Origin of the sequence: Nostoc sp. XA010, assembly GCF_020829625.1 — a bacterium.
GTDB lineage: Bacteria > Cyanobacteriota > Cyanobacteriia > Cyanobacteriales > Nostocaceae > Nostoc.
In genome coordinates this window covers 57672-115342 of record NZ_JAIVFX010000002.1, presented here as the reverse complement: position 1 = coordinate 115342, position 57671 = coordinate 57672, and the positions used below count along the sequence as shown (strand labels likewise).

Sequence of the window (57671 nt, the reverse complement as noted above, 5' to 3'; positions counted from 1 at the left end):
GATTTTTTTTCGTGGTTGTAAACACACTTCCCATTCCCCGCCCCGATCGAGATGCTGCAACTGAGTTAGGTAATTAAAAAAAGCTTGATGATCTGGTCTGGCAATGAAAGTAAGTAGCGGTTTGCCAACCAAAAATCGCTGTAAAACACTGAGGTGTATGGTAGCGGCACGGTTAGCTTCCAGGATAATACCATTAATATCAGTTACCAAATAACCATCAGGCGCAAAATCAAATAATTCTTGGTATCGCTGACGCTCCTTCTCGACTACCATTCGTGTTGCTTGTAGTTCCTCGGAGGCGATTTTCAGTTCTTCCAAAGTGATTTTCAGTTCCTCAAAAGCTTCAGCTGTTAGCTCTTGTTGCGAGTACGGCTCATTTGCAGCACTCTGCAATAATCCCGTCACCCGTGAGCTAAATGTCTCTATTTGTTGACTAAAATCGTCTACACTCATGTTGCTCACTTTGCTAAGACTACAACGCGCACACGACGGTAAACATCAAGCAAGTATAAGCCCAACTGTACGCTAAAAGGTGCTCTCAAAACTATTGCTCAAAAGGTAGAGGTTTGTCTTGACAACACGAGTTCTACAAAGTGAATCAGACACAATAATATACTTCTCTTAACCTCTAAGTACTATTTTAAAATAAAGAATTTATAAAGAAATCCACCTATAGGGTTGTACAGCAACAAACATAATAAGTAGATTTAAGAAAATTTTTTTATAACTTAAGGAGGGCCTGATGGTTACAGCAACAGTACCAGAACAACAGGTTAAAATTGGCCCAACCCAATTGTTGATTAACAATGAGTGTGTAAATAGTGTTAGCGATTGCCGATTTGAAACAATCAACCCGACTACAGGCGAGGTAATCTGTGAAGTCTCAGAAGCAGACGCCGCAGATGTAGATAAAGCAGTAGAAGCAGCCCGTGCTGCTTTCACTAGTGGAGAATGGAGAAAGATATCTGCTACCCGTCGCGGCGAGTTGCTTTACAAGCTAGCTGACTTAATTGAGCAAAACATCGATGAGTTGGCGCGGCTAGAAACTCTCGACAACGGTAAGCCATTACAAGATTCATTCGGTAGCTTGGGGTTAGTCATTGCCTGCTATCGTTACTATGCAGGGTGGGCTGACAAAGTACAATGGTAAAACTATTCCGATTAACGCCTTCATTCCACGGCAAGAGAAAGGGATCATTTCCCCCTGCTCCCTGCCCCCTCTCCCCCAATCCCCACTCCGTGGAGGCCCCGAGTCCCCCTGCCTCTTCCCCACTCCCTACTCCCCACTCCCTTCTTTAGCAAGTTGAGCTTTTGCGTGTTGCCATAACTTTTCTAACTCATCCAAACTGTAATCAGAAAGGGGGCGATCAACAACTGCCTCCATTTTTTCTAATCGCTGGACAAAGCGCTGATTTGTACCTTGCAAAGCGGCGCTGGGGTCGAGATTATGCCAACGCGCTAGCTGAATCACTGCAAACAGTAAATCGCCTAATTCTGATTCTTGCCGTTCTGGTGTTTCTTCAGCTAAAGCCTGTTGAAACTCTCCCAACTCTTCATGAAACTTATCCCAGACACCCTGAATATTTTCCCATTCAAATCCGATCGCCGCAGCCTTTTGGGAAATCTTCATCGCCGCCGTCAGTGGGGGAAGAGTGCGCCCATAACGAGCGAGTTTCGCACTAAGTTTTTGCGCCTCTGGAGATGCTTCACCTTTCTCCTCCGCTTTAATCTGTTCCCAATTTTGCCGCACCTCATCCACACTTGCCACCGACACATCACCAAACACATGGGGATGACGGCGAATCAACTTTTGGGAAATCCCCTGAGTTATTTCTTTGAGAGAAAATTGTCCAGATTCGCTAGCGATTTGGGCTTGCAATACTACTTGTAATAATAAATCGCCTAACTCCTCTGCGATCGCACCTTTATCCCCACTCTTAATTGCATCCACCACCTCATAAGCTTCCTCAATCACATAAGGGGTGAGGGTTTCAGGAGTTTGAGCCAAATCCCAAGGACAACCACCATCAGGCGATCGCAATTTTGCTACCACCTCAATTAACTCCTGCAATGCCGCCAAAGTATCAACATTGTCATTTGTCATTTGTCATTTGTCCTTTGTCGTTCTTCCGTTGCTCTTTCTGCTAACTGTAGCTCGACGACTACCGCGAGTTGTAACTTTCCGCTTCTTAATTTTGCCACTAGGAAGCAACCCCCGAACCCCCTGCTTTTTAAACCGCTTATAAGCCGAACCGCCCCAATCGCTAAGAGAATGACTCATCGCACCGAGTTCCAACCCTAAAAACAGGGCGATATATTCAGTATCGTATTGCACGAGCGATCGCCCCACAGTTCCCCCCAAATCTTGCCAAGTAAAGCTTAGATTCCATAACCTTTCGGCGATCGCTAAAATGAAAATTGCCAAAATAGCAAGCAAACACCCCAGATAAAGTATTCGCAAAATCGTGCCAATAATCGGCCCGTGGGATAAAAAAGAACGATGCCGCAGACTTTTTTGATAAGGTAGCCAAATCCAGCGCAAGAAACCCCAGCGTTGAAATTGCACAGAGTAAATATCCAAATCGGGGCCAAACATCAGCCCACCAAAGAGAAACCCGCCTGCAACTAACAAAGTCGCATTACTACTGCGAGTTTGCCAGAAAGTAACGCCCGCCACGAACGGCAGAGCATACATAGTAATGCGATCGTGCGTCCGACCAGAGGGCATCCTAAATCCTGAGTTAACTCAATACTGAGTCAGTATAAGAGAAAAAAAGATTTTCTTGAAACTACTAGCGCAATGCGAAATCTTTTGCTATATTAGTTAAGGATTAGTCAAACGGGCGGTTAGCTCAGTTGGTAGAGCGCCTGCCTTACAAGCAGGATGTCATCAGTTCGAGTCTGGTACTGCCCATTAATTAAATTAAGGCTAGAAACGGCTTTGAAGCGGTTTCTAGCCTTTTTGAATTTGTGGTATTCCTTAACTACGGCAAAGGACGCTGGCGAATCTGATCTCGCTCTAATACTGTGAACCGCTCCTCAAATTGCAATCCTTCTATCTCTAGTAAATTTAACAATAGTGTGGCTGGCTCCTCTGGAGTATGGGGGCGAAATCGCAAATAAATCACACCAGTTGGTGATGGTAATCTTAAGCGATAGATGAGTTCGCCGTAATCGCGATCAAACGTTAAAATCACCCGTTGCTCATTAGCGCCACGAGTTAAAACCTCTGTATCTTCAATGCCTGGAGAATCCTCTGTCACCGAAGCAACATCATAACCCGCTTGCCGTAGCAGCCGCACACTGGGCAATGGGAAATTCTCATTCGCCAGAAACCGCATTACCTGGCCTCAGTAGACAGCAATGGTGTGTAGAATACATCTTCTTTGAGACACTCCGCGGCAAACGCGAACACAGCTTGGATTGCAGAAGCGCTAAGAGTTGGATAGCTTTCTGTAACTTGCTGTTCTGTCCAACCTTCGGCAAACAACCCCAATATGAATTCCACAGATAGCCGCGTTCCTTTGACGATAGGCTTTCCAAGGAGAATTTTCGGGTCTGAATGAATATAAGTTCTCCAATCCATACCAGTTTACCTTTATCGGGCTTCATCTATTATGAGCGATGCCTATAGCGGGCTGTGCCAACGCACCATTCAAATATGCCACTTGGGCAAAAGATTTTAAATTGCTCAAAAAATTAATCACTAGTTAATATTGAGGCAAGAAGGTCAGGATGAGACAGGTGTGGGCAATGTCCAGCAGGTAGTTCAATGGCATCGACTCCTAAGCGCTTGCGGGAAGCGTAGCGTGACCATGTAGGAGACAATATTCGGTCATCGGTACAAACAATATATTTACGCTCAACATTTGGCAAAGCTTTTAAAGGATTCGTTTCAAAAATATATGCCATAGATTGTTGCGAACGGCTTTTCGAGATTGCCCACTGTGCTACATCCGGTTGACAATCATGAAAGAAAAACTCCCTTAATACTGCTTCCTCTGAATAATCTTTGCCTACGGAAGCTGGTTCAAACATATCAGGTTCATCGTGGAACTGTTGCAGTTTACTTGGCTCTTTTGGGTGGTAATTAAATGATTTAAGCGTATCAGAATCAAGACGATGAGAAAATTGATCGAGTGTACTGATTTCGGGATGAGGCATCAGCGCAGCCACAAATACTAGTTGACGCACTTTTACCGCTTCTGCAACCAGGGGAATTATAGTACCAGCCATTGAGTGACCGACTAGGACAATATCATCATCAGTTTTTGGCAGCGCTTGAATTACTACATCTGCAAATTGGGACAAAGTAGCAGATGCATTTTCAATTGGTAAATCCATTGCTACAGTTTTGTGGCCCTGTGTTTCTAAGTAGGGAATTAGCAAATCCCAACACCAACTAGCTTGGAAGGCACCGTGAACTAGACAATATAGACTCATATCAATTGAATCGTGGTAATGGTAGACGAGTTTTTAACTTCTCTTATTTTTTAGCAAATTTTAAAACTTGACCAAGTGAGTTACATTAGCACCTGCTATATATTCAAACAGTAGTTAAAACAGGCTGAAAAGGTTGCAATAAAATACCCAAAATTTTATCAACTTCTTTAATATAGTACTCAGTCGAATCTATATAAACAGTCGTCCCTTCTAAAAATAAAAACTTCCAGTTAGTTCCACTAGTAACCGAGCCATAAATCCGCCCAACTTCATTGCCTTGATTTTGATTGAATAGTTGGGCTGCAATCATTGCCGCTACACATTGACCAAGACCGCCGATAATATCTTCTTTTTTCGCTTCAAAAATAAACATTACCGGAGCAGAAATAAATAATTGCTCCTGGGAATTGCTGAAGATGTAATCGCAAAACCCTTGTAAGTCTTGAGTTGCATCAACATTAAATTCATTTCCAGAGAACAATGAGATTTTATTATTTAATAATCGTCTGACCTCTGCGAGGATTGGTGCAATTAAAAACTCTGATCTAGCTTTTTCGGTTGAAATTGCAGTTGCTAAAGGTATGTAATCGATTAAAATCGTTCTGAAAGTTTCTGATGGCGTAACAGGTTTTGTATCAACAAATAAATTCCGAGTTTCATCGAGTGTTAAATCAAAACTCTTTTTAACTTTAGCGAGACTAAAATCGCTGTATGCCATCCTTATACCTTGTGATTATTTATTTTGTCTATTCCATATTGATACAGAACAAGGAGATAAGAGAATTAAATGCCCAATGCCCCATGCCCAATTCCCTAATTCTGTAGCTTTTTAATCTCTGCATCTGTAAACGGATTCTTCCCCGCTCGTAAATCTTTCACCCAGCGCTGCCGTTGTGCTTTATAATCTTTATCTTCAGTCTGAGCGATAAATGCCTCAAAGTCCTCAATTGCTCCTTGATAGTTGCCTGTCAGCGCCCTAGCCAAGCCACGACTATCACGATTATTGCTATCTTTAGGTGCAAGGGCAACGGCTTTTTCACAGGCTGGTAAAACATCGGCGGCTTGTTTTTGCAGACTCCCGTCCCAGCATATTGCATTCCAAGAATCAGCAGGAATTTCGGCTTTCGGATCAAACTTTAGAGCTTCGGTGTAAGCTGCGATCGCTTCCTTAAACTTTTTCTCTTCTAAGCGGCTATTTCCTTCATTAACTAAGCGATCAACCTTGGCTTAATTCGCCAACTCTTTCGCTCTCGCCTGAGAATCAAACTTTAATTTATTATCCCACTGCTGGGCTTTGCCAAACTTTTCAACAGCGCCATTAATATCATCATTTCGCGCTAGCTTCTCACCTTGGATGACTAACACTGTCGCCCCCAGCACCAACCGCGATGGAGTTTGGCATGATTGCAACTCTTCTAACACTTCTGGATGGGCAACCAGGTAATTATTCAGCAAGTTACAACCACTGAGTAATAAACCATTGAAATCTAAGTCCCATAAAATCACGGTCTTGTCAACACTGCCAGAAGCCAGTGTCTTGCCATCGGGGCTGAATCCGATGCTAATGACCCAACTGCTATGCCCAGTCAGGGTTTTGATGGCTTTGCCTGTGCTGATATCCCAGAGTTTGATCGTCTTGTCAAAACTGCCAGAAGCCAGTGTCTGTCCATCGGGGCTGAATCCAACGCTATAGACCAAACTGCTATGCCCAGTCAGGGTTTTGATGGCTTTGCCTGTGCTGACATCCCAGAGTTTGATCGTGTTGTCAAAACTGCCAGAAGCCAGTGTCTTGCCATCGGGGCTGAATCCGACGCTATTGACCAAACTGCTATGCCCAGTCAGGGTTTTGATGGCTTTGCCTGTGCTGACATCCCAGAGTTTGATCGTGTTGTCAAAACTGCCAGAAGCCAGTGTCTTGCCATCGGGGCTGAATCCGACGCTAATGACCCTACTGCTATGCCCAGTCAGGGTTTTGATGGCTTTGCCTGTGCTGACATCCCAGAGTTTGATCGTGTTGTCATCACTGCCAGAAGCCAGTGTCTGGCCATCGGGGCTGAATCCAACGCTATAGACCGTACTGCTATGCCCAGTCAGGGTTTTGATGGCTTTGCCTGTGCTGATATCCCAGAGTTTGATCGTCTTGTCAAAACTGCCAGAAGCCAGTGTCTGTCCATCGGGGCTGAATCCAACGCTATAGACCAAACTGCTATGCCCAGTCAGGGTTTTCATGGCTTTGCCTGTGCTGACATCCCAGAGTTTGATCGTCTTGTCATCACTGCCAGAAGCCAGTGTCTTGCCATCGGGGCTGAATCCAACGCTAATGACCGTACTGCTATGCCCAGTCAGGGTTTTGATGGCTTTGCCTGTGCTGACATCCCAGAGTTTGATCGTGTTGTCAGAACTGCCAGAAGCCAGTGTCTGGCCATCGGGGCTGAATCCGACGGTATTGACCAAACTGCTATGCCCAGTCAGGGTTTTGATGGCTTTGCCTGTGCTGACATCCCAGAGTTTGATCGTGTTGTCAACACTGCCAGAAGCCAGTGTCTTGCCATCGGGGCTGAATCCGACGCTATTGACCCTACGGCTATGCCCAGTCAGGGTTTTGATGGCTTTGCCTGTGCTGACATCCCAGAGTTTGATCGTGTTGTCATCACTGCCAGAAGCCAGTGTCTTGCCATCGGGGCTGAATCCGACGGTATTGACCAAACTGCTATGCCCAGTCAGGGTTTTGATGGCTTTGCCTGTGCTGACATCCCAGAGTTTGATCGTGTTGTCATCACTGCCAGAAGCCAGTGTCTTGCCATCGGGGCTGAATCCGACGCTATTGACCAAACTGTTATGCCCAGTCAGGGTTTTGATGGCTTTGCCTGTGCTGACATCCCAGAGTTTGATCGTCTTGTCTTCACTGCCAAAAGCCAGTGTCTTGCCATCGGGGCTGAATCCGACGCTATAGACCCAACTGCTATGCCCTTCTAAAGTATTTACGTCTATAGCGCGGTTTTCTTTCTTCTCGTTTAGCTGTAAGTAAACCGCTTGCTGTAAAGTTGCTACAGTTTGCATTCGGGTATCGTTTCTTTCTTGTGCCGAAACTGTAAGTTTGAGTTTTTCACTTGCTTTTAAACCTGCTATTAAGGCATCTGGATGTTGTCCTGAGGCAACAAATGCTTCTGAAGAATTATTCAGGGCGTTAATTTCATTAATATCGGCTTGCTTTCTTTGCTCATTTGCTTCTAGTGCCGATCGCCATGATAAACCTGCCAACCCAGCTAATACTAATCCTGCGGCTACGGAACCAAAAAGGGCGCGTTTGAGAAAGTTATTCAGTTTCGTGTCACTCAGTTTTCTTTGTTCTCGTTCCTTTTCCAGTTCCGCCATTACCTGCTTTAACTTCGGTTCTTGTTGCTGGCGGATAAAGGCGGCGATGTAGTCATGTACCAGTTGATAACGGTCAGCCGGGTTTTCTGGTAGCAAAACCACCAAGCCAGATTGGACAAAAATCTTTAACACTAAATCTAATTTACTGATTTCAGAAGCTTGTTCCGCCCTAGTTTCTGATCCCCCCGCCTGTGGCGACCCCCTTAAAAAGGGGGTTTCTGATCCCCCCGCCTGCGGCGACCCCCTTAAAAAGGGGGTTGAAGAAATTAAGCCCCCCTTTTTAAGGGGGGTTGGGGGGATCTCCGAGAAGTACGGGAGCAAATCGCGTTCCAATTCAGCGCGAGTCTTTAGGGGGCGAGTTCCTTTTTCATCCGTCAATAAATACAGTAATATGTCTGCTGCTTGCTGATTCTCAACACCGCAATCATTAACAACTTCATCCAAATAACGCTTAACCAATTCGTCTTTAGTGCCACCCTTGCGATATTCTGCCAGAGTTGTAATATTCTCCGTTTGCAGTTGCGCCCCCACAACCTGCAACTCAATGGGACGAACTTCACCCAATTCCCCGGCTAAATCTTGCACCAGTTGTTGAACTAAAGCACATTCCAAGCGGAAACTAGTATTTTCAGTTAAACGCTGAATAATTGACTTCGCATCAGCACGCGAGAAATTCCCCAACTTGTAAAGCACATTATTACTGAGAATGTCATTGCCAATAATCTTGAGGCTGGACAAATCATTGCACTCTAGCAAGTAATGGATGTAATCTACCCGCAGCGATAAGATAACTTTCACCGATAGAACATTCAGACACTCTCCCAGAAACTCAAAGAATTGCTTCCTTTGTGCTGGTTCGGTGTAAACAAAGAAAAATTCCTCAAATTGATCAAAAATTAACACCGTGCGGAGGTTGCGCTGTTCGTTTTCTTTCAGTCTGGATATTAAATATTGCGGAGTTCCGAGTTCAAAGGCTGAACGTTGAGCCTCTGAGGTTGAAGTTCCGAGTTCAGAGGTCGAACTTCCGAGTTCAGAGGTCGAACGTCCGAGTTCAAAGGTCGAACTTCCGAGTTCAAAGGTCGAACTTCCGAGTTCAGAGGTCGAACGTCCGAGTTCAGAAGTCGAACTTCCGAGTTCAGAGGTCGAAGTTCCGAGTTCAGAGGTCGAAGTTCCGAGTTCAGAGGTCGAAGTTCCGAGTTCAGAGGTCGAACGTCCGACTTCAGAGGTCGAACGTCCGAGTTCAGAGGTCGAAGTTCCGAGTTCAGAGGTCGAAACTTGAAGTTCTAACTCCCCCTCATCCCCTTCTCCCCTGCTCCCTGCCCCCTGCCCCCTGCCCTCATCTCCCCCATTTCCCAAAAGCCTCCCCAACTCTTCCACCCAGTTGGTGTAAACGCGCATTACCACCGGCAAATAATCTTGAATACCGATCGCTTTATTCTTTAAAGCTGGCACTAGTCCGGCATTCACCAGGGAACTTTTGCCTACACCCGATTGCCCATGAATTACTATCAGCTTATAATCAGGGCGACCCATGCGTTCAATTAAACGTTCTACATCCAATAGGCGACCAGATGCAGCAATTTCTGGGGCAATGTTTCCTTGGGGAGAGTTTGAGCGCAATGTCTCGACAAATGCCTGTTTTGTAGCTTCTAATCTACCCGCACCAATAAAAGCCCGCAAGCCAAATTGCTGTTCAATGGAACGCTGTTGCTGTTTGATTTTATATGCTTTGAGATATTCTTTTTGCTCAAAATAAAGCTGCTGCAAAAACCTGAGAATATCCAAGTAAAGCCTGACATCTTCTAAGGGATTACCGATATCCCTAGCAGTTTGTAAGCTGAGAGTTGCCTGTTCAATTTGACCTAAATGGTATTGAGAACGACCTAAAATAAACTTATATAAGCTGAAATCTTTTGATTTTAAAACCCTTTCGGTAATATCAGCTAAAACCCCTGATATATTCGCTGACTCCAGATTAGGAATTGCAGCAAAAACTTCCAAGGCTTGCTTAACTAACTGATTTGCTTTCACCCAGTTATTTTGAGCCAAAGCTACCTCAGCTAAAAAACCGTAATTTTTGGCTAATTCTCTTAGTTGGTTGTTATTTCGATGGATTACTAAAGCTTGTTCTGAAAGACTCTGCAACGTTTCCCATTTTTGCAAGTCTCGCAAGATATCACCGAATTTAACTACTGCATTAGCAATTAAACCTGGACTTTGGAACTGGTTAATAAAATTTATATACTCTTGAATATAATGCCAAGTGGCTTGCCAATCTGGATGATTGATATCTTGATGTTTAAAAGCTTTTAAATAATAACAAAAGCCAATCTCACTGAGGATTTTTGCCTGTCTTTCTAAATTATGATTTTGCTGCCAGAGCTTATAAGCGTTGTGATAATGCTCTAACGCCGAATCTTTTTGATTATTTATCTGTTTGATAAAACCTAATAAAGATTCTAAATTAGCTTCGATTTCTAAATTATAAACCTCTGGCTGTTTGAGTAAATATCTTTGCGCCGCTTCTAACTCATTCTCCAGTTTAAGATATTCATCTACGCTAAATTTTAAGTTATTACTAAACCATTGATTAGCGGTTTCGATGATAAAATCTACCAATTCCTGTGTTGATATGGCAAAATCTCTCGTAGTTGCCCAACTTTCCAAATCTGGCGCAAACTGTATTAGTTGCTTGTAGATTTCATCGTCAATCCACAACACTAAGGGAAAAGCAAAATTCTTGCGAAACTCCTCCCGCACCTGATTGGCAGAAGTTAACATCACAGACAAATTCTGCACTGATTCCAAACCCACAACCATCACACAGCCTGGTATTTCTGCGCCAAATTCTTCCTGAATTGCAGTATAAAGAGTTCTGTGAGATTGCTGCACCGCCAAGACACGAATTTCGACTTGGCAAATTTCTTGCAATCTGGAGATTAAGCGATCGCGCAAACTGCCATAATTACACCGTGCCAAAATCAGCTTAAACTGTCCCACAGAGGATTCGATCGCCCAAGCTAATTGTTTCAGAGAGCGTAGGCGTAGCTCGTCGTAGACATCGCTATTTATATGGTCATCTTTTGATGGTTGTTGTGGACTCATAGAGCTAATATGCTTTTCAGGTGCGAATTTTTACCATATATTTTGACGTTGAGTCAACATATCCCGCCTTGCACTTAAGTGCAAGGCTAATAGCTGAAGTCCACTGAAGTGGACTGGAAGCAATTATTAGTCCTCTTGAGAGGACTTTAGCTATTAGCCTCGGAATTTATTCCCAGGCGGGTGAGTGGGTAAGCGAAAGATACTTTACTGCAACTCCTTCGCCTCAGCCAAAACGGGATTAACATCAAACCAAGACTCACCACCATCACGATATTCAAAGACAAACCGACTGCGAATCAGTTTTTGATATCCTTGGTCATCACTGACCTTTTTCCTTTCCTTGACATGACGTAACAATTGCCACTCATCATCAGAAATCGGCAACATTATTTCATTCCGACGAGAACGAATAACTTGCTCTAAGGTTTCACGGGTTAGGGGAAGACTCATTTCTTCCATAATCCAGGTATTCAGCAGCCTCAGCACGTCGCGCACATGACCACCGCTCATTTGACATAACCGCTCTAAGCTAGTAGTACTATCAAAAATCTCGGTAACTTTATTTAAACGCTCCTCTGGTGTCAAATCAGGAAAAGCTCTAGCTAGTACCATTTGCTGCATCAGTGCCATTCCCTCTACATGAACACTGCCATCAGTTTTTTGTACAGGTACCATTGGTAATACTTTGGGATCTTCTGGGAAACGCTGGGTTAGCATTCCGTAATCGTTGGAAAACTTCAAAGCCAAGGGCATGGTGTAGAGTAGATGACAATTGAGCCTTGTCAAAAACTCACCTTGATCGACAAATAAATATTCCTGTTGCGGACGACCCCAAGGTTTGACACGATTATCTATGCGGTCAAGATTATCGACAATTACCACCAGACCATTTTTACCCTGCTGTTTGAGTTTAGCCACGGCCGGTTCTAATAATTCTTGATTAATCGCTTCCAACAGCTTAGTTTTTTGCGGTGCTAAATACTGATTGAGTTTTTCTCGCAGCGTTGGGTCATTTTTCATCTTCGCGGTGATTTCACCAATGCCCACAGACAGAGACAATTTTTCTTTTTCAGAGGTAACACCAAAATCACCGACATTCGGAACCTTAACTTTTACCCCCGTCACCTCGGAGTTTAAGACTTTCCAAGCACCTTGCAGCAACTCATTAAACTTGTTAGGTGTCTCCAATGTAATTTTATCCAGACTTTGACTCACCCGACGAGCGATCGCTAGCAGCACATCAGCAATATCGACATCGGTCATTTCCAAATCGTCACTGGACTCAAAATAGACGACGTGGAAGCCTAATTTTTCCAGTTCTGCCTGTAACCGTAATAGTTCTGTCGATTTCCCACAACCAATATGCCCAGTAAATAACGTGCAAGTGGGTTCATTCGGCTTAAAAAAAGTAATTTTTTGCTTCAGCTTGCCAAGAATATCACCACCTCGTACCGAGGAAAAATCAATGTAATATTTGCTATCAGAGCTATTGTTGACAAACAGAGTTCTGCTGGGATCGCTAGCCTGATAAAATTCCCGTAAATCTATGGGCATAATGCTGGTAGTGCAATTATCTGGTATTGTCTTAATATATCCTTGTTGAAAAGGATAAAATTTTTACATCTTTGCATCTAGATTATAGAACCGATTTGACATCTAAGAAGGTGCAGCAAGCCTCTTAACCATCAACCGAAGAACCACAAAGATTTACCTTGGCAGTGGCTGTCTTCTAAAGTTCTCTCAAAGCTCTTGACGAGAATTTTGCATCTTTCCATCCAAGCATTTTGCTACGGTATGCTTTACTCATTCGCCCACAGGGTACTGGTTTCTACAAATTTCAGCATACGCCCTGTGAGCTTTCTTACAGTAGCTACCCACTTTTAAAACATCGTCTAAAATACGCCCTAAAGCTGCTCAATTTCCATACAACTAGACAAAGTTTGTATTTATAAATAGTATATTTTAAAGATAAATTCCGAGACAATTGTCAAAAGGCCCCAAATAGGAAATAATTTCAATTAATTACTAATGTGTCCAGTTTGTTAATTATTTTGTTGGAAGATTTAATATGCAAAATGTTAATCATAAATTGCTGTCTTGCAGCTATATGTAAAAAAATGCATAAAGGAGTTTGTTGAAGCACTCAAGCTTATGGTTAAAGTTCAGATAGTTAGAAAAAAAGTTTTATGGAAAAATGATTTCCTGTTTCCAGCAGCAATATGGCTTGCCAGCCGAATCTTCATCTGGACTGCTATGTTGCTGGTTGCGCCAAAGCTACCGTTACCGACAGAAGAATTTTTGCCCCATTTTGGCTGGGGGGTTGTTGATGCATGGGATAGTATGCATTACCGAGCGATCGCTACTTCTGGATATGAATTTGTAAATGACGGCAAGCAACACAATCTGGCCTTCTTTCCCCTGTTTCCCTTAAGCATTTGGGTTTTGATGAAACTGGGCTTGCCGTTTGAATTAGCCGGTACGTTTGTCAACAACTTGGCATTTTTCGCAGCCCTTTACTGTTTGTACCTTTGGATTAAAGAGAATTATGGCATCAATGCAGCGCAGTGGACGACTGCTGTAGTTTCTTTGTATCCATCTTCTATGTTTACGGGCGTGATTTACACAGAGGGGCTGTATTTGTTTTTGAGTACATCGGCTTTGCGGTCGTTTGATAAAAAGCAGTATGGCTGGACTGCGCTTTGGGGTGCGATGGCGACAGCAACACGTCCTACAGGTATGGCACTAATTCCAGCATTTGCGATCGCAGCGTGGAAAGAACGCCGACCACTCATTGCCTATATAGCTGGTTTTACTACCGCTATTGGCATACTTCTATTCAGTTTGTATTGTGCGATTTATTTTGGCAATCCTTTAGCTTTTATCGAAGCACAACGGGGATGGCGGCCAACTCTGGGGTTTGATTGGCAGGGTTGGTTAAATATGCTCATGCAAATTGTAGTCGGCACAAATAATTGGCAATTTGGTTGGGTTCAAAACCCCTCTGGCGGCATTCAAGACCCCTGGTATCTGTTGTTGTTTGGCGCGATCGTTACCAGTGGCTATCTTTTATGGTGTTTCCGTCAACGTTTTAGTTCTGTGAAATTATTTTATGGCTTTTATGCTTTAATCTTATTTTTGTTGATTCTGGCAAGTGAAGAGTGGATCAATAACTTGCTCAACTTGTTCATGGTCTTGGGTGGTGGCTATGTGTTGTGGCGCTTACACAGGCAGTTGACCGCAGTTACAGTTATTTATGGCTTTTGCGGTATTGGTTTGCTGTTAGCTTCTGGAGGTACTATCTCTTTGAGCCGCCTAGCTTATGGTATTGTGCCTCTGAATATAGCCATTGGTTTGCTGTTATCTCGCCATCCTCGTCAGGGATATTTAATATTGGGCGCTTTTGTGACACTACTAGCCAAAATAGCTGTAGGATTTGCCCAAGAGCGCTGGGTTGGTTAGAGGGTTTGACCATATATTTAAATTTCCTAATGAATGTATCCAATCAAACAAAGATAGCGATCGCTTCATTATTTGTAGGTGTAGGTGCAATTTCTTTTGGCTCTATTTTTATGAAATTGAGCGAAATGGAACTCAGCCCCAATGCCACTGTATTTAATCGTTTTTGGCTTGCTAGTGTGGTCTTCTTGGTATGGCATGGATACAAGGCAATACGGCAGCGATTCTCCTTAGAAAAATCTGGAGAACAGCAGACCTACACCAGTCAGGATTTGTTGCTATTGTTAGGTGCTGGTATTCTTTGGGCTGCTACTTTAGGCTTTTTGGCTTGGTCGCTGACTCAAACTAGCGTTGCGATTTCTAGCGTGTTGCATAACCTTGCTCCTATATTCACTAGCTTAGGGGTGTGGCTGTTATTTCGTCAGGCTTTTGAGAGCCAGTTCCTGATTGGGATGGCCATTGCCCTTGGGGGAGCGATCGCTATTGAATTTGAGGAACTGCAAATCGCCACAGACGAAGTTCAAGGGGGCTTTGCTGCGATCGTTTCTGCGGTTTTCTTGAGTGGATACCTGCTAATCGTAGAAAAACTACGAACCAAATTTTCTCCTGCCACAATCCAGTTGTGGATCAGTGCGATCGCGGCTTTAGCCATCTTCCCCATACTTTTGTTCACTCAAGATCAGGTTTTCCCCTCTACAGTCAGTGGATGGCTTTGGGTGATTTCCCTAGCCCTGATCTGCCAAGTTTTAGGTCATGGGCTTTTGACCTATAGCCTTGCCAAGTTTTCCTCTGTAGTTGTCTCCTTGGTGCATCTATTAGAGCCATTATTTAGCGGCATTTTCGCTGTTGTAATATTTTCGGAAAAATTAACTTTCTCAAATTGGGTAGGTTTTGCTGTAGTTTTAATGGGTTTATACTTAGCCATATCTAGCCAAGCTACTGTTAATTTCCCGTTTCAGGAATCAGTCAAAACTATAGTTAACACTTTCGTTAAAAGTATAACGATCAAATTGTTATTACTAAAGCAACAATTTTTTGAAACACCAGCTTTACTAGGAGCTGTCTCATTATTTGTTGCCCTAATTCCCATATCTTTGGCACCATCTCTAACAAAATTATGCGAACAAGAAATTGGTGCAAATGCTGTAGGATTTCATCGGAGTTGGATTGCCGCAGTCGTCTTTGCGCTGTGGAATGGACTTGAGGCTTTGCGCCGCCAACAACCCGATCATCAACCTATAGAACAGAAGCCTTTTACAAAAAAGGATGTATGGCTGTTATTGGCAATGGGAAGTGCTGCAACGACCTCCCTGTTGTTGTGGGCTTGGTCGCTGAGTCAAACTAGCGTTGCTAACGTAGCTTTATTGTCTAATTTAAATCCCTTATTCGTTGCTGCGGCTGGGTATCTGTTATTAGGTCGGCGCTTCGATAACAGATTTGTTATTGGTATGGTCATAGCCCTTTTAGGAGCGATCGCCTTTGAACTTCATAATATACAATTTGCAACTGACCAAATACTTGGTGATGCGCTAGCATTTCTAACCGCAGTTTTTATTGCCACCTATTTGCTGCTGATAGAACAACTCCAAACCCGATTTACTACCGCAACCATAATGCTTTGGCGTTGTGGTGTCACTACAATGTTTCTGTTGCCTATTCTCCCATTCATCGAAGAGAGATTGTTTCCCTATTCTTGGATGGGGTGGTTTTTCATCATTTTTCAAGCTCTCTTCTGCCAAGTATTGGGTCAGGGACTTTTGACTTATAGCCTCAGTAGACTCTCGTCAGGCGTCGTCGCTGTTACCCTTCTCCTCAATCCAGTCTTGGCTTCCATTTTCGCTTGGTTCATTTTTTCAGAACAAGTAGGTTTGTTTGACTGGGCGACTTTTGCCGTCGTTTTAGTGGGTATCTATCTAGCCCAATCTAGTCAATCTATTATTCAAGTAACGAACGAAGGCTCATAGTAGCATGACTCTTAATTTACTATAGCTAAATTTTATATAACGAATTAAGGTAATAAAATAAGACTTTCCACATCTTTAAGTTATGGTGAAATCAGTGTAAATTCTTTAGCTGATCCTATAATTGTACTACCAGTTAAATTGATTTGCTGTAAAGCCTCATTGTCTAATAGCAAATAAGATTTATTAGATAACATTTTTTGTAAAACTGGCACAGTTGCAGCAGTTACCTTGCAATCGCTATAAAAGTCTAAACTAGGACGACTATAACCAAAAGAAGTATAAATTTGTGTTCCTGGTGAAACATTTGCCCGAATTAATTCCGCGACTGGTTTAACTGGGAAAGCTTCATTCAATTCCCAAATCCATGATTGCGAACTCATCAACAGTGCTAAAACTAAGTACATCCCAGAAAACAATACTGGAATAAACTTGCGATCGCGCTGTTTAACTAGCCATGCTGCAATGCCCATACTTATTGCCAAAACAATACTCATGACTATTAAAATAGGTTCTTTTTTAATAAAAAAGTAAACACAACCTCCTAAACCAGCAATAGAAATAATAGCCAGAAATATTGCCAAACTTCGTCCCTTAAAATGGTCATTCTGCCAAATTTCGCTAAGTTTAGCACCAATTGCCAAAGCTAAAAATGGGTATATAGGCATAACATACCACGGGAGCTTAGTTCTCATTAAAGAGATAGTTCCTAAGTAAACGATTGTGCCGATAATAATTAGGCGGCTCCCGGAAGTATGACGTTTTTTCCAAGCTAGATAAAAACCTCCGGGTAAAAATAATAGCCAAGGGAAACTATACTTAATTATCTCAATTAAATAGTACCAGATAGGCCCACTATGACCTTCAACAGATTGTGTAAGGCGATTAAAGGTTTGTGCTTGAAAATTCACTTGGAAGAAATTTTCGCCATAATGTTGCCATTGAGCAAGAAACCAAGCGATCGCTGGCGCATTTCCTAAAAACATTCCCATTAATAAATAGGGGCTTTTTAACAAAGCAAATTGTCGATCTGCAATGAGGAATAAACAAGCGATCGCTCCTAGCGGCAAAACCATCATCCCTTTAGTTAGAGTTATTAACCCTAGACAAAATCCCACACCGAGAGCATACCGACGATTTTGACGTGCTTTTAGCAAAAAAAATAACAACAGCAAGAAAAAGGTAATAGTTGTACCATCTAACATTGCTAGCCTTCCGTGACGCACCACAGGCAACATTGTTAAGTAAACTAAAGCGGCAAATAAAGCTGGTAAACTTTCGTTAAAAAGCAAACATCCCACTAAGTAAAGCAAAGGCACACCCAAGGCAGTTAACACTGCACCCGGTAGACGTGTTGTCCACTCATTCACGCCTCCGATAGAGTAAGTCCAGGCAATTAGTAAGTGCATCAGTGGTGGCTTATTATGATAAGGTTCACCTCCCAAGGTGGGGTAAAGCCAATGCATTGAACCAAATGGGGCACGCCAAATTTCACGGGCAACCTGTGCCACAGTCCCTTCATCCCAATCTCGTAAAGGGGAGTTTCCTAAAAATATCAGCCATAGAACTAGAGATATTACCAGTAGGCTAAATAACCATTCTTTTTCTCGGAATAGACGCATATAAAATCGGGATAATCATCTCAAAGACTGTAAAGCGGTATTTTACCCCAGATTTCGTAACGAGAGTTTGGTTAGTTAAAAGAGCATTTATGTGGTGCGATGTCTACGAAGGGCTAACAAATTCAATAGTAAAATCTGGTTGATTATCAATATCTCAGAACTTTAACAGGTATTAAGCTATAAGCTAGGGTAGCATAGCTTACCCTTTCGACAATTTTTTATTTGAGTAGTTCAACTTTGCGATCGCTCAAAATGCCAGCGTCAATCATGCGGTGATATTCTCTCTAGTAACTTAGGCTAATTTCGCAGCTAAAAGCCTACCTTCAATTGGTTCATACTCATCTTCTAGCAACCATAACTTAGCTGCATTATAGTCATTACTAGAAAATACAATTTTATAACCCTGCGCCGGATCATAAACTTGACAGTTATCTTCACTGTTGCAAAGCAATAAAAGAATATATGGAGGGGATAACATTGGATCTATCCATACTTCTGTAAATTCCCAGTTATTCTTCACTCGGTCTTGTGCGGGGGATGACGTGACATTGGTTGTCTGCATTGATTTTTATCTCCCCATAGTAAAGTAGAATACGGCTACCATCTGGACTGATTCTATAACCTATTGGTTCATTAAAAAACATCCCATAACGGTCATATCCTCGCATCATTCCGGTGAACTGCCCATTTTCTATTATGGCTTGAGTAACTTTATTCATTGTAGGTTCATCGTTAAATACATGAGCAGCAAGTCCTCTTTTCAGAAGTCTTTGACTTTGAGATTTTTTTAAAATTGTTTATAGTAGTAAAGCAAATTTTAAACTTTATGAGAATGAAGATTACAAAATAATTACTAGCATCATGGATATCAGGGATGTTGCTAGTCATGGAGATTTGAATGGTAAATCGATTAAAGAAAGAATTGAAGCTAAAGGTAAATTCATAAAAATACGTCTCAAGTCACTTAATAAGGGTATTAATAAAGAAAAAATAGAAGCCTTATTTATTGAATTTGTAGTCAATAGAAAAGGAATTAAAGTTAGCGGAAAAGTAGAAGAAGGATGGGCATATATTACTCTATCTAACCTAAAAAATAGTTTTTTAGACGCTGGAAAAGTAGTCAACGAAATTAAAAAAAATCTAAGCATATTACAATATCCATTAGAAAAAAATGTGCAAATTTTTCCAGATGGAAAGCAACCTCACAATGAACTTAAAGAATTATTCGAGCAAAAAGATTATCAAAAAATACACAATACAATAAACTGGTTTGTTAAGGAAATAGTTAATTCTTTAAATGAAAACTAAAATTATCCCCAAATGTTTTCACACAAAAAACCAGTAGAGCAATTAATACTCTACTGGTTTCTAATTTTTATTTGAGATTCAAATCCCAAACCCTAAATTTTACTCAACACCTTGGGGTAACAATTCCCGACGCTGTTGAGAACTGACTTGGACAACGCCATTTTCATCCACATCAACAAGGGCTGTATCGCCATCCTTAATGCGACCAGACAGAATTTCTTCTGCTAGGCTATCTTCTAACAGGCGCATAATTGCCCGACGTAATGGCCTAGCGCCGTAGCTGGGACTGTAACCTTCAGTGATCAACCGATCCTTGAAGCGGTCTGTGACTTCTAAGGTGATACCCTTTTCGGTCAGACGACCAAATACTTCCTTGAGCATAATTTCGGCGATTTGGGTCACTTCCGGCTTGTTCAACTGACGGAAGACGATAATTTCATCGAGTCGGTTGAGGAACTCTGGACGGAAGTACTGCTTCAATTCTTCGTTCACCAAAGAGCGAATCCGGTTGTAAGTTGACTCGCTGGCATCTTCGGAGAATTCAAAGCCGATACCGCTACCGCCTTTTTCAATTACCTTAGAACCAATATTGGAAGTTAAAATCAGCAAGGTGTTCTTGAAGTCCACCGTGCGACCTTTGGCATCAGTTAACCGTCCGTCTTCCAAAATTTGCAGCAGCATGTTGAATACATCGGGGTGTGCTTTTTCGATTTCGTCGAACAACACCACGGTGTAAGGACGTCGCCGCACGGCTTCAGTCAGCTGACCACCTTCGTTATAGCCAACATAACCAGGAGGCGAACCAATCAGTTTGCTGACGGTGTGACGCTCCATGTATTCGGACATATCTAAGCGGATCATCGCTTCTTCGGAACCGAAGAAGTAAGCAGCTAAGGACTTCGCCAACTCGGTTTTACCTACACCAGTAGGCCCAGAGAAGACAAAGCTAGCTATGGGTCGATTGGGATTCTTCAAACCGACACGAGCGCGACGAATTGCGCGTGAAACTGCTCTCACAGCTTCATCCTGACCAATTAAACGCTGGTGCAAGGTGTCTTCCATGTGCAGCAGCTTTTCAGATTCAGATTCGGTGAGTTTGTTCACCGGTACTCCAGTCCAGGAAGCGACAATGTGGGCAATGTCTTCTTCTGTAACTACAGGTTCTTCACCTTCTGTGCCAGTTGCATTGGTCTTGCTTTGAGCGATCGCCCGGATTTCGGCTTTGATTTCCATTTCGCGATCGCGCAATTCTCCAGCTTTGTCAAAGTCTTGAGAGCGCACCGCGTCATCTTTTTCTTTTAATATCTGACGCAGTTCTTTGTCTAACTCTTTGGCTGCGGGTGGCAGTTGGGAGTTAATCAAGCGCACTCTAGAACCAGCTTCATCAACTAAGTCGATGGCTTTATCTGGGAGGAAGCGATCGCTAATGTAACGGTCTGACAATTTCGCCGCCGCTACCAATGCTTCGTCGGAGATTTTCAGTTTATGGTGTTGCTCGTAGCGTTCGCGCAAACCATACAAAATTTCAATTGTTTCATCAACTGTAGGTTCGCCAACCATCACTGGTTGGAAACGCCGCTCTAGCGCTGCATCTCGCTCGATGTGCTTCCGGTATTCATCTAGGGTTGTAGCGCCGATGCACTGCAACTCACCCCTAGCCAAAGCTGGCTTGAGGATATTCGCTGCGTCAATAGCACCTTCTGCCGCACCCGCACCAATTAAGGTGTGTACCTCATCAATCACGAGAATGACATTACCCGCCGAGCGGATTTCATCCATGATTTTTTTCAAGCGTTCTTCAAATTCACCCCGGTACTTGGTTCCTGCTACGAGCAAACCAATATCTAAGGTGACGACGCGTTTATCTTCCAGGATGTCAGGGATATCTTTGGTGGCAATGCGTGAAGCTAAACCTTCAGCGATCGCTGTTTTACCAACCCCTGGTTCCCCAATCAGCACTGGGTTATTTTTGGTTCGGCGACCCAATATCTGGATCACCCGCTCAATTTCTTTAGCGCGTCCCACCACTGGATCGAGCTTATTATCTATTGCCATCTGAGTCAGGTTGGAGCCAAATTCATCCAGAGTCGGGGTTTTTGTGCGCCCGGATGAACCGCCTGGTGAAACTTCGGCAGTTTCTCCCAACATGCGGATGACTTGGGTTCTTACCTTAGATAGATCCACACCGAGGTTTTCTAGCACCCTGGCTGCGACGCCTTCCCCTTCGCGGATTAGGCCCAACAGCAGATGCTCGGTGCCAATGTAGTTATGCCCCAGTTGGCGTGCTTCCTCCAAGGAGAGTTCTAAAACTCGCTTCGCCCGTGGCGTAAACGGAATTTCCACGGCAACAAAGCCTGATCCCCGTCCTATAATTTTTTCAACTTCAATTCGGGCATCTTTGAGATTGACGCCCATTGATTTCAGCACCTTGGCAGCCACTCCAGTGCCTTCGCCAATCAGACCCAGGAGGATCTGCTCGGTTCCGACAAAGTTGTGACCTAAACGGCGGGCCTCTTCTTGGGCCAGCATGATTACCTTAATGGCTTTTTCTGTGAAGCGCTCAAACATGGCTTTATCCCATCATCTGCGGTCGTGCCGGTATGCTGATTTTAGCACAGGCAAAGCTTTTGGATGCCTGTATAACAGATTATAGACATCCTGAAGCTATGACTTGAGTTGATGGGCTAATTGTTAACTATTGACTACTTTTATCTGGCTAGTGTACTGAGGAGCTTTAGTTCACCAGCCTTTTTGGGATTTATTACAAACAGTTCACTGCTTACATTGAGAGTTTATTCACTCAATCCCAAACACTTATACATAACATATATATTTTTTAATATCAAGTAAAAATATTTGATATATAATCTGCTTATAGAATTTAGTTTTTAGATAAAATATTTGAATAAAAATAGGTGCGGCAAAGTTACATTTTTTTGCTGAAGCTGATCGCAAGTGCCAATAATTCAAAATTACTAATACCCAACAGTTAAATGTAGGCCTTCTGAGTTGAGTAAGCTACAAGAACCCCACCCCCAACGCCCTCCCCGCTCTTCAAGAGGGCAAAGCTATAATTCGTGTTTAATTACGAATTACGTTAGCGTAGCGGGGCGTAGCCCATTACGAATTACGAATTAGTTAACAAGCAAGTGCCAAGAAGATTTGTTCAAGCGATCGCTGACAATGGAATACCATTGGTCTAAAGTTGCTTTAAATTTGCGGTGTTGTAAATCTGGAAGCCAAAGAATTAAAGCGTCCTCATCGTTATCTTGGTAGTAACGCCGCCGCCGCCCAGCTGTTTGAAAGCCAAATTTTTGATATAAAGATATTGCCGCCAAGTTGGAAGCTCGGACTTCGAGGGTAGCTCGCTCCATTTTGCGATCGCAAGCTGTCTTAATGAGCGAATATAGTAAAGCCGCACCCATTCCTTGACGGTGATATTGAGGATGAACCGCCAAAATTGTAATGTGAGCTTCATCTAAAATTGACCAAAAGCAACCCATTCCTAGCAAACTCGTGTTGGAGGAGGGAGAAAACAAGCCGAGTATATCGCTGTTGGGACTATCCAATTCTCGTTTGTAGCCGTCCAGAGTCCAAAGTCCGCCAAAACAGGCTTGATCGAGTTCCAGAATAGCACTGAGATTTTCTAATGTCAGTAATTTAATTTCTAAGTCTAATGCAATCACATTTATTGAATAACGTTACAAACCCTTTGTACACTGGGAATCGGGAGACAAACTCAAAGCCCGTAATTTGAACAAGGAAAACTTTTATAGTTATGGTATCGACTCACCCCACTGGGGTTCAACATTCTGGAAGTCAATATTTACCTCAAAGGCACGACACCAAGGCAAATCCATCGCCTAATCAGGAACTTTTACCCTTAACTGCCAGAGTCCATAATCATGACTCCCTGGAAATTGGTGGGTGTGATGTCACAACCCTAGTTGAGCAGTTTGGTTCACCTTTATATATTTTAGATGAAGAAACCTTGCGTTCGGCTTGTCAGCAATACCGAGATGCTTTCAAGCAATACTACAAAGGCGAATCTCAAGTATTGTACGCCTCAAAAGCTTGGAATTGTTTAGCAGTTTGCGCGATCGCGGCATCCGAAGGACTAGGAATAGATGTAGCATCTGGGGGAGAACTCTACACTGCCTTACAAGCGGGTGTCAGTGCTGATAAAATCTACCTCCATAACAATAACAAGTCTCGTGAAGAACTAATTTTTGCTATAGAATCCGGTTGTACCATTGTGGTGGATAACTGGCACGAGTTACGCACTATAGTAGAAATTGTGGAGAAGTTGTATACAACTCTACAAAAACCTCGAATTATGCTGCGTTTGACTCCAGGTATCGAATGTCATACGCACGAATATATCCGCACGGGACAACTAGATAGTAAATTTGGCTTTGATCCCAATCAGCTAGATGAATTGTTTACTTTTGTAAGCAAGCAATCTGATCTTAACTGCGTAGGTTTACATGCTCATATCGGTTCCCAAATTTTTGAGCGCCAACCGCATCAAGATTTGGCCTCTCTTATGGTGCAATGGCTGCGGGATGCCGCGAAGTATGATTTAAATATTACAGAGTTAAATGTCGGTGGCGGTTTGGGGATTAAGTATATAGAATCAGACGATCCCCCTAGCATTGAAGAGTGGGTAAAACCCATTTGTGAAGTAATCCAAGCAGCTTGTGCAGCTGAAAATCTGCCTTTGCCAAAATTATTGTGTGAACCGGGGCGATCGCTAATTGCCACAGCTTGCGTCACTGCTTATACTATTGGTTCATCCAAAGTTATCCCAGAAATTCGTACCTACGTAGCGATCGATGGGGGAATGTCTGATAATCCCCGCCCGATTACTTACCAATCAGTTTATCGGGCAGTAATTGCCAATAAAATGTCTTCTCCGTTAACCGAAACAGTCACAATTGCTGGTAAACATTGTGAATCAGGAGATATTCTGATTAAGAATGCACTACTTCCAAAGACTGAACCAGGAGATATTCTCGTAGTTATGGGAACTGGTGCGTACAATTACAGTATGGCATCTAACTACAACCGCTTGCCCCGATCGGCAGCAGTTGTTGTGGTGAATGGCGAAGCAAATTTAATTTTGCAACGTGAAACTTATCAAGACTTAATTCGACAAGATCGCCTACCAGAAAGGCTAAAGAAATAGTCTTTTGTCCTTGGTCATAAGTCATTAGCCAGGAACTAATTACTAATGACTTATGACTAATGACTAATGACTAAATGTAATTAGAGGCAAAAGTGTAATCCAGATGTCATGAGAGATTGGTGGAAGCAATGGCTGATAAACCTAGGATGGTCACAGTCCTTGCTACTTGGGACTCTGGATATTGTGTTAGTGCTGGCGCTGACGTACATGATACTAGTTATTATTAGTGAGCGCCGAACACTGTGGATGGTGAGGGGATTCATTATCTTAATGCTAGCCTCCGCACTAAGTGGCCGATTAGGACTACCTCTGCTAAGTTTTGTATTGGAAAAGTTGGTAATAGGTTGTGCTGTAGCGATGGCAGTTGCTTTACAGTCAGAGTTTCGGCGGTTTTTGGAACAATTGGGGCGTGGCGAATTCCGCCAGTTGTTTCAACCCGACCGACTGGCAATCCCCAAATCTGATAGTGTAATTGATGAAATTGTTGAGGCTGTTAAAGAATTGTCAAAAAACCGCATTGGAGCTTTACTAATTGTGGAAACCACAGGGCCAATTGATGAGCGAGATTTTTCTGTGCCAGGAGTAAAGCTAAATGCGGAGGTTTCTAAAGAACTAATCCAGACAATTTTTCAGCCAAAAACTTTGTTACACGATGGGGCAACATTGATTCGTGGATCACGGATCATCTCATCGGGTATAATTTTACCACTTTCGGGACGCACAGCCTCGCGCCAGTTGGGAACACGCCACCGGGCGGCAATGGGAATTACTGAGCGGGTCGAAAATTGCATTTGTGTCGTTGTGTCTGAAGAAACGGGTTCTATTTCCTTAGCGGAACGGGGAACCCTAAATAGACCCCTTACGATTAGGAAACTGAAAGAATCATTAGAGGCTCTTTTGTCCCCAATCGTAGATAGGGAAGCTGTAGCTCCCGGTCTGTTGAGTTTTGTTCGTCAGATAGGTGGGAAGACACGAGCACTGGTTTCACGTTTACTCAGATTACCATCGACCGCTTCTCGAGATAAAAAATGACAGCACAACAAACTAAACTGCAAGATTTGCCTACTGACTTAAAACGAGAACTATTGCCGCAGCACGTTGCGGTGATTATGGATGGCAATGGTCGATGGGCTAAACGTCAGGGTTTACCTCGGATTATGGGCCATAAGCGAGGAGTAGATGCTCTCAAGGATTTACTTCGCTGTTGTCAGGATTGGGGAATTCAGGCGCTGACGGCTTATGCTTTTTCAACAGAGAACTGGAAAAGGCCCCAAGAAGAGGTGGATTTTTTAATGACTCTGTTTCAAAGAGTTTTGCGCCAAGAACTACGGGAAATGGTCGAAGAGAATGTGCAAATTAAGTTTGTGGGAAATTTGCAGGCTCTGCCACGATCGCTCCAACAAGAAATATCGCGTTCAATGGAAGCAACCAAGGATAATGGTGGTATCCGGTTTTCAGTAGCAACTAATTATGGCGGACGACAGGAGATTTTACAAGCTTGTCAGGCGATCGCAAAACAAGTCCAGCAAGGTCTGCTACAACCCGATGAAATTAATGAACAGGTCTTTGAAAGCCACTTGTACACAGCTGGAATTACTGACCCAGATTTGTTAATTCGCACCAGTGGAGAAATGCGCCTCTCAAATTTCCTTCTCTGGCAAATGGCTTATGGAGAAATTTACATCACAGATGCTCTTTGGCCCGATTTTGACCGGGCTGAGTTTCACCGCGCCTTATCTGCCTACCAACAACGCGAACGGCGATTTGGGAAAGTATAAAATATTACGTTTATTAAGTCGCTAGGATGCGTTAGCGAAGCTACAAGATTGGCGATCGCACTACAATTTAATAAACTCAATGATGGCTATTGATATGGTATCGATTCCTATCACCCTGGAACAACTCATTACGGCTGTGCAACAGTTGCAACCAGAGGAACGGGCAGAGGTTGCCAGAGCGTTGATTTTAGTGGATTTACGTTCAGATTTGAGGGCTTTAATTCAAGAACTTTATGCTCAACCCCCAGTTGATGAGATTACAGACGATAATATCATGGCTGAAATTAAGGCTGTGCGCCAGCAATTTCACCAAACATGACGTTTCGAGTGGTCATCGACACCAACATTTGGATTCGTATTTTGCTTAGAGGGCGAGTTACATTGCCCATATTGGAGGCATTTAATGAGGATAAATTTCAGTTGGTGATGAGTCAACCTTTAATGGAAGAACTCCATTTAGTTTGGAATCGCCCCCGCTTAAAAGAACGGATTAACCCAAGCATTGCTAATCAACTTGAACAGCAGTTGCAGTACCGAGCAATATGGATTGAGTTGGAAACGGTTCCACCTAATTGTCGAGATCCCAAAGATTTAGCTGTGCTTGCTACGGCTATTGATGGCCAAGCAGAAATTATTGTGTCTGGGGATGATGATTTACGTGCTGATGATGAGTTGAGGGCAGTAATGGCAACTTATGGCATCCGATTGTTGGGTGTTCATTCTTTTTTGAACGTGATTGCGGCTTGATTTCCGTACCTTTTTACCGTGAACTGAACTCAGCACTTCATTTATGGCCCAGAAAACACCGCTTGTTCTACATCATCCCGACTCAAAGAATACTTGAATGAACGTTGGATATCTTGCCCATTTTCCCCAGATTGGACATATCGCACTACGATTTGCTCAACATCGAGCCATAGTTCAGCTTTCCAACTAGGGCGCTGTATATGCCAGCAATGCCTCTGTGTGTCATCTTGTTGACAACCTTGGTTTTTTAGCCACTGTTCAATTTGTGGCAGAGGATGATTATATAAGGGGGTATCAGAGGGAAGAAGAGGCATAGGAATTTTGGATTTTAGATTTTGGATTAGGAAATTTTTTAGTTTTTAATTACTATAGGGCTAATTAGTTGCAATACATGGGTAATGTGCTGTTGTACAGATGGAGTTGGCTGTAGCAAATGCGAATGGATCGCAGCCTCACCACGAGTTAAGCCAATGGCAATTGCTAGTAGCAGACAACCTACAAATGTTAACACCAGCATAAATAAAGCAAAAATTTCGCCAGATGAGAGGGGGCGATCGCTAGGATCGAGGTAAGCTGATTTTGACCAGTCATGACGCGAGACGGGACGGTTCAAGTCAGGAGGTGGTTGAATCACCGCAAAGCGAGAATAGCCAATTTTGAAATCGTAGCTTAACCGCCGTTCTGGATGGCTAAGGGTAGCGTAGGCTTCATTGATTTGCTGAAATTTGAGAGTGGCGATCGCAGTCGGCAAGTCTGTAGTATCAGGATGATAGCGTTTGCTCAGTTGCCTATAAGCACGACGAATGTCGATTACCGATGCCGAGGGATGCAGTCCTAGCAGGGAGTAATAAGTTGGTTTACTGCTTTGTGGCATTGCCCCGTTGTGATTCACGGCTGTTTGAGTCACCTTGCTCAAAGATATTCTTTATATTCTAAATCCTTTGTGATTGGCGAAGCCGGAAGAAGACATAGCAGGTCAAGTATTTGATAAAATATTTTATAAAGCATTGAATTAGATGCGATGGATATCAAAATTAATCTCGAAAATATTCAAACTCTCACCGATTTCAAACGCAATGCCAAGGATTACCTAGAGCGGATCAAGTCCACAAAGTCGCCACTTGTACTAACTGTAAATGGGAAAGCGGAGGTTGTGGTACATGAAGCGCAAGCGTTTCAGCAGATGATAGATAAACTCGCTCATCTTGAGGAAGAACTCGAAAAATTTAAGCTAGAAGCGTTACGCGCTCAGATCGACATTGGTATTAAGCAACTTGAGATCGGTCAGTATACTGAATATAATGACGAGTCACTTTCGGCTTTTTTTGCAAATATTAAAGCACGAGGGCAGGAAAAATTGGCTGACAGCGATTCTCTATGAGTCGATTTCGGATTTCTACTCAAGCAGCGCAAGCAAGATATTAAAAATATCTGGAAATATGTAGCGCCAAATAATTTAAAAGCTGCTAATAGACTTTTTGATACTCTGCGAGAAAGCTTTCCAAAGCTGGCTAAATTTCCCCAATTAGGCAGACAACTGTCTGAATTAGCACCTTTTTTGCGAAGCTTTCCGGTAAAAAATTATTTAATTTTTTATCGCCCAATAGACGAAGGCATAGAAATTGTACGTATATTGCACGGCTCACAAGATATAGAAACTATTTTTCAAGATGAAGGTTGAGGTCAATAGCTGGATATAGTATCTCATCCCTAACTCAGTAAATCAGCACGGGGTTTAAAGGTTTCAATTTGCCGTAACTTTTCGTACAGTTCTCGTTCTTCTTGACTAATATTTTTTGGGGTAACTATTTGAATTTCCACTAATTGATCGCCACGTTTGCCATCATCGCTGGGGTAGCCTTTATTCCCTAGTCGGAATTTTTGACCAGACCTAACTCCTTGAGGGATGGTCATTTTTACAGGGCCATCGAGAGTTGGTGCTTCTACCTGTCCTCCTAAAACTGCCTCTGTAGGAGTAACTGGTACTTGGCAGAGGATATTTAAACCATCTAACTTAAATAATGGATGAGGATTAACGGTAATTTTTAAGTATAAATCGCCACCACCAACGCCTTGGTTCCGCAAACGGATGGTTTGACCTGTTACCATCCCTGGAGGCATACTAACTTCTAGCGATCGCCCATCTTCCAAACGAATGCGTTCATTACCACCTTGATAAGCTTTTTCTAGCGGGAGCGTTAATCTGGCTTCTATGTCTCGACGGTTAGTGCGAGGCGGGGTGCTAACTGTGTAGGCAACTTTTGTTCTGGGGGAACGAAACGGATCGGCATTATTGCCATTATTGGACTTACTTGCCGTATTTTTATTTTTGACGCCGATAACTTGATTAATAAAGCTTTCAAAATCAGAGAATTGGCTTGGATCTACGTCCTGATTGCCGTTGCGATCGCTAGCGCCACTCTGCCAAGTTTTAGCCTTTGGCGTCTGTTTGTTGCCTGCAAAGCCTTTTTGCTTCCAGTAGCGGCTAAACTGGTCGTACTGCGATCGCTTGGCTAAGTCTGAAAGGACTTCATAAGCCTCGCCAATATCCTTGAATTTTTCTTCAGATTCTTTGTTACCCGGATTGAGATCGGGGTGATATTGTCTTGCTAAACGCCGATAAACTTTTTTAATTTCCTCACCAGAGGCGTCTTTAGATACTCCTAAAATTTCGTAGTAATCGCGGAAATTAGGCAAATTTTGCATAGTTCAATTATTTAAACTTTAGATTTTAGATTTTGGCTTAATTAAGAGTTAGGAATTATGAGTTAGGAGCTAGGAGTTGAAAGATTTAATTTTTAACTCCTCACTTCTCACTCCTGACTTCTAACTTTTTTTAGGAGTATTACAACCAATCATTGTCTTCTTCGTCATCCCAGTTATCTTGGTAGCTGGGACGGGATTTGCGTGGCGGACGGCTTTGGCTTTCATAGGAGGAAGAACGACTGTCTCGGCTATAGTCTCTGCCATAGTCTTTACCGTAATCTCTGCCATAGTCCTTACTGTATGAGTCGCGTTCCCGATATGTATCTCTGGGAAAGTCGCGTTCTTTATCTTTATCACCAGTAAAGATGTCACGGATTGTACCAAACAAGTCGTCATCTTCATCTTCAGCATAAGTTTCCCTGACTTCCCGATTTAGCTCATAGAGAGCATCTTGCAAATCGGCATAAGCTTGGTCAATACCGCGATCGCTATTTTCCTGAAGACTCTCCTTCAGTTGTCGGCAAATATTATCAATTCTTTGGCGGCGGTTTCGGGCAAACTGCATACCAAATTCCAGTGCTACTTCTCTAAGCTGTCGTTCTGCTTGGAAAATCAACGCCTCTGAACGAGTCCGCTTTTCTACTCTTTCTTTACGTTCGCGATCGACATCGGCGTATTTCTGAGCATCCTGAATCATCCGATTCACTTCTGACTCGTTCAAGGTGGAAGCGCCTTGAATGGTGATACTCTGCTCTCGCCCAGTGGTTCTATCTAGGGCTGTTACCTGTAAAATACCGTTAGCATCAATATCAAATGACACTTGAACTTGGGGAATTCCTCGTGGCGCTGGTGGAATACCATACAGCTTGAAACGTCCTAAAGACTTATTGTTTGCTGCCATTTCCCGTTCGCCCTGGACTACGTGGATTTCCACAGTATTCTGGTTATTTTCGGACGTGGAAAAAATGTCAGAACGACGGACTGGGATGGTGGTATTGCGGGGAATAAGTTTTTTCATCACGCCGCCGATGGTTTCCAATCCCATAGATAACGGTGTGACATCTAAAAGCAGCACATCTTTGAGTTCGCCTGCGAGAATTCCTGCTTGAATTGCTGCACCCACTCCCACTACTTCATCAGGGTTGACGTTTTCGTTAGGTTCTATGCCAATTAAGTCCCGTACTAGCTGCTTCACCATTGGCATCCGTGTAGAACCGCCAACTAACACCACTTCTTCAATGTCTCTGGATGAGAGTCCGGCATCTTTGAGGGCGCGTTTCACTGGTGTCCGCAATCGCCCCACTAAATCACCACATAAGCCTTCAAATTGAGAACGTGTTAGACGAGTTTCTAGATGTTTGGGGCCTTCCTGATCGGCAGCAATAAAAGGTAAGTTAATTTCGGTGATGCTGACAGCAGAAAGCTCAATTTTGGCTTTTTCCGCCGCTTCCATCAGACGTTGTAAAGATTGTCTCTCGCGTCTTAAATCTATCCCTTCGACTTCTAAAAATTGCTCTGCTAGCCAATCTACTATTACTTTGTCAAAGTCGTTACCACCAAGTTGCGTATCTCCACTGGTAGCTTTAACTTCAAATATTCCATCGCCTACTTCTAAAATCGATACGTCAAAGGTGCCGCCACCCAAGTCAAATACTAAGATAGTTTCCGTGTCACCCCGATCTAATCCATAAGCCAAAGATGCAGCAGTTGGTTCATTGAGAATCCGCAGCACCTCTAAACCGGCAATTCTGCCAGCATCGCGGGTTGCTTGCCGTTGAGAATCGTTAAAATAAGCGGGTACTGTAATCACTGCCCCTGTTACTGGTTCACCCAAATAGCGACTAGCATCGTCGGCCAATTTCTTCAGCACCATTGCCGAAATTTCTTCTGGGGCGAAATCCTTATTGAGACGAGGACAGGCAACTTTAATATTGCCTACTTCGTCTTTGCGAATGGTGTAGGGTACACGCTTGGAATCTGGACTAAGTTCGGCATATTTGCGCCCAATGAAGCGTTTAACTGCGAAAAAGGTATTTTGTGGATTGAGGACGGTTTGTCGCCGTGCCATTTGCCCAACCACCCTTTCGCCTTCTTTGCTAAAGCCAACTACGGAGGGGGTTGTTCGCATTCCTTCTGCATTGGCAATCACCACCGGCTTGCCACCCTCCATAACGGCGACTACTGAGTTGGTTGTACCCAAGTCGATGCCGACTACCTTGCCCATGCGTTACTCTTCTCCTAAAGTGTCTTATATATTTATTATGATTGGGCGGAACTACCTCTAGCTTTGTGCTATTGGATGAAAACACCTCAATGGTATAATAGTCATCATTAAGGCAATAAGCTAAGAAGTTCAGCTAGAGCAGATAGTTGCAAGACTAGGATAGCATTGACGATGATTGGTATGTCCAAGCAGCCTCAATTCTTGTTATCCAGCTACTTCTATGTACTGTATCTGCAAGTTTGTAAATGCACCTTAATAATACTTGCTTTACTTCTTTGAGTGGCGGACAATCTTAATATTGCAACTATTTTAACCATTTGAATTTAACAGAGCGATTACAAACTTCCCTGGCTGAGATTGCGCGAGAACGCGATCCTTACATGGCAACGGCTGGACATTTTTTTGTCCAAGAATACATCCGCCAGGAATTTTCTCAATGGGGGAGTGTGGAAATCCACACCTTTGAAGTCAGGGGTAAAGCTTGTAAGAACTTGATATTAAATTTACCCTCCCAAGGGAGAGGACAAAAAAAGGATTTGCTACCGATTTTAATTGGCGCTCATTATGATGGCGTTCCGGGAACAGTAGCGGCTGATGATAATGCTACTGGTGTGGCGGTGTTGCTGGAATTAGCCAGAAAGTTTGCTGCCCAAGCTATAAGATATCCCTTAAGGCTAGTTGCTTTCGATATGGAAGAATACGGCTTACTGGGTAGTGCCGATTATGCAGCCCTGTTGCACCAACAAAAGCAACAGCTACGCTTAATGATTTCCCTAGAAATGCTGGGTTATACCGATTCTACGCCTGGTTCCCAAAGTTACCCCCCTCCTCTGGAACGCTTCTACCCAGACAGAGGCGATTTTATTGCTTTAATTGGCAATTTGCGAACATTTCCTGACTTAATTGGCATGAGCCGTAATATTCGCAAAGCTGGCGTACCTAGTCAATGGCTACCTGTGCCAAATCGAGGTTTAATAGTCCCCCAAACCAGACTTAGCGATCATGCACCTTTTTGGGATTTGGGTTATCCGGCAATGATGGTGACAGATACGGCATTCTTGCGAAATCCCCATTATCACAAAGCTAGTGATGCGATCGCTACTTTAAATTTAGATTTTCTGAGCGGTGTCTGTGAAGGGTTGGAAATTGCAATTCGGCGGTTGTGAAAATATTAGGCATGTCCAGAAATTAAATATGCATTATCCAGAACCCTTGTAGAGACGTAGCAATGCTACGTCTCTACATTCTTTTTGCCCATTCCCCATTCAGTTGTTACCAATTACTACTTTGTGAGTCTGAGGATTGTACGAATTGACACGAAACAATGAGGCTAATGAATGCCAAGATCAAAAAAGGATGCCTTAAGGATATTAAAAGTACTATGCCAGAATTACACCAATCAATTGCCCAGCATTACCACGAACGGACTAAATACAACCCTGAGACTCTCGCTTCCAAAAGTCAGCAGTTAGACTGGGCTAAACAGCCAGTGCCTTTCAAAGAGTACAAAATTGGCTCTACTTTTGATCTCAAACCCTATATCCAAGAAAAAACAGAGGGATTTGCTAATAACCCAGACGCTCAATGGTGGCAAAGACTTTCACGCCTGCTGTTTCGTAGCTATGGATTGACGGCGAAAATGCCTTCTATGGGTAGTGCGGTGTATTTACGGGCTGCTCCCAGTGCAGGGGGATTATACCCGGCTGAAGTGTATGTGGTTTCCCGTGGCACGGCGTTATTGCCACCCGGTCTATATAACTACCAGTGTCGGACTCATTCTCTCATGCATTATTGGGAAAGTGATGTTTGGCAAAATCTCCAAGCAGCTTGTTTCTGGCATCCTTCCCTAGAAAATACCCAACTAGCAATTATTGTAACTGCGGTTTTCTATCGTTCTGCGTGGCGCTATGAAGATCGGGCTTATCGGCGGATTTTTCTAGATACGGGACACCTGTTGGGTAATATCGAGTTAGCTGGTGCGATTACTGACTATCGCCCCCATTTAATCGGCGGTTTTGTGGATGAATCGGTAAATGATCTACTTTATATCGATCCACAACAAGAAGGTGCGATCGCTGTCTTACCTCTGGCAGATTTGTTAGATGTCAATCAAAATTTACCATTGGGATGTACTGCTTTACCTTCCGCCACCGAAACCAGTTATCCCGAAATTCCCGATGGTGAATTGCTGACATATTTCCATCGACACACCCAGATCCAATCAGGTGTAACTGGCAATCTCAATTTACCAACTATCAAACAAGAAAAATCTTTAGAGGATAAATATAACTTTCCTTTCTGTTTGAAAATTCCTACCACCACTGCGCCTATAGATTGGGGAGAAAACCTGTCAGAACTAGAAATTACTATGTATAAGCGACGCTCTACCCGCGCTTATAATGGTGATGATTTAACTTTCGATGAATTAAAAGGTTTACTCGATTTTACTTACCAACCACAAAATTACATCGACCAAAGTTTAGATATTTCTCCAGATTACTTTGATTTGAATTTAATAGAAACATTTATTGCTGTGTCGGGAGTTAAAGGATTGGAGGCAGGTTGTTATTATTACGCACCCAAAGCCCAAGAATTACGCCAAATTCGGTTTAAAAACTTCCGGCGAGAGTTACATTTTCTCTGTTTGGGGCAAGAATTGGGGCGGGATGCAGCTGCGGTGTTGTTTCATACAGCCGATTTGAAAGCTGCGATCGCACAATATGGCGATCGCGTTTACCGTTACTTACATCTGGATGCCGGCCATTTAGGACAACGCTTGAATTTAGCAGCAATACACCTCAATGTAGGCGTTAGTGGTATTGGTGGTTTCTTTGATGATCAAGTAAATGAAGTTTTGGGTATCCCTGGCGATGAAGCTGTTCTATATATCACTACTTTGGGACGCCCAAGATAAAACAAACCGCAAAAAACACAAAGTACATAAAGATTCTTTGCGTTTTTTGCGGTTCCTTTCTTAACCTCAACTTCTGGGGATAAATTTATGATGTAAAGATTTTTAGTTTCTAGATTGCACTCTTCAGCATAGCTGCTTTCTTCACTTACTTCTTCTGGTACCTCATTCAACTGAAAACTACTTGCTATAGCTCACTTCTTCATCACAAATCGTTAGTGCATCTGGACGGCAACGTTTAATGACGACTTTTATCCCCAAGACTCCCTCGCTTTCAAGGTCGTCAATATAACCAGGGCAAGCAGCTTTTGCTTCAATAAATGTTTGAAAAGGTCCAAAATAGTAGATGCAGTAAGGACTTTCAGTGATGAGTTCTATCCAGTAATCACTAATAACCTTTTGAATAATTATTGAACCCAAAATTTTAAATTTGTTTAACATAAAAGGAAAAATTAGATTGCTAGTAGGTATTCAACAGCATCTCTGTTGCTCTAATAGTTATCATCTGCTAAAAGCATGAGACATGTAAAATTTAACTATGCTCAATGTTAAGCTTCTATGTGATCATGCCAAGTTACCTTCTGGGTGCGGTGGCTTTTTAGGTTCGTCGAATTCAAGTAAAATCTGATACTACAAAAGATTTTTTTCACACAATCACTAATGCTATCTACAGAAGATGAAAGCCAACGACTAGAAGTACTTAATCAGTATCAAATTTTAGATACACCACCAGAAGAAATTTTTGATGAACTGGCTCAATTAGCTGCTAACTTTTGTGAAACACCAATTGCTCTCATTAGCCTAATTGATGCAGAACGGGAATGGTTCAAGTCAAAAATCGGAGTAACTATATCAGAAATTCCTCGAAGCATTTCCTTTGGTAGTTATACTATCTTACAAAATCAAATATTAATCATCCCAGATACTTTACAAGATGAACGATTTGCAACAAACCCCCTTGTAACATCAAATCATTATTTCCGCTTTTATGCAGGTGTTCCTCTAATTACCTCCAACGGCTTTGCATTAGGTAGTCTTTGTGTAATTGATTTTGCACCGCGAAATATGACTATTAAAGAGCAAGTAGCCTTACAACAGTTGGCAGGGCAATTAATTAGGTATTTAGAGTTACATCGGCAAAAGAATATTGATGATAGCCAAAGGAGTTTTAATCTTCTTTTCTATAAAAATCCTAACCCAATGTGGGTATATAACCAGGATAATTTGCAATTTTTAGATGTAAATGAAGCTGCTGTTATCCACTATGGCTACTCACGAGAAGAGTTCTTGCAAATGCGAATAACTGACATTCGCCCTTTAGAAGATATGCCTATATTCATAGAATATTTAAGAGAAAGGCACTCTAACTTACATTTTTCTGGACAATGGCAACATCGGCGAAAATGCGGAGAGATTATTGATGTTGAAATTGTCACACATACAATAGATTATGCCAGTTATAACGCTCGGTTGGTTAATATACGAGACATAACAGAACATAAACGAATCAAAAGAAAACTTCAAGAAAGTGAAGCGAGATTTAGAGTCATTTTTGAAGCTATTCCAATTCCATTGATTATTTCACGTGTGTCTGACAATTTGATATCATATGCTAATCCAGAGTTTATTAAAAGTTTTCGATTTTCAGGAAAAGATTTCATTAATCAAGAAGTTTTAGATTTATACCATAAATCAGCCGATTTCAAGTTACTATTAGAAGCTCTGAATCAACATGGCTTTGTTCATAACTATGAACTTCAATTAAAAAGAGCAGATGGAACTTATTTTTGGGCGATCGCTTCACTACAATATTTAAATTTTAATAATGAAGCAGCGATTTTAACAGTATTTTATGATATTACGAAACGCAAAACTTTAGAAAAAAAACTTCAAGAGCAAAATGAGTTTTTGCAAATAGTTTTTGAAAGTATACCGTTGATGATTGCACTTTTTGATACCAATGGGAAACTTCAATGGGTGAATCAAGAATGGGAAAGTGTTTTAGGCTGGAAATTTCAAAGCTTACAAGGGTGCAATGTCCTAGAACGGCTATATCCTAATCCTGAATATCGACAAGATGTGATTAATTTTATTCAGTCTGCACAACGCAATTGGAGTGACTTTAAAACTCAGATGCAGAATGGTAATTTCCTCGACACATCTTGGACTAATGTTAAACTTTCAAATGGTCAAATTATTGGTATTGGGCAAGATATCACAGAACGTAAGCGAACTGAACTGGCTCTAAAAGCCCAAGCCGAGCGGGAGCAATTGATGCGAACCGTTGCTCAACGGATTCGTCAATCTTTGAATCTTCAAGATATTCTGAATGCAACAGTTCAAGAAGTGCGAGATTTACTTGGGGTTGATCGAGTGGTAGTTTATCAGTTTAACCCAGAGATGATCGGCACAATTGTGGCGGAATCGGTGGAAACTGGATGGACTGTTTCTTTGGACGTCCAGATTCATGATACATGTTTTCAAGCAGGCGCAGGAGTGGAGTATTATCACAGACGTAAAAGAGCGATCGCTAATATTTATGAAGCGGGATTAACTGATTGCCATATTCGCTTGTTAGAACAGTTTGAAGTCAAAGCAAATTTAGTCGTGCCCATTTTACTAGAAGTCAGCTCTCAGAACCCAGTCTCTCACCTTTGGGGTTTACTGATTGCTCACCAATGCTCAGGTTTACGCGAGTGGGAAGAAAATCAATTAGATTTGTTGGATCAACTGACAGTCCAATTAGCGATCGCAATTCAACAATCCAGCATTCTTGAGCAAGCTCAAACTGAACTTGTTCAAAGACAAAAAGCTCAAGTCAAGTTAAAAAATGCTTTGGCTGAAAAAGAAGTTTTATTAAAAGAAGTTCATCATCGAGTCAAAAATAATTTGCAAATTGTCTCCAGTTTATTACAACTCCAGTCTCAAACACTCAAAGATCCAGAAGCCATCAAAGCTCTTCGAGAAAGTCAGAACCGGATTGAGTCAATATCTCTAATCCATAAAAATTTATATACTTCCGCTAACATTGGACAAATTGATGTTGCTGACTATATCGAGAATTTGGCAGCAAGCTTACTATTTTCCTATCAAATATACCCTGGAAAAATCGCTCTAGAAACCGATATAGATTCAGTTAGCTTGAATGTTGACCAAGCTATTGCTTGTGGACTAGTTATTAACGAATTAATCTCCAATGCCCTCAAACACGCTTTTCCCAACCAAGAAGTAGGCACAATCAGTATTGCTTTACGTAATGTTGGTAATAGTATTGAGATGACTATCCGAGATAATGGGATCGGTTTACCAGATAATTTAGATTGGACAACTACTGATTCTTTGGGGCTGTCGTTAGTATATGACTTGGTTACAGAACAACTAGAAGGCTGCATTACTCTAGAACGCAATCACGGAACAGTATTCAAAATTCAATTCACGCAGTTAACTTTGCATTAGTAAATATCAAATGGACCAAGCTAGGATTTTAGTTGTTGAAGATGAAGTGATTGTGGCTAGAACTATTGCCAGCCAACTCAGACAACTAGGATACATTGTTACGGGTACAGCTTCATCTGGAAAAGTTGCCATTGCCAAAGCATCGGAAACTCAACCAGAACTGGTATTAATGGATATTATTCTTAAAGGTGAGATGGACGGTATTGCTACTGCCAGTCTTATTCGTGAGCAGTTAGACGTTCCTGTAATTTTTTTAACCGCTTATGGTGACGATCATACTTTAGAAAGAGCCAAAATTACCCAACCTTTCGGATATATCGTTAAACCCTTTACTATAAGAGATTTAAAAATAGCGATCGAAATCGGTCTTCTAAAACATCAATTAGAGCGTGAACTGCGAGAAAATCGAGATCAGTTAGCAACCCTTTTAAACTCAATGAGTGATGCTGTAATCGCTACAGATGAGCAGGGAATGATGACATTTATGAATCCCGCAGCTGAGGCGTTGACTGGCTGGCAGCAAAAAGATGCTTTAGGAAATGAGGCGGCGAAGATTTTTCATATTGTCGATGAACTTACAGGAGCTACATTAGAAAACCCAGTAACAAAAGTACTGCGAGATCAACAGGTTGTTTATTTAGGGGAATTCACATCTCTGATTACAAGAGACGGAAAAAGAGTTCCAATTGGTGATAGTGCTTCGCCACTAAAGCGACGAATTGACCAGATAAATGGTGTAGTAATTGTTTTCTGGGATCTTAGCGAACGACACCAAACAAAATTTCTAGAGCAAGCCTTGGAGAAAGAGCAAGAACTTAATCGTCTCAAGTCCTTATTTATCTCTACCGTATCTCATGAGTTCCGTAATCCTTTGACTGTTATTCAAACAGCAGTAGAACTCATAGAAATGCAAGGAGCAAATTTGACAGATGCAAAAAGAGGCATTTATTTAAAGCGAATTCAAGGTGCTGTGCAATCTTTAGAAAAACTCATGGAAGAAGTCTTGTTTATGGGTCGAGCAGAAGCAGAAAAACTCGTATATAACCCTGCTCCACTTAACTTAGAACAATTTTGTCGAGAGTTAATCGAAGATTTTTCTATTGTCGAAGATAGCCTATATGAAATTGTTTTTACCTCTCATAGCGATCGCACCGATGCTGTAATGGATGAGGGACTCTTGCATTACTTGTTTGAAAATCTCCTCTCAAACGCGGTTAAATATTCTCCAGAAGGTGGCAATATTCAGTTGGATTTAATCTGCGACCCGATTAAGAAAGTAGCAATTTTTTATATTCAAGATCAAGGTATAGGGATTCCCGAAGCAGACCAAGCGCGACTTTTTGAGTCATTTTACCGAGCCTCAAATGTCCAATCAATTCAGGGTACTGGATTAGGGTTAGTAATCGTTAAAAGGTGCGTTGATGCTCATAGAGGCCAAATCAGCGTCACAAGTCAAGTTGGAGTCGGTACTACATTTACAGTAATTTTGCCCTTAAATCCTGAATTATCCTTAACTGAAGCTTCTGAATTCTAAATTCTGGATTCGGAATTCTTCTTTAACCCACATCCCGATTTTTGGAATTAAGAACTTGGGTTTGGTAGTGCCGCCATTTTTCCTGCTGACGCGCTCTTTTTTCATCGGTGAGGCTATCAAAACAATAGGGACAGGAGATACCTTGTTCATACTTTGGAGATACCTTATCTGACTCAGTAATCGGATATCCACAACAGAAGCATCGCTCACAACTTCCTTCCTGCAACCCATGACTGACAGTTATGCGATCGTCAAACACAAAACATTCCCCTTCCCATAAACTTTCTTGTGCTGGAACTTCCTCTAAATACTTGAGAATGCCGCCCTTGAGATGATAAACTTCTGCAAAGCCTTGGGCAAGCATGAAGGATGAGGCTTTTTCACAGCGAATGCCGCCTGTACAAAACAGAGCAACCTTTTTGTGTTTAGCTGGGTCAAGGTGGCGTAGCACATAATCGGGGAATTCACGGAATGAGCCAGTTTGGGGATTTTCTGCTCCTTGGAAAGTACCGATATTTACCTCATAATCATTGCGAGTGTCAATTACAGTTACTTCTGGATCGCAAATCAAATCATTCCATTCTTGGGGACTAACATAAGTGCCAACTTGCTCATTTGGGTCAATTTCAGGCAATCCCAAAGTAACAATTTCTTGCTTCAACCGCACCTTCATTCGCTCAAAGGGGGGGGTTTCGGTATAAGACTCTTTGTATTCTAGGTCTACGAGACGAGGGTCAGTACGCAAAAAGCAGAGAACAGAATCAATCGCCTGACGCGAACCAGCAATTGTACCGTTAATGCCTTCTTGTGCCAGCAAAATTGTCCCCTTCACACCTTGCGTTTGGCAGTAAGACAGCAGAGGCTCTCGTTTCTCGGCAAAATCTGGCAGCTTGACAAATTTATACAGTGCTGCAACAACTTGGATATTTTCTGGCTTCATCCCTTTGGTAATGGAACAATATAAGTTACAATTAACTTCGGCAACCAAAGTTACCATACTATTTTAATTTTATGGGGGTTTAGCTCAGTTGGTAGAGCGCCTGCTTTGCAAGCAGGATGTCAGCGGTTCGAGTCCGCTAACCTCCATTAGATATAATTTATCTTAATTTGCGATCGCTGCGGTTTTTGGTGGCCTACGCACATACAAGTCAATGAAAGTTTGGGTTCTATAGGACTCCTATTTGATTGGGTGAAAAACTCGCCCTCAACTGAAAAAGCCTGATTCCCTAGTCCCTGCCTATCGCGCACCACGCAAATAAATTCAAAAATCAAATAAGATTGCTATATCTACTTAGGAGGTTCTTTGAAAAAGCGTCCATTGGGGTTAGTGGCAATTGTTCTCTACAAATCATTTGCCGCATTGCTGCTTATGGTTACTTCGATCGCTTTATTATTGACATTAAAAAATTATCAAGCTCTAGAGGTGTTTTCAAAAAATTATGTTTTAGAAGGTAAATCGATAATTATTGATTGGCTTTTAAAGAAAGTTATCAATTTAAATCCCCAAACCTTGGCATTTAGCGGTATTGGAACAGGAGTCTATGCTATTGTTACTAGTATTGAAGCCGTTGGTTTATGGTACGAAAAGCGTTGGGCACATGTCTTAGTGTTGGGACTTGTCGGTATCAGTGTTCCACCAGAGATTTATGAATTAATTCAGGGGATTTCTCTTGTAAAAATATTGATTTTTGTGTTGAACTTAGTAGTGTTTGGCTATTTATTCCGAAATTTTCCAAAACATCCAAACTAATTTTTTTCAACAAGTGGTTTCCGGCGCATAGACTTCTCTTTGGGTTGACGCAAAACCAAGACTCCACGTTGTACAATCCCTAGAAATACAATCTGGAGAGCGACTTGCCTAGATCGATTCAGTCTACTCAACCACCATTAAAATTCATTCCCCAACGGTTGAACTCGCTGGTACTTCAGATTGTTCGGTGGTTGCTGCCGATCGCACTACGGTTCCGCACTCGTCCTTGGCTAACGGCTGGTATTGTGCGTGTTGAAGCCAAGAATGTTGAGGTATTAGCTGAACTTTATCAACAATTCCAGGCTGGAAAAATTCGCTTTTTGCTGGCATTTCGCCACCCAGAGGTGGAAGATCCTCTGTGTATGCTGTATTTGCTTTCCCGGATTGTGCCACAGGTTGCTCGTCAGAAAGGTATTACACTGCAATCCCTTGTTCACAGCTATTTTCTCTACGATCGCGGTATGACGGTTTGGGCTGGAAAGTGGCTGGGTTGGTTGTTTTCTCGGATAGGAGGTGTGCCAGTTCATCGCGGTAGGCGACTAGATCGCCAAGCTATTCAAACAGCACGGGAGTTGTTTGCTAATGGCGAACTACCGATCGCAGTGGCACCGGAAGGCGGTACTAATGGTCATAGTGGTATTGTTAGCCCCTTAGAACCTGGTGTTGCTCAAATGGGCTTCTGGTGTGTAGAAGATTTGCAAAAAGCCAATCGGACTGAGACTGTAATCATTGTGCCGATCGCTATCCAGTATCGCTACATTGAGCCACCCTGGTCTAAACTGGATTGGCTGCTGAGTAAATTAGAAGCTGATATTGGCTTATCGCCGATGGAAGTTGAGCAAGGCGAGGGCGAAGAGATTTACTATCAACGCCTCTGTAGGTTGGCTGAATATCTGATTACCGAGATGGAAGAATTTTATCGTCGCTTCTATCATCAAGACATTCCAAAAACCATCTCAACTGATGAATCTGCTACTCCGAATCAGGTGTTGATTGCTCGACTTCATCGCTTGCTAGATAAGGCTTTACAAGTTGCCGAGCAATATTTTGGAGTTCAAGCACAGGGAAATCCCATTGATCGCTGTCGCCGCTTAGAAGAGGCTGGCTGGAATTACATTTATCGGGAAGATTTGCCAGATATCAATGCTTTATCACCCTTTAAACGCGGTTTGGCAGACTGGATTGCTCAAGAAGCAGACTTGCGAATGCGTCACATGCGGATAGTGGAAAGTTTTGTTGCTGTCACAGCTACTTATATTCAGGAACAACCGACGGCGGAACGGTTTGGGGAAACAGCTTTGCTTGTATTCGATATGCTTTCTAGAATTCAGGATACAACACTTCCGGGGCGACCTCGGTTAGGTTTGCGAGAGGCACAAATCACTGTAGGAGAGCCAATTTCAGTAACCGAACGCTCTCATAATTGTCAGGGCGATCGCTTGGCGGCTAGACAAGGTGTGAGCGATTTGACAAAAGATTTGCAGGTTGCTTTAGAGAAGATGATTGCTTGATTGCCTGACGCAGAAGTGATAATTATCCTCAAGGAGAACTACTTTTAGAAACTTCTGGACTGCGAATTATTATATGTCCCTTATCACTTTCTTGAATCGCCAACACTGACGGTAGCTCATTAGATTTTGCATTTACGGGCAATGCTCGAAACAAATAAATCCAGCCGCCACGTTCTAGGAGTAAGCGCCAGACTCGCGGCTGCTGTGGATTGCTGATATCAGCATCTTCTCTGCCTCGCAAGTCATCAAACAAACCCCGATCGCCAATAATGCAAATATACTGTTAAAACTATCAATACCTTTGCCAATTTATGAGCCTGAGTTGATTACGCTTTCACTATTACTCGCTGTTATTTGAGGTTTGCTAAAAACAATAAGTTCTAAAAATTCCTTTAAGGTTGACCACAAGTTTTTTTTTACGTATTGACAGCAGTATAGAGGTTTTAAATAACAAACTCCCTTTTAAGCAAAACGCATATGTATGGGTAATTTTGCCGATTTTGCCAAAATTTTTCTAGGCTCTTATTTTGGCAAAGGTATTGAACTATGAAAGCTTTTTTCCAGGGATGGGTTGTAGCAATCTTAGTAATGGCAGCAGCGATCGCAGGAAATATTCAAGCTGTAATGAGCCAAAATGTCAAGACGGGAAATTCTTCGTTAGCACAGACATAAATCAAAGCAGATGAATTAGAACTTGCAGTAGCATTACCAGAGCTAGCAGAGGTCATCTTTAAAAGGGGTGAGTCAAGCAGTGGTAGAGTGATAGGAATTGATGCACAAGGGCAAGTGCTATCAATTTTGCGTAATGACAAAACTACCACGATTCCTCTGAGCCAAATTGCAAGAGTAGTTTTCAAGAATGGGGCGTTGGTTTATAGAAGCGATAGGAAGCCATTAATGCGAAGTGGGGAAGACCCTCCTACAGGCAAACTAGTAACTTGGAGGGGCATACCTTTAAATAATTTTACCGTAAAAAATCCTACTCAGGGTCAAACGGTGGTGAAGCTCAAACCACCTGTAGTTTCCACAGTACAGTTGCGGGGTATTCAGTCAGTGGCGAGACGTTGGAAATATGTGGTATATGAAATCCAGTTCAATTCGCAACAAAGAACGATCACTATTCTGGCGAAACCTTATTGAGCGTGAATCAATTCATCTGTAGGGGAGTACATCTATGCCCCTAAGCTTTTGAAACCGGCGGCGAACTTTTTGACGCTCTCATTCGCCCTATAGAAGACAACATTAAGGCCCTATCACCTAAACAACTGAGTATTATTGCTACTGGTAAACTCCGCCATTTACCTTTTGAGGCTGTTTACGACAATAAAACCAACCAATTTCTGATCCAAAAATATCCTGTCAACTATCTCACTCGCATTTCCAATAATTCCTTAAAATCTCTAGGTATGCAAAATGCCATACCTCGCAAACTACAAGCTGTTTTAGCATTTGGTAATCCAGTAACCAGTGAGCCGCAAAATCTCCCAAGTGCAGAAGCAGAAGTCATAAGGATTAAAGAAATACTGCCAGACAGTGAAGTTTATATCCATAAAAAAACTACCTTGGAAAACTTTAGATCCCAAAAACTGGCGTAGGTTAGGTCAAAAGAGGCAAGGGGGCAGGGAGCGGTGGGCAGGGGGAAAAACTGAGACGGAGCTTGTACTCCGCCCCAGTTCAAGCGTGCTGGAAAGACGATTGGATTAAGAATCTCTAATTAGCAATGCTAATGATTGGGGTTATTAGGATCTAGCTCCAAGCTTGCAGACATGTTTAAATTCTGTCTAATTAGCCAACAATCTCAAAGTTCGTAGCTGCCAATACTGGTGCTGCTGTTAATGGATTGTTATCGTTATCAATGTTGGCAAACAGCCCATCTGTCCCAAAGCCTGATGAACTCAAGTTTGGGTTAAAGAACAAATTGCCAGTTCCAAGACTGTAAGTAATGACTCCAAAGCTAGTTGAAGCTGCTGCATCATTAGCTACTATCCTAATATCGGACAGATCGTCGAGTCCGACAAAAGTTGTACTATCCAGGACAATTGTGTCAGCATTGCGGTTAAAGTCAGTAATTTGATCTACGCCTAGATCATCAGCATTGAACGAAGCGCCTGATCTGAACACAAAGCGATCGCTACCAGCACCGCCTGTCAGGATATCATTACCGTTGCCACCTTGTAGCCAGTCTCTACCAGCACCACCATTGAAGGTGTCATCTCCATCGCCACCAATTAGGGTGTCATTTCCAGCATCACCAGAGCCAGTTAAGGGTGTAGCTGTGCCACTACCATCAAGCGAGTCATTGCCAGCACCGCCTGTAAAGCTGACTGCACTGACGCTAGTTTCCTCCAGGTCGTTAACCTCGAAGATGTCATTGCCTCCGCCACCATTGACTTCAAAGCTCTCTACGGTGTCTACAGTCAGGGTGAAAGGAACTAAGTTGAGCCGATCAAAGATTGCTGTTCCTTCTTCGGCGTCTTGTTCTAGGAGGAAGGTGTCTCCTGCACCTGCTGCGCCGTTGACTTGAACCACGTCAGAGCCAGCGTTACCACTAATTCTGTCGCTACCGTCACCGTTGTTCCAGATGAGTCGGTCGTTGCCACTTCCACCGATGAAAGTGTCGTCGCCACGATCTCCTTGTATGGTATCGCTCCCGCTCCCACCGTTTAGTAAGTCGATACCGTCACCACCTTGCAGGAGGTCATTACCAGCGCCACTATTGAAGGTGTCATCTCCATCGCCACCAATTAGGGTGTCACTTCCAGCATCACCAGAGCCAGTTAAGGGTGTAGATGTGCCACTACCATCAAGCAAGTCATTGCCAGCACCACCTGTAAAGCTGACTGCACTGACGCTAGTTTCCTCCAGGTCGTTAACCTCGAAGATGTCATTGCCTCCGCCACCATTGACTTCAAAGCTCTCTACGGTGTCTACAGTCAGGGTGAAAGGAACTAAGTTGAGCCGATCAAAGATTGCTGTTCCTTCTTCGGCGTCTTGTTCTAGGAGGAAGGTGTCTCCTGCACCTGCTGCGCCGTTGACTTGAACCACGTCAGAGCCAGCGTTACCACTAATTCTGTCGCTACCGTCACCGTTGTTCCAGATGAGTCGGTCGTTGCCACTTCCACCGATGAAAGTGTCGTCGCCACGATCTCCTTGTATGGTATCGCTCCCGCTCCCACCGTTTAGCAAGTCGATACCGTCACCACCTTGCAGGAGGTCATTACCAGCGCCACCATTAAGGGTGTCATTTCCACTTCCACCAATTAGGGTGTCATTTCCACCAAAGCCACTGAAGTTATCAGAAGCAGTATCACTAGTACCTGTATCTGCTCCATTGGTTGGCCCTGGGCCTGGAATCCAAGTTACTGCCATGATTAATCCTCTTGATTCTTAATTTTTAAGTGAACAATGAGTTACTAGTACTTCATTTCTAAGAAGAGTATGAAAGTACTAGTTTTTATCTACGAGCTACAAAACTTATAGTTTTTAGCCGCTAAGTATTACTCAGAGATACATTCTGGTTTTATGCAAAATATTGATTTTTATGGAACTCTTTATTATGAAAATTGAAACTTTTATAAGATAGAATATCGTCCGTAAATACCTTTACTAACAAGCTTTCAGCCGATTAGATTATTTTAAATAAAGTTAGAATAACAAATGATAACTAAATAAGAATCCGTGCTTATATTGTGGCTTTAATGACAACCTTACACTTGCCGAGCAGTATTATATTAATAAGCTAGTACTTGCCTGTCAAATATAGTGAGGTTTATCTAAAGTATTTAAAAGTCTTACCAACTTAAAAGTAGCTATGGCTAATCGATCCGTGCTATTAATAACCAAGGGTTTTTACTGAAGGCTAAAGCATGGACTTTTGCATTTAGTCTTAAATAATTGAAACTTTTGATAAAATAGAATATCGCCCGTAAATGCCTTTGCTAACAAGCTTTCAGCCGATTAGATAATTGAAACTTTCAGCCGATTAGATAATTTTAAATAAACTTAAAACAACAAATAATAACTAAATACGAACCCGTGCTTATATTGTGGCTTTAATGACAACCTTACACTTGCCGAGCAGTATTATATTAATAAGCTTGTATTTGCCTGTCAAATATAGTGAGTTCATCTAAAGTATTTAAAAGTTTTGCCAACTTAAAAGTAGCTATGGCTAATCGATCCGTGCTATTAATAACCAAGGGTTTTTACTGAAGGCTAAAGCATGGATTTTTGCATTTAGTCTTAAATATAAGTATTTATCTAACGAGTCAAATGTAATACTTTAATCTGATTGAATATTTCCGTTCTAGAGTTAATTTCATCCTATATTGCCTAACCGTTGTTTATAAACTACTGTTTATAAAGCATTATTTTGCTTACCCCGAATCTTTGAGGGGATATCAAAACTTTTCGATCTACTGAAATTCTGACTTAGAGAATTCTTCCTCAAAGAGCAAGACTTTCAGGGGTTAAAACTTCATCACACACAATTGCGGAAAATTATATTATGCCCAGACTAATTGTTTCTTTACTCCCATTCATAGGGACTTCTGGTTCCGATCTTGTAATAGGACAAGAGGATAATGCATTCCCAGGAATTGGAATTGAGGTTCTAAAAAAGGGAATCATTGATACTCAAGCAGGTAACGATACTATCAAGGGTACTGGCACCGGCAGCAACGAGACTTTCAATTTTAGCGCAGGCACAGGAATTGCTAACAGTGGCACCATCAATGTAGGGATAGGAGACGATGTGCGATTCGTTGCTTAGTGAATCTCGGTATCCAATCCGTACATAACTAAGCCAGCCCGACAGCAGATTACTGTCACTAAAGGCTGAACTCTCGGTCAGATGTAGGTGCAAGCCCTACCATTTAGACTCAGAATTGACTCCCTATCTGCCCACACCGAACAAGCTCGATTCTTGTAGAGTGAAGCTGGGAACAGGGCGCAATCAGACAGCCGTTGCGGGTTGACACTGGCGCTAACGGGAAGTTCCTACGGTGAAACAGAGCCTAGAAAAGCAACCTACCTATGGGCAGGGCGCAACATAAAACCCCCTGACCCCGCTAGAGAATAATTCCCGCCGAATGGGTCGTCAATATCGGCAAGAGTCAAGGGAATCTAGCGGTTGAATTGGCTACACCTAACGGAACAAACAATCTCTCCGAGGGAACGAATAAAAACGATTTGTGGGTCTAGGGGCAGTCGAACCCCAAGTAGGCTAGACGAGAAGCGGAACCCTCACAAGTCGGGTAGGACAGACCGTAATTGGTCTGAGGTGTTCAGAATACACAAACTCCAGAAGAGAAAATGATTAGACACAGTTACAAAACTAGTGAATCTTGGGTAGCCCTACCGTGGAAGAAATTCCGCCGAAATCTATTCCGCCTTCAAAAGCGCGTGTATAAAGCTGTTCAAGTTGGAGACAAGCGGAAAGCTAGGTCACTCCAAAAGCTTATTCTCAAATCCACCTCGGCTCGATTTCTTGCAATTAGACAAGTATCTCAGCTAAATGCTGGTAAAAAGACGGCTGGTATTGATGGTAAGAAATCCCTATCATCTGAAGAACGCTTCAACCTTGAAGAACTACTGAAAATGAATAGTGGAAATTGGAAGCATCAAGGACTACGGGAAATCCCTATCCCCAAGAAGGACGGGACTACCAGAATGCTTAAGATACCAACCATCGCGGATAGAGCTTGGCAATGCCTAGCAAAATACGCACTGGAACCAGCACACGAAGCCACTTTCCACGCTAGAAGTTACGGGTTTAGAACTGGGCGCTCTGCCCATGATGCACAATATTACATCTACACAAACCTCAACTCCCAGACTAGCGGAATAGAAAAACGAGTAATCGAACTCGACATCGAAAAGTGCTTCGACAGGATTAATCACTCAGCAATAATGGACGAACTCATCGCTCCCAAAGGTCTAAAACTCGGTATCTTCCGATGCCTTAAGGCAGGAGTCAACCCAGAATTTCCCGAACAAGGAACCCCCCAAGGGGGAGTGGTAAGTCCCTTACTAGCTAACATCGCGCTCAACGGGATTGAGAGTATTCACAGACACCACAGGAATCCAAAACAGAGTGTCTCTTCTGGAACTCCAATCGACTCCATCAGAGAACCATCAGTCCGATACGCGGATGACATGGTTATCATACTCCGACCCGAAGAGGACGCAACAGAGATACTTGAAAGAATCAACGAGTTCCTCCGCAAACGCGGAATGAATGTAAGCCAAAAGAAAACCAAAGTTACCGCAGCGACAGATGGGTTTGATTTCCTCGGCTGGCACTTTAAAGTACAGAAAAACGGAAAGTTTAAAAGCACTCCCTCAGTGGACAACTTCAAAGCGTTCCGTAAGAAAGTAAAACACATTGTCAACAACTCGAATTATGGTGCTACTACAAAGGCTGAAAAATTAGCCCCGGTAGTTAGAGGGTGGAGAAATTACCATAAGTTCTGCAAGATGGACGGGTCTAGAAACTCGTTATATCACATCGAAACCAGAGCCAAAAAGGTATTCAACAAGGAAACCAAACTAAATCGCCATTCTAGCAAGAAATTACTAGACAAAGCATTTCCAAAGGTTCCATACTCCGAAAATAAACACGTCATGGTCAAAGGGACAAAATCCCCCTATGACGGAGATACAGCCTACTGGAGTGAACGTAATAGTAAGCTCTACGACGGCGAAACCTCTAAAACCCTCAAAAAGCAGAACCATAGATGTGCTTCCTGTGGCTTGAAATTCATCGATGAGGAAAAAGTTCACCTGCACCACATCGACGGAAATCACGCCAACTGGAAGAAGAATAATCTAGAAGCAATTCACGAGAGTTGTCACGATTACAAACACATGAGCAAAAGCGAAAGCTAAGAACATCGGGAGCCGGATGCACAGAAATGGGCATGTCCGGATCTAACTGAGAGGTGCGGGAGATAATACTCCCCATCGACTCAACCGAGTATCAAGGGCACTGGCACTGCCGGTGAGGGCTATCGAGGTGAGACTGCACGCGGTATAGGTATCTCTAACACTCAGGGCGGCTACATTAATGGAGGAGATGGAAAAGATTTGATCTTCGGAACCGGAAAGGGAGCCGAGGTATCCATTGATGACCTTAAACCTGCTACAGGCATCAATAATACTCAGAATAGCCGCATTGATGGAGGATTTGGGGACGACTCTATCTTTGGAACTGGAATTGCAGTATTTGAGGGGCCTGCTGTAGGAATCTCTAACACTGACCGCAGCAATATTAATGGAGGAGAAGGGAACGATTCGATCAAGGGAACTGGAAATGGTGGAACTGGAGAAGATGGTACAGGCATCTTCAACAGTGGTGCTAGCGTGATTAATGGAGGGAAAGGAAACGATTCTATTACTGGTATCGGCAACGGCAGGGATGCAAGTTTAGAACCTTTTAGATCATTCAACGCAGGTAGGGGTATAGGCATCTCCAACAGTAAGGGTAGTGTGATCGATGGAGGGCAAGGAAACGATTCTATTACTGGTATCGGTAAGGGCGGTAAAGGGAGCTACGATACCCCTTTTGGGGAGCTTGGGCCCGGTGAAGGTATAGGCATTGTTAACAGTGGCATCATCAAATTAGGCGATGGCTTGGATACCCTTACTGGCTATGGCACCAGCATTGGTATCCAAGGCGGTACCATTGATGGTGGAAACGGTAACGATTACTTCAAGGCTCGTCGAATTGATGCTAACGGTAATCCCGTTTTAGGACAAGGAGGCGCTATTGCCGATGTCTTGATTAAGGGTGGAGGTGGCTCCGACACATTTGATGTTGGTTACGGTAATGCCACGATCAATGGTGAATCGGGATTAGACAAGCTAATTTTGCCTGATTTCAAAAGTGATTATACCATTCTAGGCAGCTCCAACAATTACACCATTAAGCGTGATCAGTTCACGTTGAATGTATTGAATGTTGAGGAAATTGCTTTTCTTGGCGTTGCTCAACAGAGCTAGTGTGCTTGGGATTGTGAATTAGGGATTTCCAACAAATAAATTATCCAATTTTGTAGAGCAAGCATCTTGCCCAATATTCCATTGTGCTTGCGGTGAATTGCTCTCCGCAAGCACAAAAAGCTTCAATTTTTGATGTTTTTATTGAGGTTATAAAATTCTTGGCATTTTCTTATTCCCTGGCTGATAACCAGAGAATAAGAAAATCCTAACTTGCAGCAAAATTGCCCCAACCTACGTAGGGTAATTTTGCTGCCGTTACCCGAACTTGGTCAGCATTGGCTACCAACTGACCGCAAGCATCCCAAGTTCCAGAAATAAATGTGCTTCTTGTCCCTTCACCGATCGCAACTGGGGCAGTGTAATCACCAATTTGTACTTGCAAGGTTTCCAGATTCACTGTCACGGTGGCTTGAGGATTAGCAGCCACTAAATCTTGCACTTGTTTAACAGTAACAGCATCAGCTGTCAGACAAGGTATCCCCATTGCCACACAGTTACCGAAAAAGATTTCGGCGAAGCTTTCACCGATTAAAGCTTGGATTCCCCATTTTGCGATCGCTTGGGGTGCATGTTCCCGTGATGAACCACAGCCAAAATTTCTATTGACTATTAAAATATTCGCCCCTTGGTACTGGGGTTGGTCAAAAGGATGTTCACCTTTAAGTGCTGTCCGATCATCAATAAATGCGCCTTCGCCTAACCCATCAAAGGTAACGGCTTTCAAATATCGCGCGGGAATGATGCGATCAGTATCTATATCATTGCCCACTAAGGGTATACCGCGTCCTGAAACTGTTTTAACTTCACTCACCATAATTTTATATAAGAAACGTAGACACGAAGTGGCTTCCCGCAGGGTAACGCAAAGAAAAGAAAGTTTGAGAGAGTTTTCTCTGTCACAAGATGGGGTTACAGTAACTCGCGTACATCAGAGACTTCGCCTTTAATCGCAGCTGTGGCGACCATCGCCGGACTCATTAACAATGTCCGACCGGAAGAGGAACCCTGTCTTCCTTTAAAGTTGCGGTTGGAGGAGGAGGCGCTGATTTGTCTTCCTTGTAGCTTATCGGGGTTCATCGCTAGGCACATAGAACATCCCGGTTCCCGCCACTCAAATCCGGCTTCCTGAAAGATTTTATCTAGTCCTTCAGCTTCCGCTTCTTCCTTCACCCTTTCAGAACCTGGGACAACAAAAGCTTTGATTCCTTCTGCAACGTGGCGACCTTTGGCGATTTTTGCAGCTTCTCGCAAATCAGTAATTCTGCCGTTGGTGCAACTACCAATAAAGCAGACATCTATTTTAGTGCCCTTGATCGGCTGGCCAGGATATAAATCCATGTAGCGATAAGCTTCTTCGGCAATAAATCGGTCTTCTTCTAGCAGTTCTTCCGGTTGAGGTACTGACTGATTGATACCGATACCTTGACCGGGAGTAATCCCCCAGGTGACGGTAGGAGAAATTTCCGCAGCGTCAAATATGACTACATCATCGTACTGGGCATCAGCATCGCTCTTGATGGAATCCCACCAAGCCACTGCTTTATCCCAATCTGCATGTTTGGGTGCAAAATCTCTGCCTTTGAGGTAATCGTAGGTGACTTGATCGGGATTAACGTAGCCGCATCTAGCACCGCCTTCGATCGCCATATTGCAGACAGTCATCCTCTCTTCCATATTCATTTGCTCAAATGTCGTACCGGCAAATTCGTAAGCATAGCCCACGCCACCTTTAACACCAAGTGAGCGGATGATATGTAAAATTACATCTTTGGCGTAAACTCCAGGGTTGAGAGTGCCGTGAACTGCGATTTTGCGGACTTTCAGTTTGGATAGGGCGAGGGTTTGGGAAGCAAGAACATCTCGGACTTGGCTAGTACCAATACCAAATGCGATCGCACCAAATGCTCCATGACTCGAAGTGTGACTATCTCCACAAGCGATCGTCATTCCTGGCTGAGTCAGCCCAAGTTCTGGAGCGATTACGTGAACTATACCCTGGCTACCAGAACCGATATTGTAAAAAGTTATGTTATTTTCTTGACAGTTATTTTCAAGCGCCTGGATCATTTCCTCTGCCAAGTTATCGGCAAAGGGACGCACCTGGTTTTCTGTAGGCACAATATGATCAACTGTGGCCACAGTCCGCTCTGGAAACAGTACTTTTAGACCCCTCTCGCGTAACATAGCAAAGGCTTGGGGACTGGTGACTTCATGAATTAGGTGAAGCCCGATAAATAGTTGCGTCAGTCCTGAGGGAAGTGTACCAACGGTGTGTAAGTCCCAAACTTTATCAAACAGGGTACCTTTGCTCATACGTCAATCAATATTTCAAGAGTCTGGTCTTAAATAGTATCAAAAAAAGTCTAGATTTTTGCAGATCACTTAAATATTACTTACATCCAGCAGTTATGCCATACTCTAGGAGCCTCACAGACGAAGAGTGGATGATCTTTAAACCCCTACTGCCTCAGATATTGCCGTCCAAAAAGCAGATGAAACCACCTAACTCGACAAAGCGAGAAATTTTGGATGGCATCTTCTATCAACTCAAGAATGGCTGCAATGTTAATAACATATAGAGAAGGAAATTTAGCTTGGTAAGCTAATATTTCTGCAAGGTCATATTTTCTTAATTCATTGATAGAATGATTAAAGTAATTTAGCGGGCTAAAGTAGACTTAATCTTCGGATATTTGAGTTAGAAGGTTCATCATATCTTCTTGTTTATTTGCCATGCTAAATATTCATCCATTTTTTTAGATTTATCTGCTATAAAACCTTGAAATTAAGGGATTGGGGCTGGCGCAGGCACGAAGACAAGGAGACGGAAATTTTCTTTCTCCCCCTCCCCGCGTCTCTCCTCGCCGTCATCAGTGTATCGATTATAGTGATTGCTGTTATTAAAGAGTCCCCGGCAATTTATAGTGGAAGTTGTCTGTAAATCCTTAAGCAATTGTGAAAGCGATTACTCTTGTTGGTTCCACTGGTTCTATTGGTACTCAGACTTTAGATATTGTCACTCAGTACCCAGATCAGTTTCGGATTGTGGGATTGGCAGCTGGGAACAATGTAGAGATGTTGGCTGCTCAAATTCGGCAGTTTCGACCGGAAATAGCAGCCATTTGCTCAGAAGATAAATTACCAGCGCTCAAAGAAGCTATCATTGACCTCGATCCCCAACCGATTTTACTGGCTGGTGAGGCGGGAGTGATAGAAGTCGCTCGCTACGGCGATGCTCAAACCGTTGTCACTGGGATCGTTGGTTGTGCTGGTTTGCTACCCACGATCGCAGCTATTGAAGCTGGTAAAGATATTGCCTTAGCGAACAAAGAAACCCTGATTGCTGGGGCCCCTGTGGTTCTACCCCTAATCGAAAAACATGGTGTAAAGTTACTCCCTGCCGATTCTGAACATTCCGCTATCTTTCAATGTCTCCAAGGTGTGCCAAAGGGAGGCTTGCGAAAAATTTTGCTGACTGCATCTGGTGGGGCTTTCCGGGACTGGGATGTAGAAAAGTTAGCAGATGTAACCGTTGCTGATGCTCTCAAGCATCCTAATTGGTCGATGGGACGTAAAATCACTGTAGACTCTGCTACTTTGATGAATAAAGGACTCGAAGTAATTGAGGCTCACTTCCTGTTTGGGTTGGATTATGACAATATCGAAATTGTCATTCATCCCCAGAGCATTATTCACTCGCTGATTGAACTGCAAGATACTTCAGTTTTAGCCCAACTCGGTTGGCCGGATATGCGCTTACCTTTGCTGTATGCTTTATCTTGGCCCGATCGCATTTACACCAACTGGGAACGACTAGATTTAGTCAAAGCTGGAAACTTAACCTTCCGTGAACCAGATCACCAAAAGTATCCTTGTATGCAGTTGGCTTATGCTGTGGGTAAAGCTGGTGGTTCGATGCCAGCTGTGTTAAATGCCGCCAATGAGCAAGCTGTGGCTTTATTTTTAGATGAAAAAATTCGGTTTTTAGATATTCCCCGGTGTATCGAATGGGTGTGCGATCGCCATCAAAATGATAACCGTTCTAATCCCTCTTTAGATGACATTTTGACAGCAGATAAATGGGCAAGACAAGAAGTTTTAACAGCGACTGAAAATTTAGAAACTCACTCGCGGATAATTTCTTTGCGATAAAAACCTTTACCCAGATACCCAAAAGGCAGATTTTCTGGCTCTTAACCAATTCTTGTTTAGCCTTCAGCCTAATGCTGAAGGCTAACGGCTAAATTCATTTTTGTCCATTCTTTGCTATGCGTTGTTAGCCTCTTTCTCTGAAATAGCTATTGATTAACTAGAGACATTTGTCTTTGGCTTTTGTAATAACAAAATAATTCCTAAAATCGGAAGAATTAAAGCGATTAAATGTATCACTTTAAACGATGTTATATTTATTACAATGTCTTGTGAAAAATATGCGTTGATAATTACCCGAATAATACTAAAAATATACCAACTATAGATTGCAATTGTAATCCATTTTGCCCACATCTTTTCTTGACATATTCCAACTATTGTGGAAACTGCCACTAAAACAGTGATCGCTAGAAAAAATATTGGTGTCAAAGATATCTCACTACCAGCAGTATTATTTCGAGCTATCATAACCCAAATTATTGCAGTAGCTGCACAAGCTAGGGCAACCAACCCTAAATATGCTATGCTGTACAACTTTCCAAGTTTGGTATAAATTTTGTTACCATACATTTTACTTTGGGCCTTGTTATTCTCACTAATCAAATAGGATTACTCATATATTATGCTTCCAAAATATAACTTCTGTATATTGTAATTATTGATACATTTTTTCATAAAAAATCTTTTTAGGAATTCTGCCAAATTGCCAAACAAATTGCCTCTTATCTAAATCATTGTCTCATTTTCAGGTAATATATCATTAATACAGTTGAAAGATATTAGCTTTAGTATCTATTTCAATTTAGGTCTAATAGCTTTAGTACTAATAATTTTTACTTCCGATAAAAACTTCCCCTTTCTGAATAAACACCTTCTCAGATAAGGGCTATTCTTAAGGAATTTCTACATTATGATTGCTACGTTAATTGTAGCTTGGATTATCTTCATAATATTGTGGAAGTTGTTGAAAGCAACCTTGAGTAGTGCATTAACTATTGCCGCAATCCTGATTTTATTAAACATTAGTTTTGGCATTACCCCACAAGATATTTGGCATCACATAATGCAGTTTACGCAAACTGTATCACAGTTCCAAAACGGCAAGTAAAAAATTAATAATTCACCTTTGTTAACAAAGGTGAATTACAAAAAAGGAATAGATAAAATTTTCAAAATTGAAGCAAATCGTGTCTGCAACTTTTGTTGGTCAATTTTTATTTAATGCTGAAATTTTAGCCAGTGCATCTTTAACACTCGGCGGCAACTGACGCATAATTTTACCTCTTTCGCTATCTAAAGCTACTAAAGTCACCTTAGCAGTAACGTACAATTGTTGCCCATCAGTTGAGACAATGGCATAATCCCAATTGATTCGTACACCAGTCACCTCAGCCATCCGCGTCTTTACCAACACTGCCATACCCAATTTAATTGAACGGTGATAGCGCACCGACAGTTCTACTACTGGTAAATCGCAACCTATAGCGACTAAATCAGCAAATTCAATCCCTATAGATCGCAAGCATTCAATCCGTGCTTCTTCCATCCACGCTATATAGGAACCGTGCCAGACAAGACCGGCATAGTCAGTGTGGTGAGGTTGCACTCTGACAGGATATTCAAACCAATTTTCAAATTCAGGACTTGATAAATTGTCAAGGGCGCTGGTTGGTGGTAGTTTTGGTTGGCTAGGTTTTTCTTCTGACATCTTCAAATTCCTCAGCACCTATAAATAAATTTTCCAAATTATTGAATAGCATAAAAATTAATTGCACTGCCGGATTTATTGATTTAATATTTCCCTTCCGAGTATAGGGAGTGTTTTGTTATACAGCCTAATCTCCGGTATGTGGGCGTTGTTACTTTGACTCTACTTAGTTTACTAGGTTTTGGGATGACATACCCAGACAATAACCAGGCAAGCACAAATGCAAAGTTAAGGTACGACTCTGGAGAAAAAGCTCAAGCTTTACCGAAGAATAATCAACTTTCAGAAATTGCAAGGCTCAACAAAGAAGCTATCAAAGAATTGCTACTTTCCGCCAAGCTTTAATCAATCCCAGTCGAAATATCAAAGCACCTGCACGCCAACTGTATGACTGGCTAATTAAACCGATAGAAAAAGACCTGGAGCTATCAGGTACACAAACTCTGATTTACGCTCCAGATGAACAGTTACGCTATATTCCTTTAACTGCTTTATATGATGGCAAACAATGGCTAGTGCAGCGCTTGGCTGTCAATCACATTACATCTGCCAGCCTGACTAACTTAAATACCCCAAAACAATCAACTTTGCGGGTTTTAGTCGGTGCTTTTACTAAAGGTAATTATCAAATCAAAGTTGGGAATCGACAGGTTGCTTTCGCTGGATTGCCTTTTGCAATGCGAGAAGTAGAAAGTTTAGCAGCTGCGGTTGCTGAAACTACGAAGCTTTTAGACG

The 57671-nt window shown here is 42.5% G+C and carries 53 protein-coding genes, 2 tRNA genes and 3 pseudogenes (2 of these 58 cut by a window edge); 30 read left to right on the top strand and 28 right to left on the bottom strand.

All coding sequences use genetic code 11. The features are described 5' to 3' along the window. Nucleotides 1–453, bottom strand: the 5' portion of a protein-coding gene (locus LC608_RS03380; protein ID WP_229552177.1) for an ATP-binding protein. Its footprint begins 1839 nt before the window's first position; 453 of the gene's 2292 nt are visible here — the first part of the coding sequence; it begins with the start codon at nucleotides 451–453; its stop codon lies off the left edge, out of view. Nucleotides 454–742: 289 nt separating this feature from the next. On the opposite strand from LC608_RS03380, the gene LC608_RS03375 reads away from it, so the two are divergent. Beyond that, nucleotides 743–1150, top strand: coding sequence for an aldehyde dehydrogenase family protein (locus tag LC608_RS03375; RefSeq protein WP_229552176.1), 408 nt, complete (start codon nucleotides 743–745; stop codon nucleotides 1148–1150). 126 nt (nucleotides 1151–1276) lie between these two features. Here LC608_RS03375 and mazG read toward each other — a convergent pair whose 3' ends face one another. Both mazG and LC608_RS03365 read right to left on the bottom strand, forming a co-directional pair. Then, the gene (gene mazG / locus LC608_RS03370) at nucleotides 1277–2104 is read right to left on the bottom strand and encodes a nucleoside triphosphate pyrophosphohydrolase (RefSeq protein WP_229552175.1); all 828 of its coding nucleotides are present in this window, start codon (nucleotides 2102–2104) and stop codon (nucleotides 1277–1279) included. Nucleotides 2105–2107: 3 nt separating this feature from the next. Further along, the gene (locus LC608_RS03365) at nucleotides 2108–2728 is read right to left on the bottom strand and encodes a metal-binding protein (protein WP_229552174.1); all 621 of its coding nucleotides are present in this window, start codon (nucleotides 2726–2728) and stop codon (nucleotides 2108–2110) included. Nucleotides 2729–2841: 113 nt separating this feature from the next. Between LC608_RS03365 and LC608_RS03360 the strand changes: the two genes are divergently transcribed. Further along, nucleotides 2842–2914 (top strand) — tRNA-Val (locus LC608_RS03360). 70 nt (nucleotides 2915–2984) lie between these two features. On the opposite strand, the gene LC608_RS03355 is transcribed toward LC608_RS03360, so the two are convergent. From LC608_RS03355 to LC608_RS03320, 8 genes and pseudogenes are all read right to left on the bottom strand, one after another. Further along, entirely contained in the window at nucleotides 2985–3341 is a 357-nt protein-coding gene (locus LC608_RS03355; protein WP_229552173.1) for a DUF5615 family PIN-like protein, read from the bottom strand. Next, complete coding sequence (locus LC608_RS03350) at nucleotides 3341–3586, bottom strand: DUF433 domain-containing protein (RefSeq protein ID WP_229552172.1); 246 nt, start codon at nucleotides 3584–3586, stop codon at nucleotides 3341–3343. The genes LC608_RS03355 and LC608_RS03350 overlap by 1 nt, the downstream gene beginning before the upstream one ends. Before the next feature lie 113 nt (nucleotides 3587–3699). Beyond that, nucleotides 3700–4443 carry an alpha/beta fold hydrolase gene (locus LC608_RS03345; RefSeq protein ID WP_229552171.1) on the bottom strand — a complete coding sequence of 248 codons (744 nt, stop codon included), beginning with the start codon at nucleotides 4441–4443 and terminating at the stop codon, nucleotides 3700–3702. A gap of 103 nt (nucleotides 4444–4546) precedes the next feature. Further along, complete coding sequence (locus LC608_RS03340) at nucleotides 4547–5161, bottom strand: hypothetical protein (protein ID WP_229552170.1); 615 nt, start codon at nucleotides 5159–5161, stop codon at nucleotides 4547–4549. Nucleotides 5162–5256: 95 nt separating this feature from the next. Beyond that, entirely contained in the window at nucleotides 5257–5559 is a 303-nt protein-coding gene (locus LC608_RS03335) for a tetratricopeptide repeat protein (RefSeq protein WP_374108372.1), read from the bottom strand. Between the two features lie 18 nt (nucleotides 5560–5577). After that, nucleotides 5578–5643, bottom strand: a pseudogene (locus LC608_RS36765) (hypothetical protein); the annotation flags it as partial. 27 nt (nucleotides 5644–5670) lie between these two features. Then, a complete protein-coding gene (locus tag LC608_RS03325; RefSeq protein WP_229552169.1) occupies nucleotides 5671–10923 on the bottom strand; it encodes a ribosome assembly protein 4 in 5253 nt (1750 codons plus the stop codon). Between the two features lie 204 nt (nucleotides 10924–11127). Beyond that, a complete protein-coding gene (locus tag LC608_RS03320) occupies nucleotides 11128–12477 on the bottom strand; it encodes an AAA family ATPase (RefSeq protein WP_229552168.1) in 1350 nt (449 codons plus the stop codon). Between the two features lie 597 nt (nucleotides 12478–13074). On the opposite strand from LC608_RS03320, the gene LC608_RS03315 reads away from it, so the two are divergent. After that, a complete protein-coding gene (locus tag LC608_RS03315; RefSeq protein ID WP_229552167.1) occupies nucleotides 13075–14382 on the top strand; it encodes a mannosyltransferase family protein in 1308 nt (435 codons plus the stop codon). 29 nt (nucleotides 14383–14411) lie between these two features. Next, on the top strand, nucleotides 14412–16343 hold the full coding sequence (locus LC608_RS03310) for a DMT family transporter (RefSeq protein WP_229552166.1): 1932 nt from the start codon (nucleotides 14412–14414) through the stop codon (nucleotides 16341–16343). Nucleotides 16344–16423: 80 nt separating this feature from the next. On the opposite strand, the gene LC608_RS03305 is transcribed toward LC608_RS03310, so the two are convergent. From LC608_RS03305 to LC608_RS03295, 3 genes are all read right to left on the bottom strand, one after another. Then, nucleotides 16424–17962 carry a glycosyltransferase family 39 protein gene (locus tag LC608_RS03305; protein WP_229552165.1) on the bottom strand — a complete coding sequence of 513 codons (1539 nt, stop codon included), beginning with the start codon at nucleotides 17960–17962 and terminating at the stop codon, nucleotides 16424–16426. Between the two features lie 292 nt (nucleotides 17963–18254). Beyond that, the gene (locus tag LC608_RS03300) at nucleotides 18255–18524 is read right to left on the bottom strand and encodes a hypothetical protein (protein WP_229552164.1); all 270 of its coding nucleotides are present in this window, start codon (nucleotides 18522–18524) and stop codon (nucleotides 18255–18257) included. Continuing rightward, nucleotides 18472–18726, bottom strand: coding sequence for a hypothetical protein (locus tag LC608_RS03295; RefSeq protein ID WP_374108371.1), 255 nt, complete (start codon nucleotides 18724–18726; stop codon nucleotides 18472–18474). Before LC608_RS03295 ends, LC608_RS03300 begins: the two co-directional genes overlap by 53 nt. Before the next feature lie 97 nt (nucleotides 18727–18823). Here LC608_RS03295 and LC608_RS03290 point away from each other — a divergent pair, with 97 nt between their 5' ends. Further along, complete coding sequence (locus tag LC608_RS03290; RefSeq protein WP_229552162.1) at nucleotides 18824–19270, top strand: hypothetical protein; 447 nt, start codon at nucleotides 18824–18826, stop codon at nucleotides 19268–19270. A 99-nt stretch (nucleotides 19271–19369) separates the two neighbouring features. On the opposite strand, the gene LC608_RS03285 is transcribed toward LC608_RS03290, so the two are convergent. After that, on the bottom strand, nucleotides 19370–21838 hold the full coding sequence (locus LC608_RS03285) for an ATP-dependent Clp protease ATP-binding subunit (RefSeq protein WP_229552161.1): 2469 nt from the start codon (nucleotides 21836–21838) through the stop codon (nucleotides 19370–19372). Between the two features lie 566 nt (nucleotides 21839–22404). Then, a complete protein-coding gene (gene rimI / locus LC608_RS03280; RefSeq protein ID WP_229552160.1) occupies nucleotides 22405–22956 on the bottom strand; it encodes a ribosomal protein S18-alanine N-acetyltransferase in 552 nt (183 codons plus the stop codon). Nucleotides 22957–23048: 92 nt separating this feature from the next. Here rimI and lysA point away from each other — a divergent pair, with 92 nt between their 5' ends. The 5 genes from lysA (at nucleotide 23049) to LC608_RS03255 (ending at nucleotide 26983) form a co-directional block, all read left to right on the top strand. Beyond that, nucleotides 23049–24458, top strand: coding sequence for a diaminopimelate decarboxylase (gene lysA, locus LC608_RS03275; RefSeq protein WP_229552159.1), 1410 nt, complete (start codon nucleotides 23049–23051; stop codon nucleotides 24456–24458). A gap of 108 nt (nucleotides 24459–24566) precedes the next feature. Then, a complete protein-coding gene (cdaA, locus tag LC608_RS03270; protein WP_229552158.1) occupies nucleotides 24567–25490 on the top strand; it encodes a diadenylate cyclase CdaA in 924 nt (307 codons plus the stop codon). Then, nucleotides 25487–26236, top strand: coding sequence for an isoprenyl transferase (locus LC608_RS03265; protein ID WP_229552157.1), 750 nt, complete (start codon nucleotides 25487–25489; stop codon nucleotides 26234–26236). The genes cdaA and LC608_RS03265 overlap by 4 nt, the downstream gene beginning before the upstream one ends. A 79-nt stretch (nucleotides 26237–26315) precedes the next feature. Next, nucleotides 26316–26555 (top strand): hypothetical protein, encoded by a 240-nt coding sequence (locus LC608_RS03260; RefSeq protein ID WP_229552156.1) that lies wholly within the window; start codon nucleotides 26316–26318, stop codon nucleotides 26553–26555. Further along, nucleotides 26552–26983 carry a putative toxin-antitoxin system toxin component, PIN family gene (locus LC608_RS03255; RefSeq protein WP_229552155.1) on the top strand — a complete coding sequence of 144 codons (432 nt, stop codon included), beginning with the start codon at nucleotides 26552–26554 and terminating at the stop codon, nucleotides 26981–26983. Before LC608_RS03260 ends, LC608_RS03255 begins: the two co-directional genes overlap by 4 nt. Before the next feature lie 41 nt (nucleotides 26984–27024). Here LC608_RS03255 and LC608_RS03250 read toward each other — a convergent pair whose 3' ends face one another. Together LC608_RS03250 and LC608_RS03245 are read right to left on the bottom strand one after the other, a co-directional pair. Then, on the bottom strand, nucleotides 27025–27297 hold the full coding sequence (locus tag LC608_RS03250; protein WP_100898769.1) for a DUF3143 domain-containing protein: 273 nt from the start codon (nucleotides 27295–27297) through the stop codon (nucleotides 27025–27027). Nucleotides 27298–27335: 38 nt separating this feature from the next. Then, the gene (locus LC608_RS03245; protein WP_229552561.1) at nucleotides 27336–27857 is read right to left on the bottom strand and encodes a J domain-containing protein; all 522 of its coding nucleotides are present in this window, start codon (nucleotides 27855–27857) and stop codon (nucleotides 27336–27338) included. 147 nt (nucleotides 27858–28004) lie between these two features. Between LC608_RS03245 and LC608_RS03240 the strand changes: the two genes are divergently transcribed. Then, nucleotides 28005–28364: a type II toxin-antitoxin system Phd/YefM family antitoxin gene (locus LC608_RS03240; RefSeq protein ID WP_229552154.1), complete on the top strand. Its 360-nt coding sequence runs from the start codon at nucleotides 28005–28007 to the stop codon at nucleotides 28362–28364. 39 nt (nucleotides 28365–28403) lie between these two features. Further along, nucleotides 28404–28664, top strand: coding sequence for a type II toxin-antitoxin system RelE/ParE family toxin (locus LC608_RS03235; RefSeq protein ID WP_308189831.1), 261 nt, complete (start codon nucleotides 28404–28406; stop codon nucleotides 28662–28664). A gap of 29 nt (nucleotides 28665–28693) precedes the next feature. Here the strand turns inward: LC608_RS03235 and LC608_RS03230 are convergent, their stop codons facing one another. Continuing rightward, nucleotides 28694–29689 (bottom strand): DnaJ C-terminal domain-containing protein, encoded by a 996-nt coding sequence (locus LC608_RS03230; RefSeq protein ID WP_229552153.1) that lies wholly within the window; start codon nucleotides 29687–29689, stop codon nucleotides 28694–28696. 139 nt (nucleotides 29690–29828) lie between these two features. Further along, nucleotides 29829–31913: a molecular chaperone DnaK gene (dnaK, locus tag LC608_RS03225; RefSeq protein WP_229552152.1), complete on the bottom strand. Its 2085-nt coding sequence runs from the start codon at nucleotides 31911–31913 to the stop codon at nucleotides 29829–29831. Nucleotides 31914–32230: 317 nt separating this feature from the next. Between dnaK and LC608_RS03220 the strand changes: the two genes are divergently transcribed. Then, entirely contained in the window at nucleotides 32231–33079 is an 849-nt protein-coding gene (locus LC608_RS03220; RefSeq protein WP_229552151.1) for a M28 family peptidase, read from the top strand. A gap of 215 nt (nucleotides 33080–33294) precedes the next feature. Further along, a complete protein-coding gene (locus LC608_RS03215) occupies nucleotides 33295–34827 on the top strand; it encodes a SagB/ThcOx family dehydrogenase (RefSeq protein ID WP_229552559.1) in 1533 nt (510 codons plus the stop codon). 177 nt (nucleotides 34828–35004) lie between these two features. On the opposite strand, the gene LC608_RS03210 is transcribed toward LC608_RS03215, so the two are convergent. After that, complete coding sequence (locus LC608_RS03210; RefSeq protein WP_229552150.1) at nucleotides 35005–35265, bottom strand: DUF1816 domain-containing protein; 261 nt, start codon at nucleotides 35263–35265, stop codon at nucleotides 35005–35007. Nucleotides 35266–35484: 219 nt separating this feature from the next. Between LC608_RS03210 and LC608_RS03205 the strand changes: the two genes are divergently transcribed. After that, nucleotides 35485–38280: a PAS domain S-box protein gene (locus LC608_RS03205; RefSeq protein WP_229552149.1), complete on the top strand. Its 2796-nt coding sequence runs from the start codon at nucleotides 35485–35487 to the stop codon at nucleotides 38278–38280. Nucleotides 38281–38290: 10 nt separating this feature from the next. Next, nucleotides 38291–39814: an ATP-binding protein gene (locus LC608_RS03200; RefSeq protein ID WP_229552148.1), complete on the top strand. Its 1524-nt coding sequence runs from the start codon at nucleotides 38291–38293 to the stop codon at nucleotides 39812–39814. 22 nt (nucleotides 39815–39836) lie between these two features. Here LC608_RS03200 and LC608_RS03195 read toward each other — a convergent pair whose 3' ends face one another. Next, complete coding sequence (locus tag LC608_RS03195; protein WP_229552558.1) at nucleotides 39837–40754, bottom strand: rhodanese-related sulfurtransferase; 918 nt, start codon at nucleotides 40752–40754, stop codon at nucleotides 39837–39839. A gap of 73 nt (nucleotides 40755–40827) precedes the next feature. Between LC608_RS03195 and LC608_RS03190 the strand changes: the two genes are divergently transcribed. The 3 genes from LC608_RS03190 (at nucleotide 40828) to LC608_RS03180 (ending at nucleotide 43075) form a co-directional block, all read left to right on the top strand. After that, a tRNA-Ala gene (locus tag LC608_RS03190) sits at nucleotides 40828–40900 on the top strand. Between the two features lie 217 nt (nucleotides 40901–41117). Next, on the top strand, nucleotides 41118–41564 hold the full coding sequence (locus tag LC608_RS03185; protein WP_229552147.1) for a DUF2127 domain-containing protein: 447 nt from the start codon (nucleotides 41118–41120) through the stop codon (nucleotides 41562–41564). A gap of 104 nt (nucleotides 41565–41668) precedes the next feature. Further along, on the top strand, nucleotides 41669–43075 hold the full coding sequence (locus LC608_RS03180; protein WP_229552146.1) for a 1-acyl-sn-glycerol-3-phosphate acyltransferase: 1407 nt from the start codon (nucleotides 41669–41671) through the stop codon (nucleotides 43073–43075). Between the two features lie 28 nt (nucleotides 43076–43103). Here the strand turns inward: LC608_RS03180 and LC608_RS03175 are convergent, their stop codons facing one another. Then, nucleotides 43104–43328: a hypothetical protein gene (locus LC608_RS03175; RefSeq protein WP_229552145.1), complete on the bottom strand. Its 225-nt coding sequence runs from the start codon at nucleotides 43326–43328 to the stop codon at nucleotides 43104–43106. 293 nt (nucleotides 43329–43621) lie between these two features. Between LC608_RS03175 and LC608_RS36760 the strand changes: the two genes are divergently transcribed. The 3 genes and pseudogenes from LC608_RS36760 to LC608_RS03165 form a co-directional block, all read left to right on the top strand. Then, entirely contained in the window at nucleotides 43622–43747 is a 126-nt protein-coding gene (locus LC608_RS36760; protein WP_267870958.1) for a hypothetical protein, read from the top strand. Nucleotides 43748–43834: 87 nt separating this feature from the next. Continuing rightward, complete coding sequence (locus LC608_RS03170; RefSeq protein ID WP_229552144.1) at nucleotides 43835–44215, top strand: hypothetical protein; 381 nt, start codon at nucleotides 43835–43837, stop codon at nucleotides 44213–44215. 65 nt (nucleotides 44216–44280) lie between these two features. After that, nucleotides 44281–44670: pseudogene (locus tag LC608_RS03165) on the top strand (CHAT domain-containing protein); the annotation flags it as partial. A gap of 190 nt (nucleotides 44671–44860) precedes the next feature. On the opposite strand, the gene LC608_RS03160 reads toward LC608_RS03165, so the two are convergent. Continuing rightward, nucleotides 44861–46444: a calcium-binding protein gene (locus LC608_RS03160; RefSeq protein ID WP_229552143.1), complete on the bottom strand. Its 1584-nt coding sequence runs from the start codon at nucleotides 46442–46444 to the stop codon at nucleotides 44861–44863. A 1138-nt stretch (nucleotides 46445–47582) separates the two neighbouring features. Between LC608_RS03160 and LC608_RS03155 the strand changes: the two genes are divergently transcribed. From LC608_RS03155 to LC608_RS03145, 3 genes are all read left to right on the top strand, one after another. Further along, on the top strand, nucleotides 47583–47846 hold the full coding sequence (locus tag LC608_RS03155; RefSeq protein ID WP_229552142.1) for a hypothetical protein: 264 nt from the start codon (nucleotides 47583–47585) through the stop codon (nucleotides 47844–47846). Between the two features lie 542 nt (nucleotides 47847–48388). Beyond that, nucleotides 48389–49963, top strand: coding sequence for a reverse transcriptase domain-containing protein (locus tag LC608_RS03150; protein ID WP_229552141.1), 1575 nt, complete (start codon nucleotides 48389–48391; stop codon nucleotides 49961–49963). Nucleotides 49964–50161: 198 nt separating this feature from the next. Next, on the top strand, nucleotides 50162–51076 hold the full coding sequence (locus LC608_RS03145) for a hypothetical protein (protein WP_229552140.1): 915 nt from the start codon (nucleotides 50162–50164) through the stop codon (nucleotides 51074–51076). A 205-nt stretch (nucleotides 51077–51281) separates the two neighbouring features. On the opposite strand, the gene leuD is transcribed toward LC608_RS03145, so the two are convergent. Continuing rightward, on the bottom strand, nucleotides 51282–51890 hold the full coding sequence (gene leuD, locus LC608_RS03140) for a 3-isopropylmalate dehydratase small subunit (protein ID WP_229552139.1): 609 nt from the start codon (nucleotides 51888–51890) through the stop codon (nucleotides 51282–51284). A gap of 95 nt (nucleotides 51891–51985) precedes the next feature. Then, nucleotides 51986–53389 (bottom strand): 3-isopropylmalate dehydratase large subunit, encoded by a 1404-nt coding sequence (leuC, locus tag LC608_RS03135; RefSeq protein WP_229552138.1) that lies wholly within the window; start codon nucleotides 53387–53389, stop codon nucleotides 51986–51988. 95 nt (nucleotides 53390–53484) lie between these two features. Here leuC and LC608_RS03130 point away from each other — a divergent pair, with 95 nt between their 5' ends. Together LC608_RS03130 and dxr are read left to right on the top strand one after the other, a co-directional pair. After that, complete coding sequence (locus LC608_RS03130) at nucleotides 53485–53655, top strand: transposase (RefSeq protein WP_229552137.1); 171 nt, start codon at nucleotides 53485–53487, stop codon at nucleotides 53653–53655. A gap of 376 nt (nucleotides 53656–54031) precedes the next feature. Continuing rightward, nucleotides 54032–55228: a 1-deoxy-D-xylulose-5-phosphate reductoisomerase gene (gene dxr, locus LC608_RS03125; protein ID WP_229552136.1), complete on the top strand. Its 1197-nt coding sequence runs from the start codon at nucleotides 54032–54034 to the stop codon at nucleotides 55226–55228. Nucleotides 55229–55381: 153 nt separating this feature from the next. Here dxr and LC608_RS03120 read toward each other — a convergent pair whose 3' ends face one another. Next, nucleotides 55382–55831, bottom strand: a complete 450-nt coding sequence (locus LC608_RS03120; RefSeq protein WP_229552135.1) for a hypothetical protein — start codon at nucleotides 55829–55831, stop codon at nucleotides 55382–55384. 307 nt (nucleotides 55832–56138) lie between these two features. Between LC608_RS03120 and LC608_RS03115 the strand changes: the two genes are divergently transcribed. Further along, complete coding sequence (locus LC608_RS03115) at nucleotides 56139–56336, top strand: hypothetical protein (protein ID WP_229552134.1); 198 nt, start codon at nucleotides 56139–56141, stop codon at nucleotides 56334–56336. 99 nt (nucleotides 56337–56435) lie between these two features. Here LC608_RS03115 and LC608_RS03110 read toward each other — a convergent pair whose 3' ends face one another. Continuing rightward, on the bottom strand, nucleotides 56436–56936 hold the full coding sequence (locus LC608_RS03110) for a thioesterase family protein (RefSeq protein ID WP_229552133.1): 501 nt from the start codon (nucleotides 56934–56936) through the stop codon (nucleotides 56436–56438). A 186-nt stretch (nucleotides 56937–57122) separates the two neighbouring features. Here LC608_RS03110 and LC608_RS03105 point away from each other — a divergent pair, with 186 nt between their 5' ends. Both LC608_RS03105 and LC608_RS03100 read left to right on the top strand, forming a co-directional pair. Beyond that, on the top strand, nucleotides 57123–57281 hold the full coding sequence (locus LC608_RS03105) for a hypothetical protein (protein WP_229552132.1): 159 nt from the start codon (nucleotides 57123–57125) through the stop codon (nucleotides 57279–57281). Then, nucleotides 57248–57671, top strand: a pseudogene (locus LC608_RS03100) (CHAT domain-containing protein); its annotated part runs 158 nt beyond the window's last position; the annotation flags it as partial. The gene LC608_RS03105 and the pseudogene LC608_RS03100, both read left to right, overlap by 34 nt.

What these genes read in the sequence shown, in the direction of transcription:
- LC608_RS03375 (WP_229552176.1), top strand. Translation starts at nt 743, where the DNA reads ATGGTTACAGCAACAGTACCAGAACAACAGGTTAAAATTGGCCCAACC.
- mazG (WP_229552175.1), bottom strand. Translation starts at nt 2,104, where the DNA reads ATGACAAATGACAATGTTGATACTTTGGCGGCATTGCAGGAGTTAATT.
- LC608_RS03365 (WP_229552174.1), bottom strand. Translation starts at nt 2,728, where the DNA reads ATGCCCTCTGGTCGGACGCACGATCGCATTACTATGTATGCTCTGCCG.
- LC608_RS03355 (WP_229552173.1), bottom strand. Translation starts at nt 3,341, where the DNA reads ATGCGGTTTCTGGCGAATGAGAATTTCCCATTGCCCAGTGTGCGGCTG.
- LC608_RS03350 (WP_229552172.1), bottom strand. Translation starts at nt 3,586, where the DNA reads ATGGATTGGAGAACTTATATTCATTCAGACCCGAAAATTCTCCTTGGA.
- LC608_RS03345 (WP_229552171.1), bottom strand. Translation starts at nt 4,443, where the DNA reads ATGAGTCTATATTGTCTAGTTCACGGTGCCTTCCAAGCTAGTTGGTGT.
- LC608_RS03340 (WP_229552170.1), bottom strand. Translation starts at nt 5,161, where the DNA reads ATGGCATACAGCGATTTTAGTCTCGCTAAAGTTAAAAAGAGTTTTGAT.
- LC608_RS03325 (WP_229552169.1), bottom strand. Translation starts at nt 10,923, where the DNA reads ATGAGTCCACAACAACCATCAAAAGATGACCATATAAATAGCGATGTC.
- LC608_RS03320 (WP_229552168.1), bottom strand. Translation starts at nt 12,477, where the DNA reads ATGCCCATAGATTTACGGGAATTTTATCAGGCTAGCGATCCCAGCAGA.
- LC608_RS03315 (WP_229552167.1), top strand. Translation starts at nt 13,075, where the DNA reads ATGGTTAAAGTTCAGATAGTTAGAAAAAAAGTTTTATGGAAAAATGAT.
- LC608_RS03310 (WP_229552166.1), top strand. Translation starts at nt 14,412, where the DNA reads ATGAATGTATCCAATCAAACAAAGATAGCGATCGCTTCATTATTTGTA.
- LC608_RS03305 (WP_229552165.1), bottom strand. Translation starts at nt 17,962, where the DNA reads ATGCGTCTATTCCGAGAAAAAGAATGGTTATTTAGCCTACTGGTAATA.
- LC608_RS03300 (WP_229552164.1), bottom strand. Translation starts at nt 18,524, where the DNA reads ATGCAGACAACCAATGTCACGTCATCCCCCGCACAAGACCGAGTGAAG.
- LC608_RS03290 (WP_229552162.1), top strand. Translation starts at nt 18,824, where the DNA reads ATGGATATCAGGGATGTTGCTAGTCATGGAGATTTGAATGGTAAATCG.
- LC608_RS03285 (WP_229552161.1), bottom strand. Translation starts at nt 21,838, where the DNA reads ATGTTTGAGCGCTTCACAGAAAAAGCCATTAAGGTAATCATGCTGGCC.
- lysA (WP_229552159.1), top strand. Translation starts at nt 23,049, where the DNA reads ATGGTATCGACTCACCCCACTGGGGTTCAACATTCTGGAAGTCAATAT.
- cdaA (WP_229552158.1), top strand. Translation starts at nt 24,567, where the DNA reads ATGAGAGATTGGTGGAAGCAATGGCTGATAAACCTAGGATGGTCACAG.
- LC608_RS03265 (WP_229552157.1), top strand. Translation starts at nt 25,487, where the DNA reads ATGACAGCACAACAAACTAAACTGCAAGATTTGCCTACTGACTTAAAA.
- LC608_RS03260 (WP_229552156.1), top strand. Translation starts at nt 26,316, where the DNA reads ATGATGGCTATTGATATGGTATCGATTCCTATCACCCTGGAACAACTC.
- LC608_RS03255 (WP_229552155.1), top strand. Translation starts at nt 26,552, where the DNA reads ATGACGTTTCGAGTGGTCATCGACACCAACATTTGGATTCGTATTTTG.
- LC608_RS03250 (WP_100898769.1), bottom strand. Translation starts at nt 27,297, where the DNA reads ATGCCTCTTCTTCCCTCTGATACCCCCTTATATAATCATCCTCTGCCA.
- LC608_RS03245 (WP_229552561.1), bottom strand. Translation starts at nt 27,857, where the DNA reads ATGCCACAAAGCAGTAAACCAACTTATTACTCCCTGCTAGGACTGCAT.
- LC608_RS03240 (WP_229552154.1), top strand. Translation starts at nt 28,005, where the DNA reads ATGGATATCAAAATTAATCTCGAAAATATTCAAACTCTCACCGATTTC.
- LC608_RS03230 (WP_229552153.1), bottom strand. Translation starts at nt 29,689, where the DNA reads ATGCAAAATTTGCCTAATTTCCGCGATTACTACGAAATTTTAGGAGTA.
- dnaK (WP_229552152.1), bottom strand. Translation starts at nt 31,913, where the DNA reads ATGGGCAAGGTAGTCGGCATCGACTTGGGTACAACCAACTCAGTAGTC.
- LC608_RS03215 (WP_229552559.1), top strand. Translation starts at nt 33,295, where the DNA reads ATGCCAGAATTACACCAATCAATTGCCCAGCATTACCACGAACGGACT.
- LC608_RS03210 (WP_229552150.1), bottom strand. Translation starts at nt 35,265, where the DNA reads ATGTTAAACAAATTTAAAATTTTGGGTTCAATAATTATTCAAAAGGTT.
- LC608_RS03205 (WP_229552149.1), top strand. Translation starts at nt 35,485, where the DNA reads ATGCTATCTACAGAAGATGAAAGCCAACGACTAGAAGTACTTAATCAG.
- LC608_RS03200 (WP_229552148.1), top strand. Translation starts at nt 38,291, where the DNA reads ATGGACCAAGCTAGGATTTTAGTTGTTGAAGATGAAGTGATTGTGGCT.
- LC608_RS03195 (WP_229552558.1), bottom strand. Translation starts at nt 40,754, where the DNA reads ATGAAGCCAGAAAATATCCAAGTTGTTGCAGCACTGTATAAATTTGTC.
- LC608_RS36760 (WP_267870958.1), top strand. Translation starts at nt 43,622, where the DNA reads ATGAAAGCTTTTTTCCAGGGATGGGTTGTAGCAATCTTAGTAATGGCA.
- LC608_RS03160 (WP_229552143.1), bottom strand. Translation starts at nt 46,444, where the DNA reads ATGGCAGTAACTTGGATTCCAGGCCCAGGGCCAACCAATGGAGCAGAT.
- LC608_RS03155 (WP_229552142.1), top strand. Translation starts at nt 47,583, where the DNA reads ATGCCCAGACTAATTGTTTCTTTACTCCCATTCATAGGGACTTCTGGT.
- LC608_RS03150 (WP_229552141.1), top strand. Translation starts at nt 48,389, where the DNA reads ATGATTAGACACAGTTACAAAACTAGTGAATCTTGGGTAGCCCTACCG.
- leuD (WP_229552139.1), bottom strand. Translation starts at nt 51,890, where the DNA reads ATGGTGAGTGAAGTTAAAACAGTTTCAGGACGCGGTATACCCTTAGTG.
- leuC (WP_229552138.1), bottom strand. Translation starts at nt 53,389, where the DNA reads ATGAGCAAAGGTACCCTGTTTGATAAAGTTTGGGACTTACACACCGTT.
- LC608_RS03130 (WP_229552137.1), top strand. Translation starts at nt 53,485, where the DNA reads ATGCCATACTCTAGGAGCCTCACAGACGAAGAGTGGATGATCTTTAAA.
- LC608_RS03115 (WP_229552134.1), top strand. Translation starts at nt 56,139, where the DNA reads ATGATTGCTACGTTAATTGTAGCTTGGATTATCTTCATAATATTGTGG.
- LC608_RS03110 (WP_229552133.1), bottom strand. Translation starts at nt 56,936, where the DNA reads ATGTCAGAAGAAAAACCTAGCCAACCAAAACTACCACCAACCAGCGCC.
- LC608_RS03105 (WP_229552132.1), top strand. Translation starts at nt 57,123, where the DNA reads ATGACATACCCAGACAATAACCAGGCAAGCACAAATGCAAAGTTAAGG.